At 62.8% G+C, this 48,753-nt stretch carries 43 protein-coding genes and 1 pseudogene; 19 read left to right on the top strand and 25 right to left on the bottom strand.

The features are described from left to right. From F6S12_RS12430 to F6S12_RS12390, 9 genes and pseudogenes are all read right to left on the bottom strand, one after another. Window positions 1–287: pseudogene (locus F6S12_RS12430) on the bottom strand (DoxX family membrane protein); the annotation flags it as partial. Between the two features lie 2 nt (window positions 288–289). Then, entirely contained in the window at window positions 290–1,060 is a 771-nt protein-coding gene (locus F6S12_RS12425; RefSeq protein ID WP_315868940.1) for a DNA-binding domain-containing protein, read from the bottom strand. Continuing rightward, window positions 1,057–1,947, bottom strand: a complete 891-nt coding sequence (locus F6S12_RS12420; RefSeq protein WP_315868939.1) for a DUF692 domain-containing protein — start codon at window positions 1,945–1,947, stop codon at window positions 1,057–1,059. The genes F6S12_RS12425 and F6S12_RS12420 overlap by 4 nt, the downstream gene beginning before the upstream one ends. A 25-nt stretch (window positions 1,948–1,972) precedes the next feature. After that, window positions 1,973–2,275 (bottom strand): DUF2282 domain-containing protein, encoded by a 303-nt coding sequence (locus tag F6S12_RS12415; protein ID WP_011059637.1) that lies wholly within the window; start codon window positions 2,273–2,275, stop codon window positions 1,973–1,975. 152 nt (window positions 2,276–2,427) lie between these two features. Continuing rightward, entirely contained in the window at window positions 2,428–3,129 is a 702-nt protein-coding gene (locus tag F6S12_RS12410; protein ID WP_015634412.1) for an ABC transporter ATP-binding protein, read from the bottom strand. After that, entirely contained in the window at window positions 3,130–3,897 is a 768-nt protein-coding gene (gene livG / locus F6S12_RS12405; protein WP_060837861.1) for a high-affinity branched-chain amino acid ABC transporter ATP-binding protein LivG, read from the bottom strand. It abuts the gene before it with no gap. Beyond that, entirely contained in the window at window positions 3,894–5,150 is a 1,257-nt protein-coding gene (locus F6S12_RS12400) for a high-affinity branched-chain amino acid ABC transporter permease LivM (protein ID WP_011059640.1), read from the bottom strand. Before F6S12_RS12400 ends, livG begins: the two co-directional genes overlap by 4 nt. Beyond that, window positions 5,147–6,070: a high-affinity branched-chain amino acid ABC transporter permease LivH gene (gene livH, locus F6S12_RS12395; RefSeq protein ID WP_011059641.1), complete on the bottom strand. Its 924-nt coding sequence runs from the start codon at window positions 6,068–6,070 to the stop codon at window positions 5,147–5,149. The genes F6S12_RS12400 and livH overlap by 4 nt, the downstream gene beginning before the upstream one ends. Before the next feature lie 230 nt (window positions 6,071–6,300). After that, window positions 6,301–7,428, bottom strand: coding sequence for a branched-chain amino acid ABC transporter substrate-binding protein (locus F6S12_RS12390; RefSeq protein ID WP_011059642.1), 1,128 nt, complete (start codon window positions 7,426–7,428; stop codon window positions 6,301–6,303). A gap of 340 nt (window positions 7,429–7,768) precedes the next feature. Here F6S12_RS12390 and F6S12_RS12385 point away from each other — a divergent pair, with 340 nt between their 5' ends. Further along, complete coding sequence (locus tag F6S12_RS12385; protein WP_041774089.1) at window positions 7,769–8,074, top strand: DUF2288 domain-containing protein; 306 nt, start codon at window positions 7,769–7,771, stop codon at window positions 8,072–8,074. A gap of 274 nt (window positions 8,075–8,348) precedes the next feature. On the opposite strand, the gene F6S12_RS12380 is transcribed toward F6S12_RS12385, so the two are convergent. Continuing rightward, window positions 8,349–10,529 (bottom strand): hypothetical protein, encoded by a 2,181-nt coding sequence (locus tag F6S12_RS12380; protein ID WP_011059644.1) that lies wholly within the window; start codon window positions 10,527–10,529, stop codon window positions 8,349–8,351. 198 nt (window positions 10,530–10,727) lie between these two features. Between F6S12_RS12380 and F6S12_RS12375 the strand changes: the two genes are divergently transcribed. Continuing rightward, window positions 10,728–11,624, top strand: a complete 897-nt coding sequence (locus F6S12_RS12375; RefSeq protein WP_011059645.1) for an NAD(P)-dependent oxidoreductase — start codon at window positions 10,728–10,730, stop codon at window positions 11,622–11,624. On the opposite strand, the gene F6S12_RS12370 is transcribed toward F6S12_RS12375, so the two are convergent. Continuing rightward, on the bottom strand, window positions 11,515–13,794 hold the full coding sequence (locus tag F6S12_RS12370) for a putative bifunctional diguanylate cyclase/phosphodiesterase (protein WP_011059646.1): 2,280 nt from the start codon (window positions 13,792–13,794) through the stop codon (window positions 11,515–11,517). The two genes, F6S12_RS12375 and F6S12_RS12370, sit on opposite strands and share 110 nt — an antisense overlap. 142 nt (window positions 13,795–13,936) lie before the next feature. Next, window positions 13,937–14,305 (bottom strand): YkgJ family cysteine cluster protein, encoded by a 369-nt coding sequence (locus F6S12_RS12365; protein WP_015634416.1) that lies wholly within the window; start codon window positions 14,303–14,305, stop codon window positions 13,937–13,939. Window positions 14,306–14,633: 328 nt separating this feature from the next. On the opposite strand from F6S12_RS12365, the gene F6S12_RS12360 reads away from it, so the two are divergent. Continuing rightward, entirely contained in the window at window positions 14,634–16,016 is a 1,383-nt protein-coding gene (locus F6S12_RS12360) for a spinster family MFS transporter (RefSeq protein ID WP_015634417.1), read from the top strand. A gap of 84 nt (window positions 16,017–16,100) precedes the next feature. Here F6S12_RS12360 and rapA read toward each other — a convergent pair whose 3' ends face one another. After that, window positions 16,101–18,950, bottom strand: coding sequence for an RNA polymerase-associated protein RapA (gene rapA, locus F6S12_RS12355; protein ID WP_015634418.1), 2,850 nt, complete (start codon window positions 18,948–18,950; stop codon window positions 16,101–16,103). A gap of 218 nt (window positions 18,951–19,168) precedes the next feature. Between rapA and F6S12_RS12350 the strand changes: the two genes are divergently transcribed. Continuing rightward, window positions 19,169–19,510, top strand: coding sequence for a hypothetical protein (locus F6S12_RS12350; protein ID WP_011059650.1), 342 nt, complete (start codon window positions 19,169–19,171; stop codon window positions 19,508–19,510). On the opposite strand, the gene F6S12_RS12345 is transcribed toward F6S12_RS12350, so the two are convergent. The 3 genes from F6S12_RS12345 to gcvA form a co-directional block, all read right to left on the bottom strand. Next, window positions 19,507–20,703: an aminotransferase class V-fold PLP-dependent enzyme gene (locus F6S12_RS12345; protein WP_315868943.1), complete on the bottom strand. Its 1,197-nt coding sequence runs from the start codon at window positions 20,701–20,703 to the stop codon at window positions 19,507–19,509. The genes F6S12_RS12350 and F6S12_RS12345 overlap by 4 nt on opposite strands. Beyond that, the gene (locus F6S12_RS12340; RefSeq protein ID WP_011059652.1) at window positions 20,703–21,173 is read right to left on the bottom strand and encodes a RidA family protein; all 471 of its coding nucleotides are present in this window, start codon (window positions 21,171–21,173) and stop codon (window positions 20,703–20,705) included. The genes F6S12_RS12345 and F6S12_RS12340 overlap by 1 nt, the downstream gene beginning before the upstream one ends. 88 nt (window positions 21,174–21,261) lie before the next feature. Next, the gene (gene gcvA, locus F6S12_RS12335; RefSeq protein WP_222936899.1) at window positions 21,262–22,131 is read right to left on the bottom strand and encodes a transcriptional regulator GcvA; all 870 of its coding nucleotides are present in this window, start codon (window positions 22,129–22,131) and stop codon (window positions 21,262–21,264) included. Between the two features lie 199 nt (window positions 22,132–22,330). Here gcvA and F6S12_RS12330 point away from each other — a divergent pair, with 199 nt between their 5' ends. Continuing rightward, window positions 22,331–22,492, top strand: coding sequence for a hypothetical protein (locus F6S12_RS12330; RefSeq protein WP_015634422.1), 162 nt, complete (start codon window positions 22,331–22,333; stop codon window positions 22,490–22,492). 144 nt (window positions 22,493–22,636) lie between these two features. Continuing rightward, window positions 22,637–22,753 carry a cytochrome c oxidase subunit CcoM gene (gene ccoM / locus F6S12_RS12325; RefSeq protein WP_015634423.1) on the top strand — a complete coding sequence of 39 codons (117 nt, stop codon included), beginning with the start codon at window positions 22,637–22,639 and terminating at the stop codon, window positions 22,751–22,753. 134 nt (window positions 22,754–22,887) lie between these two features. Here the strand turns inward: ccoM and F6S12_RS12320 are convergent, their stop codons facing one another. Continuing rightward, window positions 22,888–24,363, bottom strand: coding sequence for an inorganic phosphate transporter (locus F6S12_RS12320; protein ID WP_011059655.1), 1,476 nt, complete (start codon window positions 24,361–24,363; stop codon window positions 22,888–22,890). A 377-nt stretch (window positions 24,364–24,740) separates the two neighbouring features. Continuing rightward, a complete protein-coding gene (locus F6S12_RS12315) occupies window positions 24,741–24,941 on the bottom strand; it encodes a hypothetical protein (RefSeq protein ID WP_011059656.1) in 201 nt (66 codons plus the stop codon). 686 nt (window positions 24,942–25,627) lie between these two features. On the opposite strand from F6S12_RS12315, the gene pcaR reads away from it, so the two are divergent. From pcaR to pcaC, 11 genes are all read left to right on the top strand, one after another. Then, the gene (gene pcaR / locus F6S12_RS12310; RefSeq protein ID WP_011059657.1) at window positions 25,628–26,470 is read left to right on the top strand and encodes a pca regulon transcriptional regulator PcaR; all 843 of its coding nucleotides are present in this window, start codon (window positions 25,628–25,630) and stop codon (window positions 26,468–26,470) included. A 287-nt stretch (window positions 26,471–26,757) separates the two neighbouring features. After that, window positions 26,758–28,104, top strand: a complete 1,347-nt coding sequence (locus F6S12_RS12305; protein ID WP_011059658.1) for an MFS transporter — start codon at window positions 26,758–26,760, stop codon at window positions 28,102–28,104. Between the two features lie 305 nt (window positions 28,105–28,409). Further along, window positions 28,410–29,267: a CoA transferase subunit A gene (locus F6S12_RS12300; protein ID WP_011059659.1), complete on the top strand. Its 858-nt coding sequence runs from the start codon at window positions 28,410–28,412 to the stop codon at window positions 29,265–29,267. Next, window positions 29,267–30,046: a CoA-transferase subunit beta gene (locus F6S12_RS12295; protein WP_011059660.1), complete on the top strand. Its 780-nt coding sequence runs from the start codon at window positions 29,267–29,269 to the stop codon at window positions 30,044–30,046. The genes F6S12_RS12300 and F6S12_RS12295 overlap by 1 nt, the downstream gene beginning before the upstream one ends. After that, window positions 30,043–31,248: a 3-oxoadipyl-CoA thiolase gene (pcaF, locus tag F6S12_RS12290; protein ID WP_315868942.1), complete on the top strand. Its 1,206-nt coding sequence runs from the start codon at window positions 30,043–30,045 to the stop codon at window positions 31,246–31,248. The genes F6S12_RS12295 and pcaF overlap by 4 nt, the downstream gene beginning before the upstream one ends. A 37-nt stretch (window positions 31,249–31,285) precedes the next feature. Continuing rightward, window positions 31,286–31,990: a protocatechuate 3,4-dioxygenase subunit beta gene (gene pcaH / locus F6S12_RS12285; RefSeq protein ID WP_315868938.1), complete on the top strand. Its 705-nt coding sequence runs from the start codon at window positions 31,286–31,288 to the stop codon at window positions 31,988–31,990. Between the two features lies 1 nt (window position 31,991). Then, entirely contained in the window at window positions 31,992–32,558 is a 567-nt protein-coding gene (gene pcaG, locus F6S12_RS12280; protein WP_053156683.1) for a protocatechuate 3,4-dioxygenase subunit alpha, read from the top strand. 246 nt (window positions 32,559–32,804) lie between these two features. After that, complete coding sequence (locus F6S12_RS12275) at window positions 32,805–34,115, top strand: MFS family transporter (RefSeq protein ID WP_255313395.1); 1,311 nt, start codon at window positions 32,805–32,807, stop codon at window positions 34,113–34,115. A 48-nt stretch (window positions 34,116–34,163) separates the two neighbouring features. Beyond that, window positions 34,164–35,528: a 3-carboxy-cis,cis-muconate cycloisomerase gene (locus F6S12_RS12270; RefSeq protein ID WP_011059665.1), complete on the top strand. Its 1,365-nt coding sequence runs from the start codon at window positions 34,164–34,166 to the stop codon at window positions 35,526–35,528. Between the two features lie 11 nt (window positions 35,529–35,539). After that, window positions 35,540–36,328, top strand: coding sequence for a 3-oxoadipate enol-lactonase (pcaD, locus tag F6S12_RS12265; RefSeq protein WP_011059666.1), 789 nt, complete (start codon window positions 35,540–35,542; stop codon window positions 36,326–36,328). 22 nt (window positions 36,329–36,350) lie between these two features. Further along, complete coding sequence (gene pcaC / locus F6S12_RS12260; RefSeq protein ID WP_011059667.1) at window positions 36,351–36,743, top strand: 4-carboxymuconolactone decarboxylase; 393 nt, start codon at window positions 36,351–36,353, stop codon at window positions 36,741–36,743. Between the two features lie 25 nt (window positions 36,744–36,768). Here pcaC and F6S12_RS12255 read toward each other — a convergent pair whose 3' ends face one another. The 7 genes from F6S12_RS12255 to emhA all read right to left on the bottom strand — a co-directional run bounded on the left by F6S12_RS12255 (window position 36,769) and on the right by emhA (window position 46,781). After that, entirely contained in the window at window positions 36,769–37,593 is an 825-nt protein-coding gene (locus F6S12_RS12255; protein WP_015634429.1) for a methyltransferase domain-containing protein, read from the bottom strand. A gap of 13 nt (window positions 37,594–37,606) precedes the next feature. Further along, window positions 37,607–37,996 carry a hypothetical protein gene (locus F6S12_RS12250; RefSeq protein ID WP_169892650.1) on the bottom strand — a complete coding sequence of 130 codons (390 nt, stop codon included), beginning with the start codon at window positions 37,994–37,996 and terminating at the stop codon, window positions 37,607–37,609. Window positions 37,997–38,021: 25 nt separating this feature from the next. Next, a complete protein-coding gene (locus F6S12_RS12245; protein WP_041116335.1) occupies window positions 38,022–39,212 on the bottom strand; it encodes an FAD/NAD(P)-binding oxidoreductase in 1,191 nt (396 codons plus the stop codon). A 243-nt stretch (window positions 39,213–39,455) separates the two neighbouring features. Further along, window positions 39,456–40,718, bottom strand: a complete 1,263-nt coding sequence (locus F6S12_RS12240; RefSeq protein ID WP_315868937.1) for an OprD family porin — start codon at window positions 40,716–40,718, stop codon at window positions 39,456–39,458. Window positions 40,719–41,016: 298 nt separating this feature from the next. Next, entirely contained in the window at window positions 41,017–42,477 is a 1,461-nt protein-coding gene (gene adeC, locus F6S12_RS12235; RefSeq protein ID WP_123473840.1) for an AdeC/AdeK/OprM family multidrug efflux complex outer membrane factor, read from the bottom strand. Next, window positions 42,474–45,620, bottom strand: a complete 3,147-nt coding sequence (locus tag F6S12_RS12230; protein WP_041751993.1) for an efflux RND transporter permease subunit — start codon at window positions 45,618–45,620, stop codon at window positions 42,474–42,476. Before F6S12_RS12230 ends, adeC begins: the two co-directional genes overlap by 4 nt. 3 nt (window positions 45,621–45,623) lie before the next feature. Continuing rightward, window positions 45,624–46,781, bottom strand: a complete 1,158-nt coding sequence (emhA, locus tag F6S12_RS12225) for an efflux RND transporter periplasmic adaptor subunit EmhA (protein WP_015634435.1) — start codon at window positions 46,779–46,781, stop codon at window positions 45,624–45,626. Window positions 46,782–47,046: 265 nt separating this feature from the next. Between emhA and emhR the strand changes: the two genes are divergently transcribed. After that, the gene (emhR, locus tag F6S12_RS12220; protein ID WP_011059675.1) at window positions 47,047–47,679 is read left to right on the top strand and encodes an efflux system transcriptional repressor EmhR; all 633 of its coding nucleotides are present in this window, start codon (window positions 47,047–47,049) and stop codon (window positions 47,677–47,679) included. A 161-nt stretch (window positions 47,680–47,840) separates the two neighbouring features. Then, on the top strand, window positions 47,841–48,725 hold the full coding sequence (locus F6S12_RS12215; protein WP_011059676.1) for a DMT family transporter: 885 nt from the start codon (window positions 47,841–47,843) through the stop codon (window positions 48,723–48,725). The last annotated feature ends 28 nt before the right edge of the window (window positions 48,726–48,753 follow it).

Here is a 48,753-nt window from a genome sequence, read left to right as displayed (position 1 = left end):
GCAAATGCCGCCAGGTGCGCCGCCACTTCCGGCGTCAACAGGGGCACGTGGTACTCGCTCTTGAACAGGGGAATGGTCGAGTCCGCCAGGCGCGGCCAGCCCAGCTGGAAGGTGCCATCGACCAGATCGACGGCCAGCCCCTCGACCTTGGTCTGTCCGGATTTCCAGAACACCGCGGCAATGGAAAAACGCGCGATAAAGGCGATCAGGCTGTAGGGAATGCGCTCAAACCCTTGAATGATCCGATTCACCAGTCCGGCAATGGGTGTTTCTGTCTGGGTGTTCATGGTCAGGCCTTCTTCTGGGGTTGCAGGTCGATAAGAGCGCCGTGGCCGAGCAGCAGGCCCAGGCACTGGCCCAGGTCGAAGTCGGCCTGGGCGTCCAGGGCATGGGCCGCGGCGATTTCCAGCGGCCAGTGGTTGCGTAGGGCTTCAATGAAGGTCATGGCGCCGGTATCCACGGCGATCACCTCGACCTCCAGGGCGTTGCGCAGCACCAGGGCGTTCTGCCCCTGCTGCAGGTCGAAAGCCGGCCAGGGCTGGTCGCTCTGGTGCGCCGCCCACAGGCTCACTACGGCGTAGCCGGAGTGCAGGGTGCGCAGTGACGGATGCAGGAGCAGTTGCGCCTGGCCGAGGCGGTCGGGCTGGTTCATCGCCGCCAGTAGCCGTGACGGCTCCAGGGGGCGGGCGTCGGCGGCGTGGTAGGCCTCGACCCGCAGCCCTTCAAGGCGGGCCATGTCGGCCAGGTAGGGCAGGCCGGCGGCCGGCCCGAAGCCCTGGATAAAGTCGCCCAGGTCCCGGCCATAGTCGTTGAGCAGAGGGCTGGCGGGGGCGAAGTCCCGGATGTAGAGCGCGGCCATGGCGTTGAAAAACTCGCGACCAACCAATTGCATGACGACCGGGTATGACTCGGCCAGGGCGTTGCTCAACGAGGCCTGCACATTGTTGCGATAGACCGCGAAGCGGCTGGCCGGATCGGCGCCGTTGCTGCTGGACAGCCCCTGTGGGCAGCCCGGTTCGGCGCTCAGCAGGGCCCTGGCGAATTCCCCTTGGCCGCTCATGGCTGCACCTGGGCGCCGAGCAACAGCGCTTCTGCCTGGCTGGCCTCGGCCATCAGGGTGGCAAAGGCCGGCAGGTGGTTGTCGCGCTCGATCAGGGTGGCCATCGGGCCGATGAGCCCCAGCACCTCCTGGTACAGGGTCCAGACCGCAGCGTCGACCGGGGCGCCGTGATCGTCGATCAACAGCCGGTCACCGAGGCTGTCCCGGTCTTCGGCGAACCCGGCCAGATGAATCTCGCCCACCGCCTGCAGCGGCAGTGCTTGCAGGTAGGCCAGGGGATCGCGCTGGTGATTGATGCACGACACATAGAGGTTGTTGACGTCCAGCAGCAGGCCACAGCCGCTGCGCTGGACCACTTCGCGGATGAAGTCGGTCTCGTCCAGGGTCGAGCGTTGGAATTGCAGGTAGGTGGCCGGATTTTCCAGCAGCATGGTTCGTCCCAGATGGTTCTGCACCTGGTCGATGTGCTCGCAGACCCGGCGCAAGGTGGGCCCGTCGTAGGCCAGGGGCAGCAGGTCGTTGAGGAACACCGGGCCGTGGCTGGACCAGGCCAGGTGTTCGGAAAAGGACTGGGGCTGATAGCGTTCGATCAAGCCGGCCAGCCGCTCCAGGTGAGCCTGGTCCAGGGGGCCTTCGCCACCGATGGACAGGCCGACACCGTGCAGCGACAGCGGGTAGCGTTCGCGGATCAGGCCCAGGTAATGGTGGAAAGGGCCGCCCGCCACCATGTAGTTCTCCGCATGCACCTCGAAGAAACCGATGTCGGGCTGCTCTTCCAGCACGTGTTTGAAATGCTCGGTCTTGAGCCCCAGCCCGGCGCGGGGCGGTAGGCTGGAGGCGCGCGCCTGAATGTCGTGGCCAGGGTGGTGCAGCGGGGCGGTGTTCATCGTCGACACTCAGGCAGGCGCAGGATCAGGACTTGGCTTTGAAGGCTTCGAGCTGGCCGAAACCGGTAGGCGAGGTACTGCTGGCGGTTTTCTCGCAGCTGCCTTTGGGTACCAGCTTCCAGGCGTTGGCCTGGTCGTTGACCTTGGAGGTCCCGGCGCAGGTGGTGCCGGCGCCCGCGGCGCAATCGTTCTTGCCCTTCATGGCCACGCCGAAGCACTTTTCCATGTCGTCCGCGGCATGGGCGGTGGTGGGCAGGGCGGCGACGCTGAGGGCAGAGCCCAGGGCCAGGACCAGGGCAGTGGCGGACAGGGTACGAGTGTTGCTCATGATGTTTCTCCAGTGCGGTTGGGGTAAGGAAGCATCTGTGCTTGCTTACCCCTCTAGAGAAGGCTCATGGGGATTCGTTACAGCCCGGGGCAGTTTTTTATCCCGGAACAAAAAAAACGGCCCCGAAGGGCCGTTTTCAGTGACGCAGGTGCTTAGCCGCCCAGGTAGGCTTCACGCACCTTCGGATCGGTCAGCAGCGATTCACCGGTGCCTTGCATCACCACCCGGCCGTTCTCCAGCACATAGGCACGGTCGGCGATCTTCAGCGCCTGGTTGGCGTTCTGCTCTACCAGGAACACCGTCACGCCGTCGCGGCGCAGCTGTTCGATGATGTCGAAGATCTGCTGGATGATGATCGGCGCCAGGCCCAGGGACGGTTCGTCCAGGAGCAGCAGCTTGGGCTTGCTCATCAGCGCACGGCCGATGGCGAGCATCTGCTGTTCACCGCCGGACATGGTGCCGCCGCGCTGGGTGAAGCGCTCCTTGAGCCGCGGGAACAGCTCCAGGACCTTGTCCATCTGCTCCTGGTAGTCGCCCTTGTCGGTGAAGAAGCCGCCCATGGCGAGGTTCTCTTCCACGGTCAGGCGGGCGAATACCCGGCGGCCTTCCGGCACCACGGCAATGCTCTTGCGCATGATCTGCGCCGAGCTTTGCCCTACCAGTTCTTCACCCAGGTAACGGATGCTGCCGCTGTGGGCCTGGGGCGAGCCGCAGAGGGTCATCAGCAGGGTGGACTTGCCGGCACCGTTGGCGCCGATCAGGGTGACGATCTCGCCCTGGCGGATCTCGACGTTGACGCTGTGCAACGCCTGGATCTTGCCGTAGAAGGTGGAAACGTTTTCGAACTGCAGCATTTACGCTTCCCCCAGGTAGGCTTTGATCACTTCGGGATTGTCGCGGATCTGTTCCGGCGTGCCGTCGGCCAGGGGCGTGCCCTGGTTGATCACCACGATATGGTCGGAAATGCTCATGACCAGCTTCATGTCGTGCTCGATCAGCAGCACGGTGACGTTGTGCTCCTCGCGCAACACGCTGATCAGCGCTTTCAGGTCCTCGGTTTCCTTGGGGTTGAGGCCAGCGGCCGGCTCGTCGAGCATGAGAATCCGCGGGCGGGTCATCATGCAGCGGGCGATTTCCAGACGCCGTTGCTGACCGTAGGCCAGAGTGCCGGCGGGGCGGTTGGCAAACTCCCGCAGGTTGACCTTGTCCAGCCAGTAGCCGGCGTACTCCATGGCTTCGCGCTCGCTCTTGCGGAACGCCGGGGTCTTGAACAGACCGGCCAGGAAGTTGGTGTTCAGGTGACGGTGCTGGGCGATCAACAGGTTCTCGACCGCGGTCATGTCCTTGAACAGCCGCACGTTCTGGAAGGTCCGTACCACGCCCTTGCGGGCGATCTTGTGGCCCGGCAGGCCTTCGATCGGCTCACCGTCCAGGAGGATGCTGCCGGCGCTGGGCTGGTAGAAACCGGTCAGGCAGTTGAACACCGTGGTCTTGCCGGCACCGTTCGGGCCGATCAATGCCACCACTTGTTTTTCCTTGACGGTCAGGGCCACACCGTTGACCGCCAGCAGGCCGCCGAAGCGCATCGACAGGCCGGTTACTTTGAGGATCTCACGGCTCATTTGCGCAGCTCCATGTGAGGACGTTGCATGGGCAGCAGACCTTGAGGACGCCAGATCATCATCAGCACCATCATGGCGCCGAACATCAACATCCGGTATTCGCTGAATTCACGCATCATTTCAGGCAAGAGGATCATCACGATCGCCGCCAGGATCACACCCAGCTGCGAGCCCATGCCACCCAGCACGACGATGGCGAGGATGATCGCCGACTCGATGAAGGTGAAGGACTCCGGGGTTACCAGGCCTTGGCGCGCGGCGAAGAAGCTGCCGGCGAAACCGGCGAACGCGGCGCCCAGGGTAAAGGCCGAGAGCTTGATCACGGTGGGGTTCAGGCCCAGGGCACGGCAGGCGATCTCGTCTTCACGCAAGGCTTCCCAGGCACGGCCGATGGGCATGCGCAGCAGGCGATTGATGACGAACAGCGCCGCCAGTGCCAGCAGCAGGGCCACCAGGTAGAGGAAGATCACCTTGTTGATCGAGTTGTACTGCAGGCCGAAGAACTCGTGGAAGGTCTGCATGCCTTCTGCTGCCTTGCGCTCGAAGGTCAGGCCGAAGAAGGTCGGCTTCTCGATGTTGCTGATGCCGTTGGGGCCGCCGGTGAGATCGGTCATGTTGCGCAGCAGCAGACGGATGATCTCGCCAAAGCCCAGGGTCACGATTGCCAGGTAGTCACCCCGCAGGCGCAGCACCGGGAAGCCCAGCAGGAAGCCGAAAGTGGCCGCCATCAGGCCGGCGATCGGCAGGCAGATCCAGAAGCTCAGGCCGAAGTAGTGCGACAGCAGCGCATAGCTGTAGGCGCCGACGGCGTAGAAACCCACGTAACCCAGGTCCAGCAGGCCGGCCAGGCCGACCACGATGTTCAGGCCCAGGCCCAGCATCACGTAGATCAGGATCAGCGTGGCAATGTCCACCGCCCCGCGGGAGCCGAAGAACGGCCAGACCAGGGCGCCAAGGATCAACGCCAGTATGATCCAGCGCTGGGTGCTGGGCAGGGTCAGGAAGTTGCTGGCCTTGGCCGGGATCAACGGCATGCTGGGAGAGGACTTCCAGGCGGCGCTGATCTGGCTATGGAACAGCACCCGCAGGAACATCAGCACCGAGCACACCGCGATGGTGGCAAGAATGGTCGGGCTGGTGTTGTGGACTTCCAGGTTGATGCCGACGATGGTCAGTTTCAGGCCCAGCACCGGGTAGGCGACAGCCCAGACCAACAAGGCGCTGAACAGCGCCGATTTAAGATTCCTAGTCATACTTTCTCAACCTCCGGACGGCCCAGAATGCCGGTCGGACGGAACAACAGCACCAGAACCAACAGGCCGAACGCCACGACGTCCTTGTACTGGTCGCCGAACACGTCGGCACCAAAGGCTTCGGCCACCCCCAGCACCAGCCCGCCGAGCATCGCGCCCGGAATGCTGCCGATGCCGCCCAAGACCGCTGCGGTGAAGGCCTTGAGGCCCACCAGGAAACCGGCGTTGGGGTTGATCACACCGTATTGCATGCTCAGCAGCACGGCGGCGATGGCCGCCAGCGCGGCGCCGATCACGAAGGTCAGGGCGATGATGTTGTTGGTATTGATCCCCAGGAGGTTGGCCATCTTGATGTCCTCGGCACAGGCGCGGCAGGCGCGACCCAGGCGAGAACGGGAGATGAACAGCGTCAGGCCGAGCATGGCGATGAGGGTCACCACGAATACCACGATCTGCATGTAGGAAATCAGCACTTCATGTGCGCCGCCCGGCCCGATGGAGAAGTTGCCCGGGATCAGGTTGGGAATGGATTTGTCCTTGGAGTCCTGCGCCAGCAGAACGGTGTTCTGCAGGAAGATCGACATGCCGATGGCGGAGATCAGCGGGATCAGGCGGTTACTACCCCGCAAGGGGCGGTAGGCGATCCGTTCGATGCTGTAGCCGTAGGCACTGGTGACGACGATGCTCGCGATGAAGGCTGCGGTCATCAAGAGCGGGACGCTGTCGAGTCCCATCATGGCCAGCCCGGCGATGGCGATGAACGCCACGTAGGAACCGATCATGTACACCTCGCCGTGGGCGAAGTTGATCATTCCAATGATGCCGTAAACCATCGTATAGCCGATGGCGATCAGGGCATACGTGCTGCCAACGGTGAGACCGTTAACCAGCTGTTGGAAAAAGTGATAGATGTCAGGCATTACAACGCTCCTAAAAACCTGATACGCATTTCACTGGTGGAGTCATTTTCCCGCCCAGGCCCCGTGGATCTGCACCCACTTCGGGCTGGGTTTTGCCAGCGAACCGCTGATGACGGTTTTGAGATTTTCAGGTGGGCGGGATTCCGGATCACGGAACACAGGCCCATACATTCGTAAAACAAAGCCCACGGCACGCCGTGGGCTTTATTGGCAGTCAGTCAGGCCGCGCCTTACTGAGGGGAAACTTCGGTTTTAGGTTTGCCGAAGTGCCACTCGTAGACCACGAACTTGAAGTCTTTCAAGTCGCCCTTGGCGTCGAAGCTCAGGTCGCCGGTAGGGGTTTTGAAGGTGCCGGCGTGGATGGCTTCAGCCACCTTGGCCGCGTCTTCGCTCTTGGCGTTGGTGATGGCGCCGGCGATGACTTCAACTGCGGAGTAGGAAGGGAATACGAAAGGACCGCTCGGGTCTTCTTTCTTGGCCTTGAACGCGTCAGCCAGGGCCACGTTGGCCGGGTCCTGGTCGAAGGATTTAGGCAGGGTGACCAGCAGGCCTTCGGAAGCATCCTTGGCGATCTGCGAAATGGAGTCGTTACCCACGCCTTCCGGGCCCATGAACTTGGCCTTCAGGCCTTTTTCCTGGGATTGGCGCAGGATCAGGCCCAGCTCAGGGTGGTAGCCGCCGTAGTAGACGAAGTCGACGTTGGCCTGCTTGAGCTTGGCGATCAGCGAAGAGAAGTCCTTGTCGCCGGCGTTGATGCCTTCGAATACGGCGACCTTGGTGCCTTTCTTCTCCAGGGTCTGCTTCACGGCGGTGGCGATGCCTTCACCGTACTGCTGCTTGTCGTGGAGCACGGCAACCACTTTGGGTTTCACGTGGTCGGCGATGTAGTTACCGGCGGCAGGGCCCTGGGCGCTGTCCAGGCCAATGGTGCGGAACACCATCTTGTAACCACGGGCGGTGATGTCCGGGCTGGTGGCAGCCGGGGTGATCATGATCACGCCTTCGTCTTCGTAGATGTCGGAAGCAGGTTGAGTGGAGCTGGAGCACAGGTGGCCGACCACGTACTTGACGCCATCGTTGACCACTTTGTTGGCGACTGCCACGGCTTGCTTGGGATCACAGGCATCGTCGTATTCAACGGCTTCGAGCTTCTTGCCGTTGACGCCGCCTTTGGCGTTGATCTGTTCGATGGCCATTTTCGCGCCACTGAACTGCATGTCGCCGTATTGGGCTACAGGGCCGGTCTTGGGGCCGGCGATACCGATCTTGATGGTGTCAGCTGCGAACGAATGGCTGGCAACCCCGGCCAGGACCATAGCGGCAAACAGTTTGGAAATCTGCTTAGTAGCCTTATTCATAGTGCTCCACTCTTACTGTTGTAATTTTTATAGTTCCGGCGGCCTTGGTCGCAGAACCGAATCAGATATTTCGTGAATACCCGTCGGAAAATGCCCCTGGCAACTGTACCGGTACAGTGTAGAGCGCCGGTTGTTCGCTTGAAAAGCTGGCTGCTGGGGGCAAAAACGCGGGGTGTCGCTTAATTGAAAGAAAAAGACAGATTTGCGGCGTGGCTTGCGCCCGGTTCGGCGTCAGTCCCTGGCGCTTCTGAGCTTCTCGATCGGTGTCGCGCTTGCTTCTGGGTTTTTCTGCCAGAGCCCCGACGTTATGATTGCGCCGATTTCATTTCTGGACAGTCCCATGACTCAAGAACCTAGCACCCTCTATGCCAAGCTGCTTGGTGAGACCGCATCTATCAGCTGGAAGGAACTGGAGCCGTTCTTCGCCAAGGGTGCCCTATTGTGGGTCGAGGCTGACCTGGATCTGATCGAGGCGGCCCAGGCCGTGGCCGAGAACCAGACAGAAAAAGTGGCGGCCTGGCTGGCCGAAGGAAAGGTCGAGAAACTGTCTGCGACGCGGGCATCCGATCTGCTGGAACGTGATCCGACGCTGTGGGCGGTGGTGGTTTCACCCTGGATCCTGATCCAGGAAAGGGCATCGCGCTAAGAGCGTGCACCGATAAGGGGCGGGTTTTTGTCGGACAAAAGTGTGTAGCCGAGTAACCGTGAATCCAGTGATGGCACCTTGCCGTAGAGAAAGGCCCCACGGGCTTTTCCCTCAGGGTGACGTTCACGGAAGGGGAACAGTTTCAAGCCCAGCCGACGAGCTGCTTAATTGTTTCGCGATGTGAGCAAATTGACCATTCGCCAGCCAGCCGGTTCCCACAGGACAGGAGGTTTTTCCCTGCCGTGCAGGAGCCGGCTGGCCGGCGAAGCCCTTCTTAATACGCGGTCTTGCCCGTGTGACTGTTGAGCGAGATGACCCGGGTCTTGCCGATACGGTGGCGGTAGATTTCCCGCAGGTACTTGATGGCCTTCTTCACGCAATCCCGGGACAGGCGGATGTCGTTGATCGAGACGAACTTGTCCTTGTCGTTGATCAGCTCGCGGTACTTCTTCTCGTACATCGGCTTGATCGCATACCAGTTGGTGTCGAGGATCTTCGCCGGGTTCTCGAATTCGTTGAGCAGATCGTCGATGCGGTCTTCATCGAACTGGTCACTGACGATGAAATCCAGCACCGAGTTGTCCAGGGTGTCGTCGAAACGGTATGGATTGCGCGCAAAGCAACGCTTGATAAAGGCCACGATCAGGGTCAGGAAGTCGTCCGACAGGCACGGGCTCTTGGCGATCAGGGTGGTCAGCGACAGGTTGGCCGAAGCGCCGATCACCAGCGCATAGCGCTTGAGGGTGGTGTTGGGGAACAGGCTGTTGAGGTGGGTCTTGAGCCGGTTCAGGTCCATGTAGGACAGCTTGTAGTCCTTGGGCAGGGACACGATCGATACCACCGACGAGCAGTTCTTGAAGAAGTGCAGGTCATGCAGCGCCGCGGCGTCATAACCCGAAGCCTTGTATTGCTCCAGGGCCGCGCGGTAGCGCTTGGACTCGATCGGCAGCAGGCTGATGCCCTCGATGGCCTGGGTCACCTTGTTGAAGTGCGGCAGGTCGATGGAGCGGAAGAACAGGTCGTCGATGTTCAGGCGCTGCGGCTCTTTCTCGAACACCTTGAACTTGTCGCCGGTGGGCACCGGCTGCTCCGGCACCACGGATTCGGCGTAGGCGATCGCCACCGGGCCCGCCAGGCTCATGAACAGGTCGTTGGCATCCAGGCGGATGGTTTCGCCGATGTCGATGCCGGCCCGCCGGAAGTAGTTCTGGTCGTAGTCGGTGGTCACCGCCTGGGCGGTGAGGATGTTGAAGATCTGCTGGGAGATGTACTGGTTGGCGTGCTTCTCCATGGCGTTGACGTCGATGTTCTGGATGTTGCCGTCATCGCTTTCTTCGGCGTAGCGCATGATGTCGTTGGAGATCAGCATCATCGCGTTCCAGGGGCGGATCCGTCCCATGACGCTGGCTTCGCTGCTGTCTTCATTGTCGAAGTTGTAGGAGAAGTCCCACTCTTCCGAAAGGTATTTGCACAGCAGGCGGCCGGCGTTGATGTGCAGCGCCTCGGACATTTCGCTGCGATGGTCCGAAATGTTCGGTAGCACGCAGATGCCACTGGTGAAGATCGGCTCGAAGACGAAGGAGTGCCCGCTCTTGCTGTCGTGCTCGTCCATTGGCTTGGTGTCGAAGGTCTTGTTCATGTACGAGTACTGCTGGGCCAGGCCGAATTCCGAGGCCATGCCCGAGCCGGTACCGCCGCCGGCACTGAAGATCGAGAAGTACAGGCGCGACTGGTTGGCCTTGATCCCGCAGGAGTCGATCAGGTACGAGTGGATCATCTTCCAGTCGGGGCTGGAGAAGCGCTGGGTGTCCTTGTTGAGGATGATCTTGGCCAGGTACTGGCCGAGGATCGGCGCGTTACCGGCGCCACCGGCGTGGACTTCCGAGAGGTCCATGATCTTCATCTTGCTGTAGTCGCGGATGAAGCCGCTTTTCTCGCCCTTGCGCGAGAAACGGATGCGCCCGGCAATGTCCTTGTCCAGGTCGCCGAGCATCACCAGCGGTTCCACCAGGAACACCGGCTTGCTGGCCTTGTTCTGGCCCAGGCGCAGGTTCTGGCGGATCCACTGGCCGGGGCTGTAGCCGCCTTCGTAGGCCTTGTCTTCGTTATTGAATTCGTTGAGGTAGAACTTGCGGGCGTTGTACACCAGCTCGGCCACATCCAGGGCGATGTTGGAGCCGCAGCGGCCCAGGCCGATCAGGCAGACCGACGGAAATTCCTGGTCGCGACGGTTGTCCGGCTCGCCTTCCAGGTGCGGTGGCCGCGGGAACACCGTGTCGCGCAGACCGTCGAGGTTGTCGAGGATGCGGTCGGTATTGGTTTCGGTGAAATACAGGTACTGCTGAGTCGACAGGGGGCGTGAACTGGACAATGGCTTCGGGTCTGAGGGGCTAGTTGTGGGGGAGGTCAGCGTCATCTCGGAGACTGCGTTGGCAGGTTTGTTTTTAGAAGTCATTGTGCGCCATATGCCTGGTCAGGTTGGCTCGTGGACGAGGTGTCGTCGAACCATCACGGAATGGGACCTCGTCGCTGCGTGGAGCGCGAATTTTGCCCAAGGCGTCAGGGTTTTTTCTGAGCGACGCTCGGGGGAATCCTTTCCTGAATCATGATGAATCGGCCAGTATTCGGTGATCTTTAATCAAATGAGGGCAATATGATGTCAGCGTTACCTTCACTCGGCTTTGCCGGAATCGGCCTGATGGGCTTGCCGATGTGCCGCCGGCTGCTGGCGGCGGGCTATCCGCTGACGGTGTGGAACCGCAACCCGGAAAAATGCGCGCCCCTGGTGGCTGCCGGGGCGCGACAAGTTGCCACGCCGGCGCAGCTGTGCGCCGATGCCGACCTGATGCTGATGTGCCTGGCCAATACCGAGGTGGTGCGCGAGGTGGTGTTTGGCCCCCAGGGTATCGCCCAGGGCGCCCGGGCCGGTCAGCTGCTGCTGGACCTCTCCAGCCTGGAACCCACGGCTACCCGGGAAATGGCCGCCGAACTGGCCGCAAGCCGCGGCGTGGCCTGGGTCGATGCGCCGGTGTCCGGCGGTACCCCGGGCGCCGAGGCCGGCAGCCTGGCCATCATGGTTGGCGGTGAGGCGACGGACGTCGAGCGGGTGCGGCCAGTGCTGCTGACCCTGGGGCAGCGGGTCACGCACATGGGGGCGGTGGGCGCCGGGCAGGTGACCAAGGCCTGCAACCAGATGATCGTCGCCTGCAACGCCCTGGTGATCGCCGAGGTGGTGGCCCTGGCCGAGCGCTCGGGGGTGGATGCGCGGCTGATCGCCGAGGCCCTGGCCGGTGGCTTTGCCGACTCGAAACCTTTGCAGATCCTGGCCCCGCAAATGGCTGAAAGCCGGTTCGAGCCGGTGAAGTGGCATGTGCGCACCCTGCTCAAGGACCTGGATGGAGCGGTGAAGTTTTCCCGCGAACAAGGCTCGGCGACGCCGATCAGCGGATTAGCTGCGCAGTTGATGCGTCTGCATGGTGGGCAGGGCTATCTGGAAAAAGATCCAGCGACCCTGGTTCGCCTTTATCGGGACCCGGCGCCCGCGGATTGATCGGCGCGGCGTGGCGCTGGTCGAGCTCCTCCAGCACCCCGCGCAACTCCCGCAGCGGCACCGGATGGCTGAGCAGGTAGCCCTGCAGGTAGTCGCAGCCATGGTGCTGGAGAAACGCTTGCTGTTCCGGGGTTTCGACCCCTTCGGTGACCACCTGCAGGTGCAGGGTGTGGGCCATGATGATGATCGCCTGGACGATCTCCATGTCCTGGGTCGACTTGGGGATGTCCTGGATGAACGAGCGATCGATCTTCAGGGTGTTCAGGGGCAAGCGCTTGAGATAGGCCAGGGATGAGTAGCCGGTGCCGAAGTCGTCGATCGACAGCGACACCCCCAGCCCGCGGATCTGCTTGAGCAGCGCCAGGGTGCTGGCAATATTGCCCATCAGGGCGTTTTCCGTGACTTCCAGCTCCAGCCGCTGCGGCGCCACCTGGGCCTGGCGCAGGGCGCTTTCGATCTCCCCGGCGAGCTCTTCGCGGGTCAGGTTCAGGGCCGAGCAGTTGACCGCGATCTTCAGTTCGCCACAGCCATGGCGCGACAGGTAGGCCAGGTCCGCGCAGGCCTTGCGCAGCACCCAGTTGTCCAGCTCGGCGATCATGCCGTTGGCTTCGGCAATGGAGATGAAGCGATCCGGGGTCAGCAGCCCATGTTGCGGGTGCTGCCAGCGGATCAGGGCTTCGAGCTTGGTGACCCTGCCGCTCTTGAGGTCGTAGATAGGTTGGTAATACAGCAGCAGGCCCTGGTCGTCGCGCAGGGCGTTGCGCAATTCCTCTTCCAGTTGCAGTTCCAGGGTGGCCCGGGTCTTGAGGTGGGAGTTGAAGAAATGCAGGCTGTTGCGCCCGCAATCCTTGGATTGATACAGGGCCAGGTCGGCGTTCTTGAGCAACTCCTCGCAGGTCTTGCCGTCATCGGGGAAGACGCTGATGCCGATGCTGGTGGTCATCACCATGCGCCGCCCTCCCAGTTCGATCGGCTCCTTCATTTTCTGCATGATGCGCTGGGCCATCTGCCGGGCTTCTTCGCGGTCGTACAGATTGATGAGGATGCAGAACTCGTCGCCGCCCAGGCGTGCCACCACGTCTTCATGGCTGCGGGTGGAGCTCTTGATGTGCCCGGCGATGACTTTCAGCAACTCGTCCCCGGCATCGTGGCCGAGGCTGTCATTGATGCGCTTGAAGTGGTCGATGTCGAGGAACATCACCGCCAGCATGCCGCCAAAGGTGGTTTTCTCGATGAGCTTTTCGGCGAACAGCTGGTTGAAGCCGCGGCGGTTGATCAGGTTGGTCAGGGCGTCGTAGTGGGCCACCTGCTGCAGGGAAACCCGGGCCTGGTCCAGTTGCGAAAGCAGGGCATTGACCCGCCGCAGGTCCCGCTCCTTGTGTTGCAGCTTCTTGTCGGCCAGGGCCGCGCTGATGCCGCTGCCGATGATCAAGAGCACGATCGCGCTCAGGGTCAGGCCTAGTTGCAGATGCCCGTCGGATGTGGCGGGGGCGGGCAGGCTGCCGGCGGGCAGCACCAGGGTCATGGCCCAGATGCCGGTGAAGTGCATGAGCACGATGGCAGCGCCCAGCACCAGGCTGCTGGCGTACTTGAGCAACTGGTGGAACATGCCGCTGCCTTCGCGCAGGTGACGGGACAGCAGCAGCGCCGCCAGGCTGCAGGCGATCGCCACCAGCACCGACAGCGCCATCAGTAAGGGGTCGTAGTACAGGCTGGCGCTGCTGCGCATGGCCGCCATGCCGACGTAGTGCATGGCGGCGATGCCCAGGCCGATCCAGATCGAAGCAACGCCATAGCGCCACAGCGGCATGTGCGCGTGGCTCAGGGTGTTCATCGCCAGCCAGGCGGCGACCAGCGCGATCAGGAGCGACAGCAGGGTCAGGGGCAGGTCGTAGTGGATCTGCAGCGGCGCCTCGAACGCCAGCATGGCGATGAAGTGCATGGCCCAGATCCCCCCGGCCAGGCAGCAGGCTCCGACCCAGCGCCACAGGCGCTGGCTGGCCGGTCGTTCGGCATGACTGACACGTTCGGCCATGTCCAGGGTGGCGAAGCTGGCGGCACAGGCTACCAGGTAGGCCAGAAGCACCAGAACCGGGTTGTGGGTGCAATGCAGGACCACTTGCCCGGCCTGAGGAAGCTCGGTAATGAAATGCACGCCCAGCCAGTCCATAGCCTGCCCATCTCTGAGTCATCTGAGGTCGGCGGAGCCGCGCGCCAACGAGTGCTTGGAGTATAGAAGGCACCCGCTGGCTGCAATGGGAGGTGGCACGCTGCTGCTAATGATTTGCTTATGGGCCCTATCGCCAAAGGTGCTAAGCGCTTTCCTCGTACCAGGGCTCGGTGTCCGCCGGTTCCAGGGGGGCCAGGCCGAAGGCGGCGCGGGCGGCGTCGCAGTCGCTGTTGGGCTGGCCGTCGGTCCAGGAAGCCTCGAACTCGCGGCACGGGCTGGAGCGCTGGTCATAGATCGAACAGCTCACACCCTGGCCGACCTCGCCTTCAAGGGCGATGCAGCGCGGGGATTTGCAGTCGGTTCCGAGCATTGCCACCCGGCTGGGGCTGATACTTTGCACCAGCTCGTCGGGGACAGTCCCGCCGGATGAGGCGCATTCGCCCCAGAAAAAAGACACACGAAAGTATGAACAGCAGGCACCGCAATTCAGACACGGACTGGCTTCGGACATTGGCGTATTCGATGGGGGAGGGGTTGATAAGGGGGGCTGGCAAGGCGGCTATTCTAGGCTTCGCATCGGCCTTGGGAAGGGGGGGCGCAAGGTATTTTTTCGGCCTTGGCCAAGCCCTTGAAAAGACTGGGAAAGGCCCGGGTAGCGGGGGCTGTGGCGAAGTTCGGGCGGCTTGTTCCGGGGAGCCGCAAGTGCCATCCCCGCGCCTGCCTGCGATGCCTTGGTATCAGGCTGGCGAATGATTACAGACAGCGTGGGTGCGGCTGACTAGATTGCAGCTTCCAGGCCCGCTCGCGTCTGGCCCAATAACAATAAAAGAGATCGATCCATGGATAATTCGACTCAAGCGGCAAATGCCTGGCGCATTCTGTTCCTGTTGTTTTTGGCAAACCTGTTCAACTTCTTCGATCGCACCATCCCCGCCATCATCATCGAGCCGATCCGCATGGAATGGCACCTGAGCGACTTCCAGCTGGGGATCATCGGCACCGCCTTCACCATTGTCTATGCCATTGCCGGCTTGCCCCTGGGGCGCCTGGCCGACACCGGCTCGCGCAGCAAGCTGATGGGCTGGGGGCTGGCGGTGTGGAGCGGGCTCACCGCGGTCAACGGCATGGTCGGCAGCTTCTGGAGCTTTTTGCTGGTGCGCATGGGCGTGGGGATTGGCGAGGCCAGCTACGCCCCGGCCGCCAACTCGCTGATCGGCGACCTGTTCCCCGCTCACCGCCGGGCCCGGGCCATGGGCATCTTCATGCTCGGCCTGCCTCTGGGGCTGGTGCTGGCGTTCTTCACCATCGGTGCCATGGTCAAGGCCTTCGACAGCTGGCGGGCGCCGTTCTTCATTGCGGCGGTACCAGGGCTGGTGCTGGCGGTGTTCATGTTCTTCATCAAGGAACCCAAGCGCGGCGCGGCGGAAACGGTGAAAGTGGCCCAGGTGCGGATTGACCGGCCCATTCGCCGGGTGCTGGCGATACCGACCTTTCTCTGGCTGACTCTGGCCGGGCTGACGTTCAACTTCGCCACCTATGCCTGCAACTCGTTCCTGGTGCCGATGCTGCAGCGCTACTTCCTCATGCCCTTGCAGGAAGCCGCCATGGCCACCGGGCTGATCGTCGGGGTGACCGGCCTGGTGGGCCTGACCCTGGGCGGCTGGATCGCCGACAAGATTCATCAGCGGGTAGCCAATGGTCGTTTGTTGTTCGCGGCCTGCAGCCTGATCATCTCGACCCTCGCCACCGGATGGGCACTGCATGCCGGGCGGGTGGAGGTCGGGGTGTTCGTCGCGGTATTCAGTGTCGGCTGGCTGTTTGCCTACAACTTCTATACCTGCGTCTATACCGCCCTGCAGGATGTGGTCGAACCGCGCTTGCGCGCCACCGCCATGGCCTTGTTCTTCGCCGGCCTGTACCTGTTGGGGGGCGGCTTGGGGCCGGTGGTGGTGGGGGCGCTCTCCGACCACTTCGCCCATTCGGCAATGTATGCCGCAGGCGCAGAGCTGATGACCGAAGAGTTCAAGGCCATCGGTCTGCACGATGCGATGTACCTGATTCCCGTGGCCCTGTTCCTGACCCTGCTGTTTCTGTTCCAGGCAGCACGCTGTTTTGTCCGTGACGCCCAGCGGATGAAAGAGGGGCTGGCCTGTGGGAATGCCGCTGATGCCCCAGCAGAGGTGAGTCTGCCGGCGATCAACGATGGTGCAGTGAGCCGCTAGGGCGCGTTGCTGCATTGGCAGGCGACAGGCAAAAAAAAGGCCCGCACAGTGCGGGCCTTTTGTTCAGTGCTGACAACCGGGCTATCAGCCCGCCACCAGCACCCGGATCGCTTCCAGGCGCAGGGCGGCTTTTTCCAGCATGGCCAGGCCCTGTTCGCGCTGTTGACGCAGGGCCACCAGCTCGCTGTCACGGACAGTCGGGTTGACCGCCTGCAGCGCGGTCAGGCGCGCCAGTTCTTCGTCGGTGTCGGCTGCCAGGCGGCGTTGCGCCTCGGCCACACGTTCGGCGTGACGCGGTGCGACCTTGGCTTCGCCGGCGTTGATCTTCGGCGCCAATTGATCGCGCTGGGCCTGGATGAACTTGTTGGCGCTGGCCTTAGGCACGCTTTCCAGCTGGTCGTTCAGGGTCTCGAAGGCGACCCGCGCCGACAGGTCGTTGCCATTGGCGTCCAGCAGGCAGCGCAGGGCAGCCGGCGGCAGGTAGCGGCCCAGTTGCAGTGAGCGCGGGGCGACCACTTCACTGACGTACAGCAGCTCCAGCAGCACGGTGCCGGGTTTGAGCGCCTTGTTCTTGATCAGCGCCACGGCGGTGTTGCCCATGGAGCCGGACAGCACCAGGTCCATGCCGCCCTGCACCATGGGGTGTTCCCAGGTGATGAACTGCATGTCCTCGCGAGACAGCGCCTGGTTGCGGTCGTAGGTGATGGTCACGCCTTCGTCGTCGCCCAGGGGGAAGCTGGCGTCGAGCATCTTCTCGCTGGGCTTGAGGATCAGGGCGTTTTCCGAATGGTCCTCGCTGTCGATGCCGAAAGCGTCGAACAGGGTTTCCATGTAGATCGGCAGGGCGAACTGGTCGTCCTGTTCGAGGATCGCTTCCACCAGGGCGTCGCCTTCGCCGGCACCACCGGAGTTCAACTCCAGCAAGCGGTCGCGACCGGTGTGCAGCTCGGCTTCCAGGCGTTCACGCTCGCCACGGGCTTCGTCGATCAGCGCTTGCCACTCGCCGTCATCGGCATTCTCCAGCAGCGGCAGCAGGCGCGGGCCGAACTGATGCTGCAGGGCGTTGCCGGTCGGGCAGGTGTTGAGGAAGGCGTTCAGGGCTTCGTGGTACCACTGGAACAGGCGCTCTTGCGGGCTGGTTTCCAGGTACGGCACGTGCAGTTCGATCACGTGCTTCTGGCCGATCCGGTCGAGACGGCCGATACGCTGCTCCAGCAGGTCCGGGTGCGACGGCAGGTCGAACAGCACCAGATGGTGGGCGAACTGGAAGTTGCGGCCTTCACTGCCGATTTCCGAGCAGATCAGCACCTGGGCGCCGAACTCTTCATCGGCGAAGTAGGCGGCGGCACGGTCACGTTCGAGGATGTTCATGCCCTCGTGGAATACCGTGGCCGGGATGCCGGAGCGCACGCGCAGGGCGTCCTCCAGGTCCATGGCGGTTTCCGCGTGGGCGCAGATCACCAGCACCTTGGTGCGCTTGAGCATTTTCAGCTGGTCGATCAGCCACTCGACCCGCGGGTCGAACTTCCACCAGCGCTGTTCGTCATCGCTGACGTCGGGCTGGGCCTGGAAGCTGACTTCCGGGTACAGCTCGGCGTGTTCGCCCAGGGGCAGTTCCAGGTATTCGTCCGGGCATGGCAGCGGGTAGGCGTGCAGCTTGCGCTCGGGGAAACCCTGCACCGCGGCGCGGGTGTTGCGAAACAGCACGCGGCCGGTGCCGTGGCGGTCCAGCAGTTCACGCACCAGGCGTGCGCTGGCTTCGCTGTCGCCGTCGTTGACCGCGGCCAGCAGGGCTTCGCCTTCGTTGCCGAGGAAACCGTGGATGGTCTTGTGCGCCTCGGGAGACAGGCGGCCTTTATCCATCAGTTCCTGCACGGCTTCGGCCACCGGGCGGTAGTTCTCGCTCTCGGCGCGGAAGGCCGCGAGGTCGTGGAAACGGTTCGGGTCCAGCAGGCGCAGGCGGGCGAAGTGGCTGTCCTGGCCCAGTTGTTCCGGGGTTGCGGTCAACAGCAGCACGCCAGGAATGGTCTCTGCCAGCTGTTCCACCAGGGCGTATTCCGGGCTGACCTGGTCTTCGTGCCACACCAGGTGGTGGGCTTCGTCCACCACCATCAGGTCCCAGCCGGCGGCGAACAGCGCGTCCTGGGCTTTCTCGTCGTCCACCAGCCACTCCAGGGCCACCAGGGCCAGCTGGGTGTCTTCGAACGGGTTGCTGGCATCGCTTTCGATAAAGCGTTCTTCATCGAACAGTGCCACTTGCAGGTTGAAGCGCCGGCGCATCTCTACCAGCCACTGGTGCTGGAGGTTTTCCGGTACCAGGATCAGCACCCGGCTGGCGCGACCCGAGAGCAGTTGGCGATGGATCACCAGGCCGGCCTCGATGGTCTTGCCCAGGCCCACTTCGTCCGCCAGCAGGACCCGCGGCGCGATGCGGTCGGCGACTTCACGGGCAATGTGCAACTGGTGGGCGATGGGTTGGGCGCGCACGCCACCCAGGCCCCAGAGCGAGGACTGCAGCTGGCGGCTGGTGTGTTCCAGGGTGTGGTAGCGCAGGGAGAACCAGGCCAGCGGGTCGATCTGCCCGGCGAACAGACGGTCGCTGGCCAGACGGAACTGGATGAAGTTCGAGAGTTGGGTTTCCGGCAGGGTGACGGCTTCGTTCTGCCCGTTGAGGCCGTGGTAGACCAGCAGGCCGTCGACATCATCGACTTCCTGTACGGTCATTTTCCAGCCTTCGAAGTGGGTGATGCTGTCACCCGGAGAGAACCTCACGCGAGTGAGGGGCGCATTCCGTAGCGCATACTGGCGGGTGTCGCCAGTGGCCGGATAGAGCACGGTCAGCAAGCGACCGTCCTGTGCCAGAACGGTGCCTAAACCCAGCTCGGCTTCGCTGTCACTAATCCAGCGTTGCCCCGGTTGATACTGCTGCGCCATGCTGCCTGACTCCCGCTTTGAAAAAGCCGACTATCTTAACGGAACGACGCTTCCAGTCCAAAGAACTCTGATCAATCCCCTGGATTAAAAGGTAGCGTACGGCGTGTATTCGTCGGGTGGCGGGGCACTATCGGCTGACGACTGGGTCACAGTTTTGCGACCGATGGCTCAAGTCGCCCATGCCGCAGCCGACAGCCTGCCGACAGGAGACCAATAATATGCTGCCACCGATGCTCCCCTTGAGTGCCGTGCCGATCACCGCCCAGCAGGATCCGATCCGCCAGCGACCGGACATCCCGCCTGTGGTACCGGTGCAGGAAAGCTCCAACGAAAGCACCATCGACCTGCAAAAGCGCGACCCCGAGGAGTCCGCCCTGCTGCTGCGCGAGGAACAGCGGCGCCAGCAACAGAAGCAGCGCCGTGAGCGTGAGGCCGAGGACGACCCCGAAGAGCACCTGGCAGTGCCCGGCGATGAACTGAACGCCGACAACACCGTGCCGGTGGTGCCGTTGATCGAAGATGCTCCGCGCCAGGGCCTGTGGGTGGATGTCGAGGTCTAGGAGCGCTTGTTCCCCGCCAGTTCCCCGAGGGCCTGCAACAGGCGCTCGATTTCCTCTTGTGTATTGAAGTAACTCAAGGCGATCCGGGCAATGTTGCCCAGGCCTCGGGCCTGCATGTCCAGTGGTGTGTAGTTGACGCCATTGGCGCCGATATTGATGCCGCGCCGCGCCAGTTCCTCCTTGAGTGCCAGCCCGTCCCAACCTTCGAGAGTGAAGGCGATCAGGCCCGATTGCTGCCCCGGGCTGCCCAGGTCCTGGAGTTGCAGGCCGGGCAAGCGCTGCAGCTTCTTGCGCAGCGGCTCGCTCAAGGCATTGATCCTTTGCGCAATGGCGGCCACGCCGATGCTTTCGAACTCCTGCAGGGCATTGGCCAGGCCAGCCAGCAGCACCATCGACACTTCACTGGTTTCAAAGCGCCGGGCATCGTTGCGCAGAGCGAAGCCCTGGCCGTCCCAGGGCGCCGACAGCACATCCCGCGGCAGCGGATTCAACTGCTCGAGGAAGCCGGGCCTTATATAGAGCAGGGCCGTGCCTCGCGGGCCGCGCAGGTACTTGCGCCCCGCGCCCTTGAGCACATCGCAGTTGAGCGCCTGCACGTCGCAGGGCACCTGGCCCAGAGCCTGGCCGGCATCGATGAAGTAGGGGATGTGCCATTGGCGCGCCAGTTGGCCGATGGCTGCAGCCGGGTTGATCAGCCCGCCATTGGCCGGTAGCCAGGTCAAGGCGATGAGGCGCACCCGGGAGTCGAGCATGGACTCCAGCGCCGGGACTGAAACCGCACCGTGGCTGTCACAGGGAATGACTTCCAGCTGCGCGCCGGCGGCCACGGCCGGGGCCATGCAGGCCAGGTTGCCGGCCCATTCCTGGCGCCCCACCAGGATCCGGTCGCCCGGCTGCCAGGCGGGCAGGGCGTTGAAGGCCATGCCCCAGGCCGCCGAACCACTGCTGGTAAAGGCGATGGCTTGCGGGCAGGTGTTGAGCACTCGGGCGGCGGTCTGTCGCGCCTGCTCCTGCAACTGGGCGCCGGCCGCTTCCATCGGCCCGCTGTGGGCCTCCCGCTGAAGTTGCCCGGACATGGCGTCCAGGGTGCCCTGGCTGGGCAGGGACCCCCCGGCATGGTTGAAGTGACAGACCCGGGTGCAACCCGGTGTGGCCGCCCGTAGCCGAGCGATGTGGTCCGGGCTCAGGGGCATCACGGCTTGAGCTCGAAAATCCCGTCGACCTCCACGGCGACGCCGGCAGGCAGGCTGGCGACGCCCACCGAAGTGCGGGCATGCCGGCCTTTCTCGCCCAGGGCATTGACCAGCAGGTTGGAGGCGCCATTGGCGACCTGGCCATGGCCCTTGAAGTCGGCGCTGGCGGCAATGAACACCCCCAGCCGGCTGATGCGTTGCAGCCTCGACAAGTCGTCCCCCAGGGCCGCCGAGAGTTGCGCCAGCAGGGCCAGGGCCGCCAGTTCCGCGGCCTGGGCACCCTGCTCGATGCTGAGGTTGTCACCGAGCCGGCCCAGCAGATGGGGATGCTGCTCTGCTTGCGGTGTTTGCCCGGAGATGAACAGCAGGTTCTGGCTCTGGGCATGGTTGACGTAGTTGGCAATGGGCTGGCCGGGGATCGGCAGTTCAAGACCCAGTTGTTGCACTCGTTGCTGCAGAGAGTCGCGCATGGCAAGTCCTCGAATGGAAGGCTTGCAGCATCGGTGTTCAGGCTGGGGGCGACAAACGGATAGATCTAATCCGACGTATCTGAATTTTTCATGGGTCGCTCCCTTGCTCCAGTAGCCATTGGGCGAAGCACTGCGCCGCCGGATTCGCCGGACCTTCGGCGGTCACCAGCCAGTAGCCGATCTGATCGTTGTGCAGAGCCGGGAGGTCGAAGGCATCCACCAGGCTGCCCTGGGCAAGGTGGCGCCGGATCAACTGGCGGCGGCCCATGGCGATGCCCTGGCCGGCCACCGCCGCTTCCACCACGATGTTGTAGTCGTGGAGCATGACGCTGGGGTGAGGGCTGAGGTCGACGGCGTTCTGCCTGCTCCAGTCGTCCCATTCAAAAGGCCGGTGGGAGCGGGCCATCAGCAAGGTGCCGTTGGCCAGGGCCCCGGCCTTGAACGCGGGGCTGCACACCGGTGACAGTTGCTCGGCGAGAAAGCGCGTGGCCTGGACGTTGGGCCAGTGGCCCTTGCCATAGCGAATGGCCAGGTCGACCTCGGCACCGGCCACATCTGCGAGGTTGATGGCTGGTTGCAGCTCCAGCTGGATCTGAGGGTGGCGGCGGCTGAAGTCCGCCAGGCGCGGCGCCAGCCACAAGGTGGCGAAGGAGGCCAGCAGGCCGATGCGCAGAACCTGCGATGGCTCTGCTGCCAACAGCGTCCGGGTGGCTTCGGCGATCTGCTCCAGGGCCGGCTGGATCTGTTGGTAATAGCTGGCGCCGGCGGTGGTCAGGTCGATGGCCCGGGTGCGTCGTACAAACAGCGGCTGGCCCAGGTGCTGTTCGAGTTTGTGCACTTGATGGCTGACCGCGCTCTGGCTGACGCACAGTTCCTGGGCCGCCTTGCTGAAACTCAGGTGCCGGGCCACGGCCTCGAAGGCGCGCAGGGCCAGCAGCGGGGGCAGGTGCTTGGGCATTTCCACATGCGGTTTCCTGTGGGGAGGGGCGGCCATTGTGCGGATAAAAAGTCTTCCCGGCAGCGACTTTATTGCAGTCGCCTTGGTCTGATCACTGGTCAGGTGCGGCGCCACGTCGCATTATTGGCACATTCGCCAGGGCCGCCCACCGCTTCAAGGCGTGCGGCCGATATTGACCACGAGTGATGCAAGCCAAGCCATGAATCAAGACGACAAGCTGATCGACCTGAACGCCGAGCGTGCCAAGCGTGTGCATGATCTCAATGAAAAGCGCCTGAACGAAGTACGCCAGGCATTCGAACACGCCATGCCCTTGGGCAAGGCCAAGAAAAAACCGAAAAACAAACCGAAAAAGCGCTGATCAGGGCGCTTTCTGTTGATGCAAGTCACTTATTCCCCCTTCCTCGCGCCCAGTCATGGGCGACATTGACCCCGGTCAATTTCCCCTGCCTCCTGTTTGGTTAACTTAGCCCCATCGCAACAGGGCAAGAGCAGGAGGCCAGTCATGTTTTTCGACAATGTGGTGATCGCCGGAGTGCTGACTGTCGGCCTCATGGTTCTGTTTTTCGCAGGGTTTGGATTCTTTATCTGGAAAGACGCGAATAAGCGCAAGAAGCCTTAAGTCTTTCCAGGGCAACGAGCACGCAAGGCATTTTGGGCAACTTCGGTTGCCCTTTTTTTTGCCTGCAAGAAAGCTCAAGGCATAAAAAAAGGTGCGTCCCCAGGGACGCACCTTTTTTGTTGCCGGCTGGGGTATCAGGTACCCAGGATCTTGGAGGCTGCCCAGAACAGGCCGGCGGACAGGGCCACGGTCGCCGGCAGGGTCAGGACCCAGGCCAGGAGGATGGTCCGTACCGTTCCGCTCTGCAGGCCGCTCTTGTTGGCGACCATGGTCCCGGCCACGCCGGAGGAAAGTACGTGGGTGGTGGAAACCGGCAGGCTGAAGATGTTCGCCAGGCCGATCAGGCCGGCGGCGGTGATCTGTGCCGACATGCCCTGGGCGTAGGTCATGCCCTGCTTGCCGATCTTCTCGCCAATGGTCTGCACTACGCGCTTCCAGCCGATCATGGTGCCCAGGCCCAGAGCCAGGGCGACAGCCAGGATGACCCAGAACGGTGCGTATTCGGTGGTGGCGGTCAGGTCTTTGCGCAGCTTGTCCAGGTCGGCCTTTTCACGGGCCGAGATGCCTGGCAGCTTGCCGACCTTTTTCGCGGTGTCATCCAGGCAAAGCAGGTAGCGACGCACTTCGATGCGGCTTTCCGGCGACAACGAATGGTAGTCGGAAACGCCCTTGAGGCTGCTCAGGAGCGCGGCGATGGTCGGTTCGGTTTGCTGCGGATTGCAGCGGAACTTGCCCGGCAGGTCGTCTTTCACGCTTTTGCCCAGGGCCAGGAACTCACCCAGGGACTCGTGATTGCGCTCGTAGAACTGGCTCAGGTGCAGGGTGGCGTCGCGGGTGCGCTCGATCTGGTAGGTGGTGCTGTTGAGGTCCATCACGAACTGGGCAGGCACGATACCGATCAGTACCAGCATGATCAGGCCGATGCCTTTCTGGCCGTCGTTGGAGCCGTGCACGAAGCTCACGGCCATGGCCGAGATCACCAGTACCAGGCGGTTCCAGAACGGCGGGTGCTTCTTGTCATCGACCTTGCGGCGCTGTTCTGGAGTCTTGTGCATCTTCGAGATCGGCCGCCACCATTTCAGGCCGATCAGTACCAGCGCTGCAATAATGAAGCCCGCCATCGGCGAGAACACCAGGGAAGCGCCGATGTCGATTGCCTTCTGCCAGTTCACGCCATCCCCCAGGGGAATGTCGCTGAGCAGGGCATTGGCCAGGCCGACACCGAGGATGGAGCCGATCAGGGTATGGGAACTGGAGGCCGGAATGCCGAAGTACCAGGTACCCAGGTTCCAGGTAATGGCCGCGGCCAGCAACGAGAAGACCATGGCCAGGCCGTGGCCGGTGTTGACGTTGATCAGCAGCTCGACCGGCAGCAGGTGGACGATGGCATAGGCCACGCCAACCCCGCCCAGCAGCACACCGAGGAAATTGAACACACCGGAGAAGAACACGGCCAGGTGCGGCGGCATGGCCTTGGTGTAGATAACAGTGGCAACCGCATTTGCGGTGTCATGAAAGCCGTTGATGAACTCGTAGGCGAGGACAAAAGCCAGGGCGAGCAAGAGGCTCACAAGCACCCAAGCATCCAGTCCGCTGAATAAATCGATCATGAAGGTTTTCTGACCCGGTCATAAGGGGGCGCGATTATGCCAGAAAACCCCGCTAATCAATGCACAAGGTGCTCGCCGGTAACATTCTTCAACGAAAAAACTGACCGGGAGCAGAGTTTCCGCACATCCCCCTCAAGCACGGCAAGCCATTGAGTTTATTGGGCACGAGCGGTCAATCCGATGGCCTGGGCGCGGAAATCAGAGGGTTAAAACGCGTGTATGAAATTTCAACCAAAGGGCTTGCCCGGTAGCCTCTCTCGCTGTGGATGGGCGAGATGGCCATGGGCCCGGGGTAACGAGCATCAATGGTCTGCCTGGCCGCCGGGATGATCGGGCGGGCAAGTAGAGCAAGCCCTGAATGAGTCAGGCTGCCAGCATTACGGCTGTTCGGCCTTGAGCTCTTTTTCCATCTTTTGCAGTTCTTGGGTGAAGGCCTGATCGAGAATACTGGCGCGTTTGCGCCAAGGTTTGCGTTCAGGTTCCGGCTGGGCGGCATAACGGGTGATCTCGCCGCCGTAAACTTCCTTGTAACGTTGCTCCTGGCGCTCAAGTTCCGCGCGCAGTTCATCTTTCGTCACAGTGTTACCTAATTGAGTGAAGGTCCAGTCCGGTGCGACGCATTGCTTGCGGGCATCTACACGGAGCTGAAGTCAGTGCCAGTCTGGCCTTGACTTCGAGTCTCTCAAGCGTGCCGTTAATTGCATGCGGCCACGTCACCGGATGAAAACAACTGTCGTAGCAACAGTGTTGTTGGTTGCAAGCGGGCTGGCCGAATCTGGTTAGGGGTCAAGCGCTTGCGGCAGGTGACCGATTACCGTCTCAAGTCACCCGAGAGAGGAGCATGGGGCAACTGACTCCACATTCCTCACTCCGGCAGTATAGCTTCGGCGAAGAATAACTCTATGGGTGGCAAGTTTAAAATGACCAACTTTATTGTGAGCGTTTTGTGACACAAAAGTTCTAATCATTTCCTACACGAGGAAAGCCTGATTCTTACTCCGCTGGTACAAGTCTATATGGGGAGTCTGCATCTTGATGCAAGTGGTCGGTTGCAAAAGACTCGGGATAACCGGGCATTCCACGGGTGATTATTACTATGGTTTTTTGCAATAAACCCACGGGCTCACTGCCGCGGATGCCAGGCTTGGCGGATTGCGATTATCGGTCGATGGTTCGATAATCGCCCAATGTTGCCGGCCCCAGCTTGTGCTTCTTCGCCAATACGGCTTGTAATACCGAAGAATTTCGTCGCAGAGAGCCTGAAATGAACGATCAGATGCGTAATTCCTTTACCTCAGTGGCCCCGCCGATCGTGGCGTCTGCGGCAAAGAGGATTCAGGCGTTGACCGGTGACCCGGATTTCATGACCTCTCTGGCCCGGGGCCTGGCGGTGGTGCAGGCGTTCCAGGAGCGCAAGCGGCACTTGACCATCGCCCAGATCAGCCATCGCACGGAAATCCCCCGGGCTGCGGTGCGCCGTTGCCTGCACACCCTGATCAAGCTGGGTTACGCCACCACCGACGGGCGTACCTATTCGTTGCTGCCCAAGGTGCTGACCCTGGGCCACGCCTATCTTTCGTCGACGCCTCTGGCGGTCTCCGCCCAGCCCTACCTGGACCGCATGAGCGAGCAACTGCACGAGGCGTGCAATATGGCCACCCTGGAAGGCGACGACATTCTCTACATCGCCCGTTCCGCCACGACCCAGCGGCTGATCTCGGTCGACCTGTCTGTCGGCGGCCGCTTGCCAGCCTATTGCACCTCCATGGGGCGCATCCTACTCGCGGCCCTGGACGATTCGTCGCTGCACGAATACCTCGACCATGCGGACCTGCAAGCCAAGACCAGCCGCACCCTGCACACCCCGGAAGCCTTGCTGGAGTGCCTGCAGCAAGTGCGCCAGCAGGGCTGGTGCATCGTTGATCAGGAACTGGAGCAGGGCCTGCGCTCCATTGCGGTACCGGTGTATGACGCTTCCGGCCAGGTGCTGGCGGCGCTGAACGTCAGTACCCACGCCGGGCGGGTCAGCCGTGCCGAGCTGGAGCAGCGCTTTCTCCCCGGTTTGCTGAGCGCCAGCCGCGATCTGAGCGCGCAGTTGTTTGCTTAAGCTGTTCGATAAACGCACAGATACGCCTTTGGCGAATTGACGCTGTTTCCCCTGGCTCATTAATGTCGCGGCAGCGTCATCGGCGGCAAGCTGGCATCTTCGCCCGCCGCTGGTGGCCCGCCCAATAATAAAGAAGAGGCCAACACTCATGAGCACGCTTTCCCTGCGTCGTTGCCGCGACCGTTCCTGCCGTCCCGCTCGCATCGCCTGATATCGCCACCCCTTTAGTGACCTGATCAGCCCTGGCGGCCTGTGCTCGCCTGCGTTTTAGCGTGGAAATAACAACAATGAACCAACCCCAATCCGCTGTAGGGAACTGCCTTGATGTGCAGTCCTTCATCAATGCCCAGCCGCTGTCCCGTTACCAGTGGCGCGTGGTGATCCTGTGTTTCCTGATTGTCTTCCTCGATGGCCTGGACACCGCGGCCATGGGCTTCATCGCCCCGGCGCTGTCCCAGGACTGGGGCATCGACCGCGCCAGCCTCGGCCCGGTCATGAGCGCTGCATTAATCGGCATGGTCTTCGGCGCCCTGGGCTCCGGCCCCCTGGCCGACCGTTTCGGCCGCAAGGTGGTGCTGGTGGGGGCGGTGCTGCTGTTTGGTGCCTTCAGCCTGGCTTCTGCCTACAGCACCAACGTCGACCAGTTGCTGGTCCTGCGTTTCCTTACCGGCCTGGGCCTGGGGGCGGGCATGCCCAACGCCACCACGCTGCTTTCCGAATACACCCCCGAACGCCACAAGTCGTTGCTGGTGACCAGCATGTTCTGCGGTTTCAACCTGGGCATGGCCGGCGGCGGTTTCATTTCCGCCAAGCTGATCCCGGCCTTCGGCTGGCACAGCCTGCTGCTGATCGGCGGGGTCCTGCCGCTGATCCTGGCCCTGGTGCTGGTGCTCTGGCTGCCGGAGTCCGCGCGTTACCTGGTGGTGCGTAATCGCGGCACCGACAAGGTGCGCAAGACCCTGGCGCCGATTGCCCCGGCCATAGTCGGCGAGGCTGGCAGCTTCAGCGTGCCGGAACAGAAGACCGTGAAGGCGCGCAACGTGTTCGCGGTGATCTTCTCCGGCACCTATAGCGTCGGCACCCTGTTGCTGTGGCTGACCTATTTCATGGGGCTGGTGATTGTCTACCTGCTCACCAGCTGGCTGCCGACCCTGATGCGCGACAGCGGGGCGAGCATGGAACAGGCGGCCTTTATCGGCGCCCTGTTCCAGTTTGGCGGCGTCCTCAGCGCGGTGGCCGTGGGCTGGGCCATGGACCGTTTCAACCCGCACAAGGTGATCGGCTGTTTCTACCTGCTGGCTGGGGTCTTTGCCTACGCCGTCGGGCAGAGCCTGGGCAACATCACCCTGTTGGCCACCCTGGTGCTGATCGCCGGTATGTGCGTCAACGGTGCGCAATCGGCAATGCCGTCGTTGGCCGCGCGCTTCTACCCGACCCAGGGGCGTGCCACCGGGGTTTCCTGGATGCTTGGCATCGGCCGTTTCGGCGCCATTCTCGGCGCGTGGATGGGGGCGACCCTGCTGGGCCTGGGCTGGAACTTCGAACAAGTGCTGACTGCCCTGGTGATTCCGGCGGCCCTGGCCACCACCGCGGTGGTGATCAAGGGCATGGTCAGTCACGCAGACGCGACCTGACCGCGGACTACCCTGTAGCCGCTGCCGCAGGCTGCGACCGGGCTCGAAGGGCCCGCTGCTCCTGAAGCGCAGAGGGTTCTTCGAACGTTATCCTCGCCCGCAGCAGCGGCCCCAGAAGGCCGGCAGGGCTGTTGCGGGGTTGAGGAAAAGCAATCGATAGCCCTGCAACAATCTGTTCGATAATCGAACGCTCAGTCGATTATCGGATTGTTTGGGGTTTGGCCCCGGCTTAATCTTCAGTCACTGCGGCGCGCCCAGAGCGCCTTTTTCTCCAGTCGCTGAATAACAATCGGGAGACCCCATCCATGGCTGAAATCCTTTCGCTGCACGACGCGGTGAAGCAATTCGTCAACGACGGCGACACCGTCGCGCTCGAAGGCTTCACCCACCTGATTCCTACGGCCGCAGGTCATGAAATCATCCGCCAGGGCAAGAAAGACCTGACCCTGGTGCGCATGACCCCTGACCTGATCTACGACCAGTTGATCGGTGCCGGTTGCGCTCGCAAGCTGATTTTCTCCTGGGGTGGCAACCCGGGCGTGGGCTCCCTGCACCGCCTGCGCGACGCCGTGGAAAAGCAATGGCCACAGCCCCTGGAGATCGAGGAACACAGCCACGCCGACCTGGCCAACGCCTATGTCGCCGGCGCCTCGGGCCTGCCCTTTGCCGTCCTGCGGGCCTACGCCGGTTCCGACCTGCCCAAGGTCAACCCCCTGATCAAGACCGTGACCTGCCCGTTTACCGGTGAAGTGCTGGCGGCGGTGCCTTCGGTGCGCCCGGACGTCACGGTAATCCACGCACAGAAGGCCGACCGCAAGGGCAACGTGCTGCTGTGGGGCATTCTCGGGGTACAGAAAGAAGCCGCCCTGGCCGCCAAGCGCTGCATTGTCACCGTCGAGGAAATCGTCGACGACCTGAACGCGCCGATGAACGCCTGCGTACTGCCGACCTGGGCGCTGAGCGCGGTCTGCCATGTGCCTGGTGGCGCCCATCCGTCCTACGCCCACGGCTACTCCGAGCGCGACAACCGCTTCTACCAGGCCTGGGACCCGATTGCCCGCGACCGTGAGGCGTTCACCGCCTGGATCAACGAATACATCCACGGCAGTGCCGATTTCAGCGAATTCCAGGCCAAGCTGGCCGCAGCTTCGGAGGCCCAGTAATGACCTACTCCACCAATGAAATGATGACCGTGGCCGCGGCCCGTCGCCTGCAGAACGGCTCGGTGTGCTTCGTCGGCATCGGCCTGCCGTCCAAGGCCGCCAACCTGGCACGCCTGACCTCATCACCGGACGTGGTGCTGATCTACGAGTCCGGCCCGATCGGCGCCAAGCCCAGCGTCCTGCCACTCTCTATCGGTGACGGCGAGCTGGCGGAAACCGCGGACACCGTGGTGCCTACCGGCGAGATCTTCCGCTACTGGCTGCAGGGCGGGCGCATCGACGTGGGTTTCCTCGGCGCGGCCCAGGTCGACCGTTTCGGCAATATCAACACCACCGTGGTCGGCGACTACCACCGGCCCAAGGTGCGCCTGCCGGGCGCCGGCGGTGCTCCGGAGATCGCCGGTTCGGCCAAGAGCGTGCTGATCATCCTCAAGCAATCCTCGCGCTCCTTCGTCGACAAGCTGGACTTCGTGACTTCGGTCGGCCACGGCGAAGGCGGCGATTCGCGCAAGCGCCTGGGCCTGCCAGGGGCGGGGCCGGTGGGCATCATCACCGACCTGTGCATCATGGAGCCGGAAGCCGGTACCCATGAATTCATTGTCACTTCGCTGCACCCGGGCGTGACCCGCGAGCAGGTGGTGGCCGCCACTGGCTGGGCGATCCGCTTCGCCGACCAAGTGGCCGAGACCGCAGCACCCACCGAGGTTGAACTGACTGCCCTGCGTGACCTGGAAGCGCGCACCGCCGCGGCCCATGGCCAAGCCCCTGGAGAAGCCTGATGCGCGACGTATTCATCTGCGATGCCATTCGCACCCCCATCGGCCGTTTTGGTGGCGGCCTCTCGGCAGTGCGCGCTGACGACCTGGCGGCGCTGCCGATCAAGGCCTTGATGGAGCGCAACCCCAGCGTGGACTGGAGCGCCGTGGACGAGGTGTTCCTCGGCTGCGCCAACCAGGCCGGCGAGGACAACCGCAACGTGGCGCGCATGGCTCTGCTGCTGGCCGGCCTGCCGGACAGCGTGCCCGGCGTCACCCTCAACCGCCTCTGCGCCTCGGGCATGGACGCCATCGGCACGGCGTTCCGCGCCATTGCCAGCGGCGAGATGGAGCTGGCGATTGCCGGTGGCGTCGAGTCCATGTCCCGCGCGCCCTTTGTCATGGGCAAGGCCGATACCGCCTTTTCGCGCAACATGAAGCTGGAGGACACCACCATCGGCTGGCGTTTCATCAACCCGCTGATGAAGGCCCAATATGGTGTGGATGCCATGCCGCAGACCGCCGACAACGTGGCGGATGACTATAAAGTGTCCCGCGCTGACCAGGACGCCTTCGCCCTGCGCAGCCAGCAGCGTGCCGCGGTGGCCCAGGCCGCCGGTTTCTTCGCTGAGGAAATCGTTGCGGTGCGCATCGCCCACAAGAAGGGCGAGACAGTGGTGGAGCAGGACGAGCATCCCCGTGCCGACACCACCCTGGAAGCCTTGGCCAAGCTCAAGCCGGTCAACGGCCCGGACAAGACCGTCACCGCCGGCAATGCCTCCGGGGTCAACGACGGTGCGGCGGCGCTGATCCTGGCCTCGGCCGAAGCCGTCAAGAAACATGGCCTGACCCCACGTGCGCGAGTACTGGGCATGGCCAGCGCCGGGGTTGCGCCGCGGGTCATGGGCATCGGCCCGGTGCCGGCGGTGCGCAAACTGATCGAGCGCCTGGGCGTGGCGGTCAGCGACTTCGACGTGATCGAACTCAACGAAGCCTTCGCCAGCCAGGGCCTGGCGGTGCTGCGCGAGCTGGGCTTGGCGGACGATGCGCCCCAGGTCAATCCCAACGGCGGCGCCATTGCCTTGGGTCACCCGTTGGGCATGAGTGGCGCACGCCTGGTACTGACGGCCTTGCACCAGTTGGAAAAGAACGGCGGTAAGAAAGGCCTGGCCACCATGTGCGTGGGTGTCGGCCAAGGGCTGGCACTGGCCATCGAGCGGGTTTGAATGCCTGCCCTATATAAGAAGAGAACGAGGAACCACCATGAGTGACAAGCCCGGTTACCGGCGCCCGCAAGCGGGTACTCAGCCTGATTATCTGCACCCGGCCTACCAGTCGACCAACACCCGTTCGCCGTCCAAGTCGCTGGTGTTCATTCCCCACTCGCTGTCGGAAATCACCGGCCCGAGCATCGGCGCCGAGTCGATCCAGGAACGGGACAACGACCTGACGGCCCAGCACGAAGGGCAGCCCCAGGGCGAGCGCATCATCATCCACGGCCGGGTTCTGGACGAGAACGGCCTGCCGGTGCCGGGCATCCTGGTGGAGATCTGGCAGGCCAACGCGGCCGGTCGCTACAACCACGACCGCGACTTGCACGATGCGCCCCTGGACCCGAACTTCACCGGCACCGGGCGCACCGTGACCGACGCCGACGGCTGGTACCAGTTCCAGACCATCAAGCCCGGGGCCTACCCCTGGGGCAACCACCACAATGCCTGGCGCCCGGCGCATATCCATTTTTCGCTGTTCGGGCCGAGCATTCTTACCCGCCTGGTGACCCAGATGTATTTCCCTGGCGACCCGCTGCTGGCTTATGACCCGATCTACAACTGCGTGCCGGACACCCGCGCCAAGGAACGCCTGATCGCCAGCTTCGACCTGGAGAAAACCATTCCTTCCTACGCCCTCGGTTACCGTTGGGACATTGTCCTGCGCGGCCGCGACGCCACGCCGATGGAGAAATAACGTGACCCTGACCGCGACTACATCCCACACCGTCGGCCCCTACTACCACATCGGCCTGACCTGGCTGAACCGCGAAGACCTGACCGAGGAAGGCACCCTGGGCGAGCGGGTGGCGATCACCGGCCAGGTAGTGGACGGCAACGGCAACTTCGTCAACGACGCGATGCTGGAAGTCTGGCAAGCCAACGCCGCCGGCAAGTACCGCCACCCCGAAGACGATCAGGCCAAACCCCTGGACCCGAACTTCCAGGGGTTTGGCCGGGTGCCGGTGGACGCCGAAGGGCGCTTTCGCTTCACCACCATCAAGCCGGGCACGGTGCCGGGCCTGAAAGGCACGACCCAGGCCCCGCATCTGGTGGTACTGGTGTTCGCCCGCGGTTTGGTCAAGCACCTGCTGACCCGCATCTACTTCGAGGGGGAGCCGGCCAACGCCAGCGATCCGCTGCTGGCCTGCGTGCCCGAGGAGCGCCGAGGCACCTTGCTGGCCAAGGCCGATGCTGACGGTCACTACCAGTGGAACGTGATCCTCCAGGGTACTGACGCCGAAACCGTGTTCTTCGACTACTGACCCGGCCTTGTGTGGCCACTGCCGCGGGTTGCGTAGCAGGCGCGGCGGGCTTGAGACCGGCAGAGGTTCGGCTTGAGACCGCCAAGCAAGGCCCTTCGGGCCTTTTCGCAGCCTCGCCGTGGCTTGGCAGCGGCTACAGTCGCTACAGGTTGACAGGGTCGATTGACCTCTGCCCGGAAGCGGGCAGGGCGCTATCCGCAGGGAACGGGAATGTTGCCAAGTGTGTCTAGACTCACACTGTCCCCCATGAGTGAAAAAACCATGACAACAACGACAAGTCACTACACCGGAGAGGAACGCAGCAAAAGGATCTTTGCCATTGTCGGCGCCTCCTCCGGCAACCTGGTGGAATGGTTCGACTTCTATGTCTATGCCTTTTGCGCCATCTATTTCGCCCCGGCCTTCTTTCCCTCCGACGATCCGACGGTGCAGTTGCTCAACACCGCCGGGGTGTTCGCCGCCGGCTTTCTGATGCGGCCCATCGGCGGCTGGCTGTTCGGCCGGGTCGCCGACCGTCATGGGCGCAAGAACTCGATGATGATCTCGGTGCTGATGATGTGCGCCGGTTCCCTGGTGATCGCCTTCTTGCCCACCTACGCCAGCATCGGTGCCTGGGCGCCGTTCCTGCTGCTGGTGGCGCGCCTGTTCCAGGGCCTGTCGGTGGGCGGCGAGTACGGCACCACCGCCACCTACATGAGTGAGGTGGCGCTCAAGGGCCAGCGCGGCTTCTTTGCCTCCTTCCAGTACGTGACCCTGATCGGCGGGCAACTGCTGGCGGTGCTGGTGGTGGTGATCCTCCAGCAGTTTCTCGATGAGGCCGAGCTCAAGGCCTGGGGCTGGCGCATTCCCTTCGTGATCGGTGCCATCGCCGCGGTGATCTCGCTGCTGCTGCGCCGTTCGCTGAAGGAAACCACCAGCAAGGAAATCCGTGAGGACAAGGACGCCGGCAGCATCGCTGCGCTGTTCAAGAACCACTCGGCGGCGTTTATAACCGTGCTCGGCTACACCGCCGGCGGCTCGCTGATTTTCTACACCTTCACCACCTACATGCAGAAGTACCTGGTGAACACCGCGGGCATGCACGCCAAGACCGCCAGCTACATCATGACCGGCGCGCTGTTTCTCTACATGTGCATGCAGCCGCTGTTCGGCATGCTGGCGGACAAGATCGGCCGGCGTAACTCGATGCTCTGGTTCGGTGCCCTGGGTACGCTGTTCACAGTGCCGATCCTGCTGACCTTGAAGACCGTCACCAGCCCGTTCCTAGCTTTTGTGCTGATCACCCTGGCCCTGGCCATCGTCAGTTTCTACACCTCCATCAGCGGCCTGGTGAAGGCCGAGATGTTCCCGCCGCAAGTGCGCGCACTCGGGGTGGGCTTGGCTTATGCGGTGGCCAATGCGATCTTCGGTGGCTCGGCGGAATGGGTGGCCCTGAACTTCAAGAACATGGGCATGGAAAACACCTTTTACTGGTATGTCACGGCGATGATGGCGATTGCCTTCCTGTTCAGCCTGCGCCTGCCGAAACAGGCCGCCTACCTGCACCACGACCTTTGACCTGTGTACCTGCGCCCGGCTCGGGCGCAGGTTTGCCAAGGACTGTTTATGACCCTGACTGCGAGCAATCAGTTGTTCGATGCCTACTTTACTGCCCGGGAAATGCGCGGGGTGTTCTGCGATCAGGGGCGGGTCCAGGCCATGCTCGATTTCGAAGCCGCCCTGGCCCGGGCCCAGGCCCGCGTCGGGGTGATCCCGGCCAGTGCAGTAGCGCCCATCGAGGCCGCCTGCCATGCCGGGCTGTATGACTTCCAGATGCTGGGCGAGGCGATTGCCACGGCCGGCAACTCGGCCATTCCCCTGGTCAAGGCCCTGGGCCGACAGATCGCCCGCAGCGATGGCGAGGCCGAGCGCTTTGTGCACCTGGGGGCTACCAGCCAGGACGTGATGGACAGCGGGCTGGTGCTGCAACTGCGCCGCGCCATGCTCCTGCTGGAGCAGGACCTGGAGCGCCTGGGGGACATCCTTGTTGCCCAGGCCCAACGTTACGCCACGACCCCGATGGCCGGCCGCACCTGGCTGCAACATGCCACGCCGGTGACCCTGGGGATGAAGATCGGCGGCTGGCTGGGGGCATTGACCCGCAGCCGCGAGCGCCTGCAGCAGCTCAAGCCGCGTTTGCTGGTGCTGCAGTTCGGCGGCGCTTCCGGAACCCTGGCGGCTTTGGGCGAGCAGGCGTTGCCGATTGCCCAGGCCCTGGCCGACGAGCTGCAATTGGCCCTGCCGGAGCAGCCCTGGCACACCCAGCGCGACCGCCTGGTGGAGTTCGCTTCGGTGCTGGGCCTGTTGGCCGGCAGCCTGGGCAAGCTGGGGCGGGATATCAGCCTGCTGATGCAGACCGAGGCGGCGGAGGTCTTCGAGCCCTCGGCGCCGGGCAAGGGCGGGTCGTCCACCATGCCGCACAAGCGCAACCCGGTGGGCGCGGCGGTGCTGATCAGCGCTGCGACCCGGGTTCCCGGCCTGCTGGCGACGATGTTTGCCGCCATGCCCCAGGAGCACGAGCGCAGCCTGGGCCTGTGGCACGCCGAATGGGAAACCCTGCCGGAGATCTGCTGCCTGGTGTCTGGCGCGTTGCAACAAGCATTACTGGTGGCCGAAGGCCTGGAGGTCGACAGCGCGCGCATGGCGCACAACCTCGACCTGACCCAGGGCCTGGTGCTGGCCGAAGCGGTGAGCATTGCCCTGGCCCAGCGCCTGGGGCGGGAAACCGCCCACCATCTGCTGGAACAATGCTGCAAGCGCGCAGTGGCCGAGAAACGCCATCTGCGTGGGGTATTGGGGGAGGATTCCCAGGTTACCGCCGAGCTGTCGGCGGCGGACCTGGATCGTCTATTGGACCCGGCGCACTACCTGGGCCAGGCGCAGGCCTGGGTCGAGCGCGCCGTGGCTGAACATTTTGCCTTGAAGGCCTGAAGGAGACTGCTGTGGGATTCGTGAAACTCGCCGAGGGCGAACTGCACTATCAACTCGAAGGGCCCGAGGGCGCGCCGGTACTGGTGCTGTCCAACTCCCTGGGCACCGACCTGCACATGTGGGATAAGCAGATGGCGGCCTTCACCCGGCACTTCCAGGTGCTGCGCATGGACACCCGTGGCCACGGCCGTTCCCTGGTCACCGAAGGTCCCTATAGCATCGAGCAACTGGGCCGCGACGTGGTGGCGCTGCTGGATGCGCTGGATATCCAGCGTGCACATTTCTGTGGCCTGTCCATGGGCGGGCTGATCGGCCAGTGGCTGGGGATCAATGCCGGCGAGCGTCTGCACAAGCTGGTGGTGTGCAACACCGCGGCGAAGATCGGCGACCCGTCCGTATGGAACCCGCGGATCGAGACCGTGCTACGTGACGGCCAGGCAGCCATGGTGGCACTGCGCGATGCCTCCATCGCCCGCTGGTTCACCAGCGACTTTGCCGAAGCTCACCCTGACCAGGCCAAGCTGATCACCGACATGCTCGCGGCCACCTCGCCGCAAGGCTATGCGGCCAACTGCGCGGCGGTGCGGGACGCGGATTTCCGTGAACAGCTGGGGGCGATCAAGGTGCCCACCCTGGTGATTGCCGGCACTGAAGACGCCGTGACACCACCGTCCGGCGGGCACTTCATCCAGCAGCATGTGGCGGGCGCGGAGTATGCCGAGTTCTATGCCGCGCATTTGTCCAACGTCCAGGCCGGCGACGCTTTCAGCGCCCGGGTCGTGGATTTTCTGCTGGTCTGAGAGTCGATTCAAGGAGCCCTTTGTGGACGAGAAACAGCGTTATGACGAAGGCATGCAGGTTCGCCGCGCGGTGTTGGGCGATGCCCATGTGGACCGCAGCCTCAATGCCCTGACCGAGTTCAACTCGGAGTTCCAGGAAATGATCACCCGCCATGCCTGGGGCGACATCTGGACCCGCCCGGGCCTGCCGCGACACACCCGCAGCCTGATCACCATCGCCATGCTGATCGGCATGAACCGCAACGAGGAGCTCAAGCTGCACCTGCGGGCCGCCGCCAACAATGGGGTGAGCCGCAGCGAGATCAAGGAAGTGATCATGCAGAGCGCGATCTACTGCGGAATCCCGGCGGCCAACGCCACCTTCCACCTGGCGGAATCGGTGTGGGACGAACTGGGCATCGAATCCCGCAGTTGAGGCGCCGGGGCTGCACCGCGCGATTTCAGACGGTGGCCAGAATGAACACCCGCTTGAACGGGAACAGCGTCCGGCCATCGCCTTCGGGCGGATAGTAGCGATGTACCCGTGCCAGGTAATGGTTGAGGAAGCATTGTCGTTGCCGCTCGTCCAGGCTCAGGAGTACGGGGCGCAAGGCCGAGACCTTGACCCAGTCGAAGATCGGCGACTGGCCTTCCACGACCTGCAGGTGTTCGGTTTCCCAGATGTCCAGTTCCCGAGTCAGGGGCGCCAGCAAACGGTAGTAGCTATCCAGCGACAGTACCCGGCGCTCGGCCATGAACGCCCGCAGCTCCGGGGTGCCCAGCGGCTTGCCGTCCGGTCCTGCCTGTTCCAGGCTTTCGAGTATCAACTGATACCACAGGGCGTCGCGCCAATTGGGCATATGCGCCGCCAGGCAGCCGCCGGGGTTGAGCTGGTTCAACAGGCGCGGCAGCAGGTGTTCGTGGTCACTCATGAAGTGCAGCACTGCGGCAGCGAACAACAGGTCTGCTGGCTGTTCGGCTTTCCATTGCAGCAGGTCGCACCTGCGCCACAGCGCCTTGATCGGCAGGCAGCTGGCTTCGGCAAGCATTTCCGAGGAGCTGTCCACGCCTGTCAGCTCCGCGTAGGGCCAGCGCTGCGCCAGCAGTTGAGTGGCGATACCTGTTCCGCAACCCAGGTCGTAGATGTGATGGGGTTGCTGCAGGGCGACATGATCCAGTAGCTCGACCGCCGGTCGTTCTCGCAGGCGCACGAACTGCTGGTAGGCCTGGGGATCCCATTGGGTGCTGAGGTTCCTGGCCGTGGTCGGCTGAGGCTTGGTACTCATGTAAACATCCTTTTTAAAGTTGTCGTCCAATGACATTCAGGGTTCTGAGGAGCAGGGCTGCGCCACGTCGCGTGTCCTCCTCACGCAGCAGCGAGAGCAGCCCGTACAGGCTGGGAGCGGTACCTTGCGCTGAGGTTTCGGCCTTGGCCATGCGTAGTGCATTGCCCAGCATCCAGGTGGCAGCGGTGGCTTCTTCAAACTGTTGCGCAAGTTTTTCGATCATCGCCTGATCGAGCATGTCGATCAGGTCGCAAAGCAGGGACAACAGGTCGACCATGTTGTCCAGGCGAGCGCCGTCCAGCAGCGGCTGGAGCTTTTTCATCAGGGCTTCCAGGCCTGGCGTGCTGGCGACTTCAGGCTGGGTCGCCCTTGGACCAGGCATGCTTGGATCAAAGCTGTCCATGGCGTTGTCTCCTCCCTGTGCAGGGTCAAAGCATTCCGCGGGCTACGGCCCAGTACAGGCCGCGATTGAATCCGGTGCGCAGCAGGCCACCCAACTTGCTCGACGGGGTGGGCAGAACGTCGTGGGCATAGTCGTACCAAAGGGGCATGCCGGCATTGAGGCCCATCTGCGCGACCGCCTGGACCCTACCGTCATAAACCGCCTCGGGAGAGCCCAGGCGGATTTCTCCGGCAATGTTGTTGGCAATCACCGGGGCCTGGTTGTGGCAGGCGCCGCCGGCCTTGCTGATCGGCAGGTCGACGGTATCGCCAATCACATAGACCCGCTCCAGGCCATAGACTTGCAGGGTTTCGTGATGGGTCGGCAACCAGCCCTCCTGGCCCTGTGCCTGAGACGCGCCGGATTCGAGCACGGCGTCCACGGCCCGGATCGGCGGGGTGGCCATGAGAATGTCGAAAGGCTGCTCAGCGCCTTCCTCCGAGTAGGCGATGCGCCGGTCCGGGTCGACCCTGGCCAGGGTGAAGCCGCGCTGGAAGCGGATGTTCCTCTGTTCGAAGATATCCGGCAGTACCTCGCCGACCGGGCGTTGCAGGAACAGGCAATTGCGCAGTAGCTGCGCGGTGCTGGGGTAGGTGTAGATGATCTCGACCCGATCCCGTACTCCGCGCCGCCGCAGGAAGTCATCGAGCATCAGGGTCGTTTCTACCGGCGCGATGCCGCATTGATGAGGAACATTGGGTGTTTGCGGAAACGACACGGTGATGAACACCCGGCCCTTGTCGATCCGGCTCAGGCGCTGTGCCAGTTGCCGGGCAGGCTGGTATTGGTAGAAGTGGTCGCCGGCTTCCTTGAGCCCCTCGATCCGTTCCGGTGCTGGCACGCAGCCGGTGGCGATCACCAGGAAATCGTAGCCAAGACGTTTGCCGCTGCGAGTGTGCAGGCTCTGGCCGGCAAAATCGAAGCGGGTGACGGGGTCGACCCGGAAGGTTATTTCGGGGCGTAGCAGGGAGCGTTCGGGTCGCTTGAGTTCTTCTTGGAAGAACAGGTTGAACGCCACATACATGAAGGCGGGCTTGTAGAAATGATCCGGCGATTCGGACAGCAGGGTGATTTTGACCTCGTCCCTGAGTATCTCCGGGTAGAGCTTGCTGACCAGTTGATTGGCCAGGATGGTACCGCCTACACCTCCTCCGACAATGACGATGTGCTTGCTCATAACGCAGACCCTCCAAGGCTACGCCAGCTTCACGTACGACATCCGATGGATAACGGAACTGAATCGATAGGTTTCCTTTCCTGGAAGCGAGCACTGCCCGCCTGAAGTGAATACCCCTTTACTTTATCTGTGTATTGGATTTTTTTTACTAAGCCCGACCAGCGGACCTCTCCTTGGGCGCCACGGTTCAAGGCCGACAACTGCAGGGGCCGGCCTTTTGGCTCGGCCCCGTGTTGGAGGGGCTTACAGCAGGCTGAGGGGATAGCTGATGATCAGGCGGTTCTCGTCGAACTCGTTGTTGCTGAAGTCCCGGCGCATGGTGGAGTTGCGCCACTTCAGGTTGAGGTTCTTCAGTGTGCCGCTCTGGACCGTGTAGGCCACTTCGCTTTCCCGGCCCCATTCCTTGCCGTCGCTGACGGTGGCGGTGTGCACGTTGCTACCGCTGATGTAGCGGTTCATCAGGGTCAGGCCGGGAACGCCCAGCGCGGCGAAGTTGTAGTCATGGCGCACCTGCCAGGACTTCTCCTTGGCGTTGTCGTAGCTGGCGTTGTAGCTGTCGTTGGCCAGGGTGCCGCCGCTGGTGCCATTGACCCGCATCCAGGCGCTGTCGCCAGTGAGCTTCTGCAGGCCTACATAGAAGGTGTTGCCGCCATATTTGGCCGAGAACAGGCCGGACCAGGTGCGGTTCTCCATGTCGCCGGCGCGGGCGCTGCCGTCTTCCTTGCCATAGAAGAAGCCCAGGTTGGCGCCCAGGGTCCAGTCGCCCAGGGGTTGGCTGTGGATCAGGTTGACGAACTGCTGGCTGTAGATGTCCTTGAGCTGGGCATTCCACAGGGCGATCTGGGTGCGCTTGTCGTTGAAGGCATATTCGGCGCCCTGGAAGTTGAAACGGTCGGAGGTGAAGGCCGCTTTGCCGAACATGCTCATGTCACTCATGCTGCTGTCGTCACGCGGGCTGTTGGCGCGGAACTGGCCGCCATAGAGGGTCAGGCCGGCAATTTCCTTCGAGGTGATCTGGCCGCCGCGAAAGGTCTGTGGCAGCGAGCGGCCGTCGTCGGAGCGCAGGATCGGCAGCACTGGCATCCATTCGCCGACCTTGACCTCGGTCTGAGACAGTCGTGCCTTGAAGGCTACTCCCAGGCGTCCGAAGTTGTCCGCCGGGCGGCCGTCGTGATCCAGGGGCAGCAGTTGGGTGCCGCCGGTGCCCTTGCCGCCGTCGAGTTTCAGCGAGTAGAGGCCCAGCACGTCCATGCCGAAACCGACGGTGCCCTGGGTGAAGCCGGACTTTGCATCGAGGATGAAGCTCTGGGTCCATTCCTCGGCCTTGCCCTGGGCCTTGGTCGGGTTGGTGAAGTTGCGGTTGAAATAGAAGTTGCGCAGGGTCAGGTTGGCCTGGGCATCTTCGAGAAAGCCCGACTCTGCGGCCAGTGCCGGCAGGGCGGTGCTGCTCAGCGCCAGGGCCAGGAGGGTGGGCAGAAGGTAGGACGGCGGGGTGCTTGGCTTCATTCGTCGGTCTCTCTAATTGTTAGGGGTGCAGCTGGCCAGTGCCGCGCAAAGGGTCTGGGCACAGGTTTCAGGGGAGCAGGGTGGAACCGGAGGTATCAGCCGTAGCGGGCAGGGCGTGGGGGCATGGCATCGGACCTGTTGTTATTGGTGTGTCCAGGTGCCGGGAATGGTGCGTCGCGGATCAGGGCCAATCAATTGGACGAAACACTTTTTGGGCGGTAATCGAACACAAATGTTCCAGTTGGTACATATAAAAAACCCACCGTCAGGTGGGTTTTTCATATGGCCAGGTGACGCTTCAGAACAGGTGCAGCGCCGGGGCTTTTTCCGCCAGTGGCTCGTTCTTCGCTGTCTGTTCGCTCCAGCCACCGCCGAGGGCCTTGTACAGGTTGACCTCGCTGGTGAGCTGCGACAGGCGATCGGTGATCAGTGCCTGCTGGGCGCTGAACAGCGACCGCTGGGCATCGAGGAAGGTCAGGTTGCTGTCGACCCCGATACGGTAGCGGCGCTCGGCCAGACGATAGTAGTCCTGGTTGGCGTTGACGAAATCACGCTGGGCCTGCAACTGCTGGTTGTAGGTCTGGCGTGCCGCCAGGCCATCGGAGACTTCCTGGAAGGCGGTCTGGATGGATTTCTCGTACTGCGCGACGGTGATGTCTTTCTGGATTTTCGAGTAGTCCAGGCTGGCGCGCAGGCTGCCGGCGTTGAAGATCGGCAGGTTGATCTGCGGCTGGAACAGCCAGGTGCCCGAGCCCCCCTTGAACAGGCCCGAGAGATCCGGGCTCAAGGTACCGGCATTGGCGGTCAGGCTGATGCTCGGGAAGAACGCTGCCCGCGCCGCGCCGATATTGGCATTGGCCGCCTTGAGCTTGTACTCGGCTTCGAGAATGTCCGGACGCCGTTGCAGCAGTTCCGACGGCAGGCCGGCTGGCAGGTCGCTCAGCAGGTCGGCCGACAGCGGTTGGGCCGCCGGCAGGTTGGCCGGAATCGCCGTGCCCAGCAGCAGGGTCAGGCTGTTTTCATCCTGGGCCACCTGGCGGGTGTAGCGCGCCAGCTGGACCCGGGCGTTTTCCACCGAAGTCCGCGACTGGCTCAGGTCCAGGGCCGAGGCCACGCCCACTTCGTTGCTGCGCGAGGTCAGCCGGTAGCTTTCCTCGTAGGCACCGAGGGTGTCCTGGGTCAGTTTCAGCAGCTCCTTGTCGGCCTGCCAGGTCATGTAGGCGTTGGCCACGCTGGCCACCAGGCTGATCTGGGTGCTGCGCCGGGCCTCTTCGCTGGAGAAGTAGGTCTGCAGGGCTTGCTCGCTCAGGCTGCGAACCCGGCCGAACAGGTCCAGTTCGTAGGCGCTGACGCCCACGGTGGCCGAGTACTGGCTGGTGATCCCGGCTTCGCCGGTCTGCGACATGCGTGCCGGAGTGCGCTGGCGGCTGCCGCTGGCGTTGGCCGAAACCGCCGGGAACAGGTCCGCACGCTGGATCTGGTACTGCGCGGCATAGGCATCGATGTTCAGCGCCGCGACCTTGAGGTCGCGGTTGTTTTCCAGGGACGTCTGGATCAGTTGCTGCAGCGCCGGGTCATGGAAGAACTGCCGCCAGCCCTGTTCGGCGGCCGCCACGTTGGCGGCCTCCTTTGGCGAGTAGGCAGGGCCTTGGGGGAACTGCGCCGCCACCGGCGCTTCCGGGCGCTGGTAATCCGGGATCAGCGAGCAACCACTTAGCGCGATGGCGGTGATTGCCAGGGAGAGTAGCGACTTGCTCATTGGCCAGCCTCATTAGGGGTTGCAGTAGTTTCTGACAGGTCCGCTTTCCTGCGGCCCATGGACGATACGGTGACGAAGAACAATGGCACCCAGAAGATCGCCAGGATAGTCGCGGTGAGCATACCGCCGATCACCCCAGTACCGATCGCATGCTGGCTACCCGAGCCGGCGCCCGTGGAGATGGCCAGTGGCACGACCCCGAGGACGAAGGCCAGGGAGGTCATGATGATCGGCCGCAGACGCATCCGGCAGGCTTCCACCGCGGCGTCTACCAGGCTGCGGCCCTGCTCGTGCAGTTCCTTGGCGAACTCGACGATCAGAATGGCGTTTTTCGCCGCCAGACCAATGGTCACCAACAGACCCACCTGGAAGTACACGTCGTTGGACAGGCCGCGCATGCTGGTTGCCATCAGTGCACCGATGATCCCCAGGGGCACAACCAGCATCACTGCGATCGGAATCGACCAGCTTTCATACAGCGCCGCCAGACACAGGAACACCATCAGCAGGGACAAGGCATACAGCGCAGGTGCCTGGGAGCCCGACAGACGTTCCTCGTAGGACAGGCCGGTCCAGGAGATACCGACACCCGCCGGCAGCTTCGCGGCAATGGCCTCGACTTCGGCCATGGCTTCACCGGTACTGTAGCCAGGGGCCGGGGCACCGAGCACTTCCATGGCTTCCACGCCGTTGTAACGGGCCAGCTTGGGCGAGCCGTAGATCCATTCGCCCTTGGCGAAGGAGGAGAACGGCACCATGGTTCCGGCGCTGTTGCGTACGTACCACTTCTTCAGGTCTTCGGGGCTCATGCGGGCACCGGCCTGACCCTGGATGTACACCTTCTTCACCCGACCACGGTCGATGAAGTCGTTGACGTAGCTACTGCCCAGGGCAATCGACAGGGTGTTGTTGATATCGGTGAGGGTCACGCCCAGGGCACTGGCGCGCTCGTCGTCGATGGTCAACTGGTACTGCGGTTCATCGTTCAGGCCGTTCGGACGTACCTGGGACAGCACCTTGCTCTGGGCTGCCATGCCGAGGAACTGGTTGCGTGCAGCCATCAGTTTCTCATGGCCGATACCGGCGCGGTCCTGGAGGAACACGTCGAAACCGGTGGCGTTACCCAGCTCCAGTACCGCTGGAGGGGCGAAGGCGAACACCATCGCGTCACGGAAACTGAAGAAGTGCTGCTGGGCGCGGGCTGCCAGGTTGAACACGTTGTTTTCCGCGGAACGCTCGCCCCACGGCTTGAGCATGATGAAGGCCATGCCCGAGCTCTGGCCGCGACCGGCGAAGTTGAAGCCGTTCACGGTGAACACCGAAGCCACGGTGTCCTTTTCCTTGTCCAGCAGGTAGGCGCGCATTTCGTCCACCACCACCTGGGTCCGCTCGGCACTGGAGCCGGCCGGCGTCTGTACCTGGGCGAACAGAACGCCCTGGTCTTCTTCCGGCAGGAACGCGGTCGGGATGCGAGTGAACAGCCAGATCATGCCCAGGACGATCAGCACGTAGGCCAGCAGGTACGGAACCTTGTGGCGCAGCATGTTGCCCACGCCGCGTTCGTAGCTCTTCACGCTGCGATCGAAGGTGCGGTTGAACCAGCCGAAGAAGCCGCGCTTCTCGGTGGCGTGTTCGCCTTGCGGTACGGCCTTGAGCATGGTGGCGCACAGGGCCGGAGTGAAGATCAGGGCAACCAGCACCGACAGGGCCATGGCCGAGACCACGGTGATCGAGAACTGCTTGTAGATCACCCCGGTGGAGCCGCTGAAGAAGGCCATTGGCAGCAGTACCGCGGACAGCACCAGGGCGATACCCACCAGGGCTCCCTGGATCTGGCCCATGGACTTTTTCGTCGCCTCCTTGGGCGACAGCCCTTCCTCGTGCATCACCCGCTCGACGTTCTCCACCACGACGATGGCGTCGTCCACCAGCAAGCCGATGGCCAGCACCATGCCGAACATGGTCAGGGTGTTGATGCTGAAACCGGCCGCCGCAAGGATGCCGAAGGTACCCAGCAGTACCACCGGCACCGTCATGGTGGTGATCACCGTGGCGCGGAAGTTCTGCAGGAACAGGAACATCACCAGGAACACCAGGACGATCGCTTCCACCAGGGTTTCAACCACACCCTTGATGGATTCGGTCACCACCGGGGTGGTGTCATACGGGAACACCACCTTCATCCCTTGCGGGAAGAAGGGTTCCAGGTCCTTGATGGTGTTGCGCAGGGCCTTGGCGGTGTCCAGGGCGTTGGCGCCGTTGGCCAGTTTCACTGCCAGGCCGGACGCCGGCTTGCCGTTGAACTGGGCGCTGATGGCGTAGTTCTCGCCACCCAGGCCAACGTCCGCGACATCGCCCAGACGCACTTGCGAGCCGTCCTTGTTGACCTTCAGCAGGATCGCCTTGAACTGCTCGGCAGTCTGCAGGCGGGTCTTGCCGATGATGGTGGCGTTGAGTTGCTGGCCGGGCAGGGCAGGCAGGCCGCCGAGCTGGCCGGACGATACCTGGACGTTCTGCGCGGCAACCGCGGTCTTCACGTCCACCGGGGTCAGGTTGTAGTTGTTCAGCTTGGCCGGGTCGAGCCAGATCCGCATCGCGTACTGGGCACCGAATACCTGGAAGTCACCGACGCCCGCGGTCCGCGAGATCGGGTCCTGCATGTTCGACACGATGTAGTTCGACAGGTCGTCCTTGGACATGCTGCCGTCCTCGGAAACCACGCCGATCACCAGCAGGAAGTTCTTCACTGCCTTGGTCACGCGGATACCCTGCTGCTGCACTTCTTGAGGCAGCAGCGGAGTGGCCAGGTTGAGCTTGTTCTGTACCTGAACCTGCGCGGTGTCCGAGTTGGTGCCCTGTTCGAAGGTCGCAGTGATGGTCATGCTGCCGTCGGAGTTACTTTCCGAGGACACATAACGCAGGTTGTCGATACCGTTGAGCTGCTGCTCGATCACCTGAACCACGGTGTCCTGCACGGTCTGTGCGGAAGCGCCTGGGTAGGTCACGGAGATGGCGATCGCTGGCGGCGCGATGCTCGGGTACTGGTTGATCGGCAATTTGAGGATCGATAGAGCCCCGACCAACATGATCACCAGGGCGATTACCCAGGCGAAGATCGGACGGTCGATAAAAAATTTCGACATGGTTTACTCCCCTTTGCCGCCTGCAGCTTTGTCAGTTGCCTGTGCAGGGGCCGGGTTCTTCGCTGGAACGTTGGTTGCTTCGCTGGCCTTGACTTCAATGCCCGGCTTGACGAACTGCAGGCCTTCGGTGATCAGGCGATCGCCGGCTTTCAGCCCATCTTCCACCAACCACTGGCTGCCGACCGTGCGGCTGGCCTTGAGTTGACGCAGCTCGACCTTGTTATCCGGGCCAACCACCAGGGCGGTCGGGGTGCCTTTCAGGTCGCGCGTCACGCCTTGCTGGGGAGCCAGGATCGCCGCGCTGTTCACCCCGGCTTGCAGCTGGGCGTGGACGAACATGCCAGGCAGCAGAGTGTGCTCAGGGTTCGGGAACACTGCGCGCAGGGTCACCGAGCCGGTGGTTTCGTCCACCGAGACTTCGGAGAATTCCAGCTTGCCATCGAGCTTGTACTGGCTGCCGTCTTCCAGGGTCAGTTTGACCTTGGCGGCATTGTCGCCGACTTTCTGCAGGCGACCGCTTTCCAGTTCGCGACGCAGTTCCAGCAGTTCTACCGAGGACTGGGTAACGTCGACGTAGATTGGGTCCAGCTGCTGGATCACGGCCATGGCATCGGCCTGGCCATTGCTCACCAGGGCGCCTTCGGTCACCGAGGAACGGCCGATTCGGCCGGTCAGTGGCGACAGCACTTTGGTGTAGCGCAGGTTGATCTGGGCGCTTTGCAGCGAGGCTTCCGACTGCAGGCGGTTGGCCACGGCAGTGTCGTATTCCTGGCGGCTTACGGCCTGCTCGTTGACCAGTTGCTTGTAGCGATCAGAAATCGACTTGGTCGATTGCAGATTAGCCTCGGCACTCTTCAGCGTTGCCTCATAGACCGATGGATCGATCTGGTAAAGCTGCTGACCTTCCTTGACGTCTCCACCTTCTTTGAACAGACGCTTGAGAATGATCCCGTTTACCTGTGGGCGAACTTCGGCGATGCGGAACGCAGTGGTCCGGCCCGGGAGTTCGGAAGTCAAGGTAAAGGCTTGTGGTTGCAGGGTAACGACGCCGACCTGAGGGGCTTGAGGGGCAGGCGCCGCCTCTTCCTTTTTACATCCGCTGAGCAGCGATGCCAGGGCGACGGCAGTGACCAGAGCGGTAACAGCTGGCTTGAGTTGCATGAAAATCCTCGGGTCAGGCACGCAAGATGCGCACAAGAAAAGTGGAAGGGTAAAAATGCTTGGCTGAGTGGATAAGTAGCTTGCTAAGGAATATACTTACGTTCATGGTTGTTTGTAAATACCCCTGCGGCGTACCCATCCGGTTACAAAAGCCCCTGTAGGTGTTGAATTGTAGGCTGGGCAAACGGCACTCGAGATGCCGTTCCATATTTATTCAGAAGGTCTTCACGCATCGCTGAAAGATCCTGATCGAGGTTTTACTGCCATGGTCCGTCGTACCAAAGAGGAAGCTCAAGAAACTCGCAGCCAGATACTCGAGGCCGCCGAAAAGGCCTTTTACGAGCGTGGCGTGGCGCGTACCACCCTGGCCGACATCGCGGCGCTGGCGGGAGTCACGCGAGGTGCCATCTATTGGCACTTCAGCAACAAGGCCGATCTGGTGCAGGCCATGCTCGACAGCCTGCGTGAACCTTTGGATGAAATGGCCGCGGCCAGTGAGAATGTAGATGAAATGGACCCGTTGGGCTGCATGCGCAAGCTGCTCATTCATTTGTTTCATCAAGTTGCCCTGGACCCGAAAACCCGACGCATCAATGAAATCCTGTTTCACAAGTGCGAGTTCACCGACGAAATGTGCGACCTGCGCCGACAGCGTCGCGCTGCCAGCCTGGACTGCAACGTACACATCGAGCTGGCGTTGCGTAATGCAGTGAATCGTGGGCAATTGCCCGAGAACCTCGATGCGGCGCGGGCAGCTATTACGCTGCATGCGTTCATCGATGGCATTCTCTACCAGTGGTTGCTGGCCCCGGACAGCTTCGCCCTGCACACCGAAGCAGAGCGCTGGATCGACATCGGGCTGGATATGCTGCGCTTGAGCCCCAACCTCCGTCATTAAGACAAAATGCGTAATTGAGTCCGGTTGTGTCAACATTTAAGGCGAGGGACGTTCATACCCGGGGTCGCACTTCACAATGGGGTGCTTTTATATACGGGCTTGCTGCAGGTTGATAGATAGCGAGCTACGTATTTTGTAGGGATTTTGTTGCGGGTGTGTGAATGAGTGTGAGCCCTTCACCGTTCAACGGCGCGGAACACCCCATCAAGGGGATCGCCCTGATCTGCCTGGCGGTCCTGTTGTTTGCCAGCCACGACACGTTATCCAAATACCTGTCGGCTTTTTATCCCATCGTCATGGTGGTCTGGGCCCGCTATGTGGTGCACACCCTGTTGATGCTGGTGGTCTTCGTGCCGCGCAGTGGTTTCTCTGCGGTGGTGCGCACCAAGCGCCCCGGGTTGCAATTGCTGCGGGCCCTGTGCCTGATCGGCACCAGCCTGCTGTTCACCACCGGCCTGCGCTATATACCCCTGGCAGAAGCGACCGCGGTCAACTTCCTGGCGCCCTTGCTGGTGACTGCCCTGTCGGTGCCGTTTCTGGGGGAGCGGGTCAGTCGCGCCCAGTGGCTGGCAGTGCTGGCGGGGTTCGTCGGGGTGCTGATTGTGGTGCGTCCCGGTGGCGCGTTGTTCACGCCGGCAATCCTTCTGCCGCTGGGGTCGGCGCTGTGCTTCGGCTTCTACCAGTTGCTGACCCGCAAGCTCAGTGGCGTCGACAGCCCGACCACTAGCAACTTTCTCACCGGGATCCTCAACAGCCTGATCATGAGCGCGCTGCTGCCGTTCTTCTGGAGCACGCCGACGTTGGTTCATGGGCTGTTCATGATCGGCCTGGGCACCTGCGGCATGCTCGGCCACATGTTGCTGACCCAGGCGTTCCGCCATGCCGCGCCGGCGATGCTGGCGCCTTTCAGCTATGGGCAGATTCTTTTCGCCGGGCTCTTTGGCTACCTGATCTTCGACCATACCCCGGACCAGTACGCCCTGGTCGGTATCGCGGTCATCTGCCTCAGCGGCCTGGCGGTGGCCTGGGCCCAGCGCAAACGCTGAATGGCTTTCTGTAGCCGCTGCCGCAGGC

The sequence above is a fragment of the Pseudomonas sp. JV245A genome (assembly GCF_032424515.1).
GTDB lineage: Bacteria > Pseudomonadota > Gammaproteobacteria > Pseudomonadales > Pseudomonadaceae > Aquipseudomonas > Aquipseudomonas protegens.
Note: the sequence above shows the minus strand (reverse complement) of the source record. Positions and strands in the feature narration are given on the sequence as shown.

What these genes read in the sequence shown, in the direction of transcription:
- pcaR (WP_011059657.1), top strand. Translation starts at nt 25,628, where the DNA reads ATGAACGATCAGATGCGTAATTCCTTTACCTCAGTGGCCCCGCCGATC.
- F6S12_RS12300 (WP_011059659.1), top strand. Translation starts at nt 28,410, where the DNA reads ATGGCTGAAATCCTTTCGCTGCACGACGCGGTGAAGCAATTCGTCAAC.
- F6S12_RS12240 (WP_315868937.1), bottom strand. Translation starts at nt 40,718, where the DNA reads ATGAAGCCAAGCACCCCGCCGTCCTACCTTCTGCCCACCCTCCTGGCC.
- emhA (WP_015634435.1), bottom strand. Translation starts at nt 46,781, where the DNA reads ATGCAACTCAAGCCAGCTGTTACCGCTCTGGTCACTGCCGTCGCCCTG.
- rapA (WP_015634418.1), bottom strand. Translation starts at nt 18,950, where the DNA reads ATGGCGCAGCAGTATCAACCGGGGCAACGCTGGATTAGTGACAGCGAA.
- F6S12_RS12410 (WP_015634412.1), bottom strand. Translation starts at nt 3,129, where the DNA reads ATGCTGCAGTTCGAAAACGTTTCCACCTTCTACGGCAAGATCCAGGCG.
- F6S12_RS12255 (WP_015634429.1), bottom strand. Translation starts at nt 37,593, where the DNA reads ATGAGTACCAAGCCTCAGCCGACCACGGCCAGGAACCTCAGCACCCAA.
- F6S12_RS12230 (WP_041751993.1), bottom strand. Translation starts at nt 45,620, where the DNA reads ATGTCGAAATTTTTTATCGACCGTCCGATCTTCGCCTGGGTAATCGCC.
- F6S12_RS12245 (WP_041116335.1), bottom strand. Translation starts at nt 39,212, where the DNA reads ATGAGCAAGCACATCGTCATTGTCGGAGGAGGTGTAGGCGGTACCATC.
- F6S12_RS12370 (WP_011059646.1), bottom strand. Translation starts at nt 13,794, where the DNA reads ATGGACTGGCTGGGCGTGCATTTCATTACCGAGCTTCCTCAGGCCGGG.
- F6S12_RS12345 (WP_315868943.1), bottom strand. Translation starts at nt 20,703, where the DNA reads ATGCCCCTGAGCCCGGACCACATCGCTCGGCTACGGGCGGCCACACCG.
- F6S12_RS12400 (WP_011059640.1), bottom strand. Translation starts at nt 5,150, where the DNA reads ATGACTAGGAATCTTAAATCGGCGCTGTTCAGCGCCTTGTTGGTCTGG.
- F6S12_RS12360 (WP_015634417.1), top strand. Translation starts at nt 14,634, where the DNA reads ATGGATAATTCGACTCAAGCGGCAAATGCCTGGCGCATTCTGTTCCTG.
- livH (WP_011059641.1), bottom strand. Translation starts at nt 6,070, where the DNA reads ATGCCTGACATCTATCACTTTTTCCAACAGCTGGTTAACGGTCTCACC.
- F6S12_RS12365 (WP_015634416.1), bottom strand. Translation starts at nt 14,305, where the DNA reads ATGTCCGAAGCCAGTCCGTGTCTGAATTGCGGTGCCTGCTGTTCATAC.
- livG (WP_060837861.1), bottom strand. Translation starts at nt 3,897, where the DNA reads ATGAGCCGTGAGATCCTCAAAGTAACCGGCCTGTCGATGCGCTTCGGC.
- F6S12_RS12250 (WP_169892650.1), bottom strand. Translation starts at nt 37,996, where the DNA reads ATGGACAGCTTTGATCCAAGCATGCCTGGTCCAAGGGCGACCCAGCCT.
- F6S12_RS12420 (WP_315868939.1), bottom strand. Translation starts at nt 1,947, where the DNA reads ATGAACACCGCCCCGCTGCACCACCCTGGCCACGACATTCAGGCGCGC.
- F6S12_RS12375 (WP_011059645.1), top strand. Translation starts at nt 10,728, where the DNA reads ATGATGTCAGCGTTACCTTCACTCGGCTTTGCCGGAATCGGCCTGATG.
- F6S12_RS12350 (WP_011059650.1), top strand. Translation starts at nt 19,169, where the DNA reads ATGCTGCCACCGATGCTCCCCTTGAGTGCCGTGCCGATCACCGCCCAG.
- F6S12_RS12275 (WP_255313395.1), top strand. Translation starts at nt 32,805, where the DNA reads ATGAGTGAAAAAACCATGACAACAACGACAAGTCACTACACCGGAGAG.
- gcvA (WP_222936899.1), bottom strand. Translation starts at nt 22,131, where the DNA reads ATGCCCAAGCACCTGCCCCCGCTGCTGGCCCTGCGCGCCTTCGAGGCC.
- F6S12_RS12385 (WP_041774089.1), top strand. Translation starts at nt 7,769, where the DNA reads ATGACTCAAGAACCTAGCACCCTCTATGCCAAGCTGCTTGGTGAGACC.
- F6S12_RS12330 (WP_015634422.1), top strand. Translation starts at nt 22,331, where the DNA reads ATGAATCAAGACGACAAGCTGATCGACCTGAACGCCGAGCGTGCCAAG.
- adeC (WP_123473840.1), bottom strand. Translation starts at nt 42,477, where the DNA reads ATGAGCAAGTCGCTACTCTCCCTGGCAATCACCGCCATCGCGCTAAGT.
- F6S12_RS12215 (WP_011059676.1), top strand. Translation starts at nt 47,841, where the DNA reads ATGAGTGTGAGCCCTTCACCGTTCAACGGCGCGGAACACCCCATCAAG.
- F6S12_RS12415 (WP_011059637.1), bottom strand. Translation starts at nt 2,275, where the DNA reads ATGAGCAACACTCGTACCCTGTCCGCCACTGCCCTGGTCCTGGCCCTG.
- pcaH (WP_315868938.1), top strand. Translation starts at nt 31,286, where the DNA reads ATGAGTGACAAGCCCGGTTACCGGCGCCCGCAAGCGGGTACTCAGCCT.
- F6S12_RS12295 (WP_011059660.1), top strand. Translation starts at nt 29,267, where the DNA reads ATGACCTACTCCACCAATGAAATGATGACCGTGGCCGCGGCCCGTCGC.
- F6S12_RS12380 (WP_011059644.1), bottom strand. Translation starts at nt 10,529, where the DNA reads ATGACTTCTAAAAACAAACCTGCCAACGCAGTCTCCGAGATGACGCTG.
- ccoM (WP_015634423.1), top strand. Translation starts at nt 22,637, where the DNA reads ATGTTTTTCGACAATGTGGTGATCGCCGGAGTGCTGACTGTCGGCCTC.
- F6S12_RS12340 (WP_011059652.1), bottom strand. Translation starts at nt 21,173, where the DNA reads ATGCGCGACTCTCTGCAGCAACGAGTGCAACAACTGGGTCTTGAACTG.
- emhR (WP_011059675.1), top strand. Translation starts at nt 47,047, where the DNA reads ATGGTCCGTCGTACCAAAGAGGAAGCTCAAGAAACTCGCAGCCAGATA.
- F6S12_RS12390 (WP_011059642.1), bottom strand. Translation starts at nt 7,428, where the DNA reads ATGAATAAGGCTACTAAGCAGATTTCCAAACTGTTTGCCGCTATGGTC.
- F6S12_RS12270 (WP_011059665.1), top strand. Translation starts at nt 34,164, where the DNA reads ATGACCCTGACTGCGAGCAATCAGTTGTTCGATGCCTACTTTACTGCC.
- F6S12_RS12305 (WP_011059658.1), top strand. Translation starts at nt 26,758, where the DNA reads ATGAACCAACCCCAATCCGCTGTAGGGAACTGCCTTGATGTGCAGTCC.
- F6S12_RS12425 (WP_315868940.1), bottom strand. Translation starts at nt 1,060, where the DNA reads ATGAGCGGCCAAGGGGAATTCGCCAGGGCCCTGCTGAGCGCCGAACCG.
- F6S12_RS12320 (WP_011059655.1), bottom strand. Translation starts at nt 24,363, where the DNA reads ATGATCGATTTATTCAGCGGACTGGATGCTTGGGTGCTTGTGAGCCTC.